Source organism: Streptococcus suis (genome assembly GCF_017601095.1).
In the GTDB taxonomy this organism is placed as follows: Bacteria; Bacillota; Bacilli; order Lactobacillales; family Streptococcaceae; genus Streptococcus; species Streptococcus suis_Z.
On the sequence record NZ_JAGFUX010000002.1, the window covers coordinates 173,015 to 230,685 of the forward strand.

56 protein-coding genes, 1 tRNA gene and 1 other RNA gene (2 of these 58 running past the window's edge) are annotated in these 57,671 nt (G+C 44.1%); 12 read left to right on the forward strand and 46 right to left on the reverse strand.

Going from position 1 to position 57,671, the window contains the following annotated elements:
- Positions 1-543, reverse strand: partial view of an AbiH family protein gene (locus J5566_RS02355; protein ID WP_208561907.1) — the 5' portion only. Its footprint begins 504 nt before the window's first position; the window shows 543 of its 1,047 coding nt (coding positions 1-543); it begins with the start codon at positions 541-543; its stop codon lies off the left edge, out of view.
- A gap of 248 nt (positions 544-791) precedes the next feature.
- Between J5566_RS02355 and J5566_RS10495 the strand changes: the two genes are divergently transcribed.
- Positions 792-905: a putative holin-like toxin gene (locus J5566_RS10495; protein ID WP_015647538.1), complete on the forward strand. Its 114-nt coding sequence runs from the start codon at positions 792-794 to the stop codon at positions 903-905.
- A 160-nt stretch (positions 906-1,065) separates the two neighbouring features.
- Here J5566_RS10495 and J5566_RS02360 read toward each other — a convergent pair whose 3' ends face one another.
- Positions 1,066-1,419, reverse strand: a complete 354-nt coding sequence (locus J5566_RS02360) for an ASCH domain-containing protein (protein ID WP_208561908.1) — start codon at positions 1,417-1,419, stop codon at positions 1,066-1,068.
- Between the two features lies 1 nt (position 1,420).
- Entirely contained in the window at positions 1,421-1,891 is a 471-nt protein-coding gene (locus tag J5566_RS02365; protein ID WP_208561909.1) for a DUF3013 family protein, read from the reverse strand.
- Positions 1,892-1,964: 73 nt separating this feature from the next.
- On the opposite strand from J5566_RS02365, the gene J5566_RS02370 reads away from it, so the two are divergent.
- The 4 genes from J5566_RS02370 (at position 1,965) to J5566_RS02385 (ending at position 4,222) form a co-directional block, all read left to right on the forward strand.
- The gene (locus tag J5566_RS02370) at positions 1,965-3,248 is read left to right on the forward strand and encodes a replication-associated recombination protein A (protein WP_208561910.1); all 1,284 of its coding nucleotides are present in this window, start codon (positions 1,965-1,967) and stop codon (positions 3,246-3,248) included.
- 76 nt (positions 3,249-3,324) lie between these two features.
- The gene (locus J5566_RS02375) at positions 3,325-3,741 is read left to right on the forward strand and encodes a hypothetical protein (RefSeq protein ID WP_105112442.1); all 417 of its coding nucleotides are present in this window, start codon (positions 3,325-3,327) and stop codon (positions 3,739-3,741) included.
- Positions 3,742-3,948: 207 nt separating this feature from the next.
- A non-coding RNA gene (ssrS, locus tag J5566_RS02380) (6S RNA) lies at positions 3,949-4,142 on the forward strand.
- A gap of 7 nt (positions 4,143-4,149) precedes the next feature.
- Positions 4,150-4,222: transfer RNA gene (locus tag J5566_RS02385), tRNA-Lys, on the forward strand.
- A 118-nt stretch (positions 4,223-4,340) separates the two neighbouring features.
- Here the strand turns inward: J5566_RS02385 and J5566_RS02390 are convergent.
- The 23 genes from J5566_RS02390 to argR all read right to left on the reverse strand — a co-directional run bounded on the left by J5566_RS02390 (position 4,341) and on the right by argR (position 26,811).
- Entirely contained in the window at positions 4,341-4,895 is a 555-nt protein-coding gene (locus J5566_RS02390; protein ID WP_208561911.1) for a GNAT family N-acetyltransferase, read from the reverse strand.
- A complete protein-coding gene (gene nrdG, locus J5566_RS02395) occupies positions 4,892-5,464 on the reverse strand; it encodes an anaerobic ribonucleoside-triphosphate reductase activating protein (protein WP_208561912.1) in 573 nt (190 codons plus the stop codon). Before nrdG ends, J5566_RS02390 begins: the two co-directional genes overlap by 4 nt.
- Before the next feature lie 17 nt (positions 5,465-5,481).
- A complete protein-coding gene (locus J5566_RS02400) occupies positions 5,482-5,973 on the reverse strand; it encodes a GNAT family N-acetyltransferase (RefSeq protein WP_208561913.1) in 492 nt (163 codons plus the stop codon).
- 1 nt (position 5,974) lies between these two features.
- Positions 5,975-7,321, reverse strand: a complete 1,347-nt coding sequence (locus J5566_RS02405) for a bifunctional metallophosphatase/5'-nucleotidase (protein ID WP_208561914.1) — start codon at positions 7,319-7,321, stop codon at positions 5,975-5,977.
- Position 7,322: 1 nt separating this feature from the next.
- Positions 7,323-7,457: a hypothetical protein gene (locus tag J5566_RS10660; protein WP_014638808.1), complete on the reverse strand. Its 135-nt coding sequence runs from the start codon at positions 7,455-7,457 to the stop codon at positions 7,323-7,325.
- A 98-nt stretch (positions 7,458-7,555) separates the two neighbouring features.
- A complete protein-coding gene (gene nrdD / locus J5566_RS02410) occupies positions 7,556-9,727 on the reverse strand; it encodes an anaerobic ribonucleoside-triphosphate reductase (RefSeq protein WP_208561915.1) in 2,172 nt (723 codons plus the stop codon).
- Between the two features lie 147 nt (positions 9,728-9,874).
- On the reverse strand, positions 9,875-11,383 hold the full coding sequence (locus J5566_RS02415) for a quinol oxidase (RefSeq protein ID WP_208561916.1): 1,509 nt from the start codon (positions 11,381-11,383) through the stop codon (positions 9,875-9,877).
- 192 nt (positions 11,384-11,575) lie between these two features.
- On the reverse strand, positions 11,576-12,820 hold the full coding sequence (locus J5566_RS02420; RefSeq protein WP_348002272.1) for a bifunctional folylpolyglutamate synthase/dihydrofolate synthase: 1,245 nt from the start codon (positions 12,818-12,820) through the stop codon (positions 11,576-11,578).
- 200 nt (positions 12,821-13,020) lie between these two features.
- Entirely contained in the window at positions 13,021-13,920 is a 900-nt protein-coding gene (locus J5566_RS02425) for a helix-turn-helix domain-containing protein (RefSeq protein WP_208561917.1), read from the reverse strand.
- A gap of 157 nt (positions 13,921-14,077) precedes the next feature.
- Positions 14,078-14,404 carry a DUF1292 domain-containing protein gene (locus J5566_RS02430; protein WP_172044943.1) on the reverse strand — a complete coding sequence of 109 codons (327 nt, stop codon included), beginning with the start codon at positions 14,402-14,404 and terminating at the stop codon, positions 14,078-14,080.
- Between the two features lie 10 nt (positions 14,405-14,414).
- Positions 14,415-14,834 (reverse strand): Holliday junction resolvase RuvX, encoded by a 420-nt coding sequence (gene ruvX / locus J5566_RS02435; RefSeq protein ID WP_158456249.1) that lies wholly within the window; start codon positions 14,832-14,834, stop codon positions 14,415-14,417.
- Positions 14,834-15,100, reverse strand: coding sequence for an IreB family regulatory phosphoprotein (locus tag J5566_RS02440; RefSeq protein WP_158456247.1), 267 nt, complete (start codon positions 15,098-15,100; stop codon positions 14,834-14,836). Before J5566_RS02440 ends, ruvX begins: the two co-directional genes overlap by 1 nt.
- A gap of 113 nt (positions 15,101-15,213) precedes the next feature.
- Entirely contained in the window at positions 15,214-15,612 is a 399-nt protein-coding gene (gene spx / locus J5566_RS02445; RefSeq protein ID WP_158456245.1) for a transcriptional regulator Spx, read from the reverse strand.
- A 176-nt stretch (positions 15,613-15,788) separates the two neighbouring features.
- Positions 15,789-16,934 (reverse strand): recombinase RecA, encoded by a 1,146-nt coding sequence (gene recA, locus J5566_RS02450; protein ID WP_208561918.1) that lies wholly within the window; start codon positions 16,932-16,934, stop codon positions 15,789-15,791.
- A gap of 49 nt (positions 16,935-16,983) precedes the next feature.
- Positions 16,984-18,165, reverse strand: coding sequence for a competence/damage-inducible protein A (locus tag J5566_RS02455; RefSeq protein ID WP_208561919.1), 1,182 nt, complete (start codon positions 18,163-18,165; stop codon positions 16,984-16,986).
- 735 nt (positions 18,166-18,900) lie between these two features.
- Entirely contained in the window at positions 18,901-19,452 is a 552-nt protein-coding gene (locus J5566_RS02460) for a DNA-3-methyladenine glycosylase I (protein WP_208561920.1), read from the reverse strand.
- 516 nt (positions 19,453-19,968) lie between these two features.
- Entirely contained in the window at positions 19,969-20,559 is a 591-nt protein-coding gene (ruvA, locus tag J5566_RS02465; protein ID WP_208561921.1) for a Holliday junction branch migration protein RuvA, read from the reverse strand.
- Positions 20,560-20,597: 38 nt separating this feature from the next.
- A complete protein-coding gene (mutL, locus tag J5566_RS02470; protein WP_208561922.1) occupies positions 20,598-22,535 on the reverse strand; it encodes a DNA mismatch repair endonuclease MutL in 1,938 nt (645 codons plus the stop codon).
- Positions 22,536-22,590: 55 nt separating this feature from the next.
- A complete protein-coding gene (locus J5566_RS02475; RefSeq protein WP_208561923.1) occupies positions 22,591-22,764 on the reverse strand; it encodes a hypothetical protein in 174 nt (57 codons plus the stop codon).
- Positions 22,765-22,808: 44 nt separating this feature from the next.
- Positions 22,809-23,249 carry a DUF3021 domain-containing protein gene (locus J5566_RS02480; RefSeq protein ID WP_208561924.1) on the reverse strand — a complete coding sequence of 147 codons (441 nt, stop codon included), beginning with the start codon at positions 23,247-23,249 and terminating at the stop codon, positions 22,809-22,811.
- Complete coding sequence (locus J5566_RS02485) at positions 23,246-23,689, reverse strand: LytTR family DNA-binding domain-containing protein (RefSeq protein WP_208561925.1); 444 nt, start codon at positions 23,687-23,689, stop codon at positions 23,246-23,248. The genes J5566_RS02480 and J5566_RS02485 overlap by 4 nt, the downstream gene beginning before the upstream one ends.
- Before the next feature lie 125 nt (positions 23,690-23,814).
- Positions 23,815-26,355, reverse strand: coding sequence for a DNA mismatch repair protein MutS (mutS, locus tag J5566_RS02490; RefSeq protein WP_208561926.1), 2,541 nt, complete (start codon positions 26,353-26,355; stop codon positions 23,815-23,817).
- A 3-nt stretch (positions 26,356-26,358) separates the two neighbouring features.
- Positions 26,359-26,811: an arginine repressor gene (gene argR / locus J5566_RS02495; RefSeq protein WP_208561927.1), complete on the reverse strand. Its 453-nt coding sequence runs from the start codon at positions 26,809-26,811 to the stop codon at positions 26,359-26,361.
- Positions 26,812-26,914: 103 nt separating this feature from the next.
- Between argR and argS the strand changes: the two genes are divergently transcribed.
- On the forward strand, positions 26,915-28,603 hold the full coding sequence (argS, locus tag J5566_RS02500; RefSeq protein ID WP_208561928.1) for an arginine--tRNA ligase: 1,689 nt from the start codon (positions 26,915-26,917) through the stop codon (positions 28,601-28,603).
- A gap of 272 nt (positions 28,604-28,875) precedes the next feature.
- Here argS and malQ read toward each other — a convergent pair whose 3' ends face one another.
- A complete protein-coding gene (gene malQ, locus J5566_RS02505) occupies positions 28,876-30,432 on the reverse strand; it encodes a 4-alpha-glucanotransferase (RefSeq protein ID WP_279630935.1) in 1,557 nt (518 codons plus the stop codon).
- Positions 30,433-30,688: 256 nt separating this feature from the next.
- On the opposite strand from malQ, the gene J5566_RS02510 reads away from it, so the two are divergent.
- The 6 genes from J5566_RS02510 (at position 30,689) to pulA (ending at position 38,238) form a co-directional block, all read left to right on the forward strand.
- Positions 30,689-31,942: an extracellular solute-binding protein gene (locus J5566_RS02510; RefSeq protein WP_208561929.1), complete on the forward strand. Its 1,254-nt coding sequence runs from the start codon at positions 30,689-30,691 to the stop codon at positions 31,940-31,942.
- Between the two features lie 218 nt (positions 31,943-32,160).
- Entirely contained in the window at positions 32,161-33,453 is a 1,293-nt protein-coding gene (locus tag J5566_RS02515; RefSeq protein ID WP_432215579.1) for an ABC transporter permease subunit, read from the forward strand.
- A 1-nt stretch (position 33,454) separates the two neighbouring features.
- The gene (locus J5566_RS02520) at positions 33,455-34,297 is read left to right on the forward strand and encodes a sugar ABC transporter permease (protein WP_158456213.1); all 843 of its coding nucleotides are present in this window, start codon (positions 33,455-33,457) and stop codon (positions 34,295-34,297) included.
- Between the two features lie 92 nt (positions 34,298-34,389).
- Complete coding sequence (locus J5566_RS02525; protein WP_208561931.1) at positions 34,390-35,172, forward strand: hypothetical protein; 783 nt, start codon at positions 34,390-34,392, stop codon at positions 35,170-35,172.
- 9 nt (positions 35,173-35,181) lie between these two features.
- Positions 35,182-36,165, forward strand: a complete 984-nt coding sequence (locus J5566_RS02530) for a LacI family DNA-binding transcriptional regulator (RefSeq protein WP_208561932.1) — start codon at positions 35,182-35,184, stop codon at positions 36,163-36,165.
- 24 nt (positions 36,166-36,189) lie between these two features.
- Positions 36,190-38,238 carry a type I pullulanase gene (gene pulA / locus J5566_RS02535; protein WP_208561933.1) on the forward strand — a complete coding sequence of 683 codons (2,049 nt, stop codon included), beginning with the start codon at positions 36,190-36,192 and terminating at the stop codon, positions 38,236-38,238.
- 322 nt (positions 38,239-38,560) lie between these two features.
- Here pulA and nrdI read toward each other — a convergent pair whose 3' ends face one another.
- From nrdI to J5566_RS02630, 19 genes are all read right to left on the reverse strand, one after another.
- Positions 38,561-39,025: a class Ib ribonucleoside-diphosphate reductase assembly flavoprotein NrdI gene (gene nrdI, locus J5566_RS02540; RefSeq protein ID WP_208561934.1), complete on the reverse strand. Its 465-nt coding sequence runs from the start codon at positions 39,023-39,025 to the stop codon at positions 38,561-38,563.
- 76 nt (positions 39,026-39,101) lie between these two features.
- Positions 39,102-40,040 carry a YitT family protein gene (locus tag J5566_RS02545; protein ID WP_432215580.1) on the reverse strand — a complete coding sequence of 313 codons (939 nt, stop codon included), beginning with the start codon at positions 40,038-40,040 and terminating at the stop codon, positions 39,102-39,104.
- Positions 40,027-41,778, reverse strand: coding sequence for an aspartate--tRNA ligase (gene aspS, locus J5566_RS02550; RefSeq protein WP_208561936.1), 1,752 nt, complete (start codon positions 41,776-41,778; stop codon positions 40,027-40,029). Before aspS ends, J5566_RS02545 begins: the two co-directional genes overlap by 14 nt.
- A gap of 94 nt (positions 41,779-41,872) precedes the next feature.
- Positions 41,873-42,325: a GNAT family N-acetyltransferase gene (locus tag J5566_RS02555; RefSeq protein ID WP_208561937.1), complete on the reverse strand. Its 453-nt coding sequence runs from the start codon at positions 42,323-42,325 to the stop codon at positions 41,873-41,875.
- Positions 42,326-42,334: 9 nt separating this feature from the next.
- Positions 42,335-43,246: an aldo/keto reductase gene (locus J5566_RS02560; RefSeq protein WP_208561938.1), complete on the reverse strand. Its 912-nt coding sequence runs from the start codon at positions 43,244-43,246 to the stop codon at positions 42,335-42,337.
- Positions 43,247-43,302: 56 nt separating this feature from the next.
- Entirely contained in the window at positions 43,303-43,989 is a 687-nt protein-coding gene (locus tag J5566_RS02565; RefSeq protein WP_208561939.1) for a DUF4956 domain-containing protein, read from the reverse strand.
- Positions 43,970-44,713 carry a polyphosphate polymerase domain-containing protein gene (locus J5566_RS02570; protein ID WP_208561940.1) on the reverse strand — a complete coding sequence of 248 codons (744 nt, stop codon included), beginning with the start codon at positions 44,711-44,713 and terminating at the stop codon, positions 43,970-43,972. Before J5566_RS02570 ends, J5566_RS02565 begins: the two co-directional genes overlap by 20 nt.
- Positions 44,714-44,790: 77 nt before the next feature.
- Positions 44,791-45,507, reverse strand: a complete 717-nt coding sequence (locus tag J5566_RS02575) for a PepSY domain-containing protein (protein WP_208561941.1) — start codon at positions 45,505-45,507, stop codon at positions 44,791-44,793.
- Positions 45,508-45,818: 311 nt separating this feature from the next.
- Positions 45,819-47,300: a M56 family metallopeptidase gene (locus tag J5566_RS02580; RefSeq protein WP_279630934.1), complete on the reverse strand. Its 1,482-nt coding sequence runs from the start codon at positions 47,298-47,300 to the stop codon at positions 45,819-45,821.
- A 25-nt stretch (positions 47,301-47,325) separates the two neighbouring features.
- Positions 47,326-47,694, reverse strand: a complete 369-nt coding sequence (locus tag J5566_RS02585; protein WP_208561943.1) for a BlaI/MecI/CopY family transcriptional regulator — start codon at positions 47,692-47,694, stop codon at positions 47,326-47,328.
- 118 nt (positions 47,695-47,812) lie between these two features.
- Positions 47,813-48,826 carry a glycosyltransferase family 2 protein gene (locus J5566_RS02590; RefSeq protein WP_208561944.1) on the reverse strand — a complete coding sequence of 338 codons (1,014 nt, stop codon included), beginning with the start codon at positions 48,824-48,826 and terminating at the stop codon, positions 47,813-47,815.
- Between the two features lie 265 nt (positions 48,827-49,091).
- Entirely contained in the window at positions 49,092-50,612 is a 1,521-nt protein-coding gene (locus tag J5566_RS02595; protein ID WP_208561945.1) for a flavocytochrome c, read from the reverse strand.
- A 160-nt stretch (positions 50,613-50,772) separates the two neighbouring features.
- Complete coding sequence (gene rpsD / locus J5566_RS02600; RefSeq protein WP_002938227.1) at positions 50,773-51,384, reverse strand: 30S ribosomal protein S4; 612 nt, start codon at positions 51,382-51,384, stop codon at positions 50,773-50,775.
- Positions 51,385-51,589: 205 nt separating this feature from the next.
- Positions 51,590-51,841, reverse strand: a complete 252-nt coding sequence (locus tag J5566_RS02605; RefSeq protein ID WP_044689963.1) for a Veg family protein — start codon at positions 51,839-51,841, stop codon at positions 51,590-51,592.
- A gap of 3 nt (positions 51,842-51,844) precedes the next feature.
- Complete coding sequence (dnaB, locus tag J5566_RS02610) at positions 51,845-53,200, reverse strand: replicative DNA helicase (RefSeq protein ID WP_158456180.1); 1,356 nt, start codon at positions 53,198-53,200, stop codon at positions 51,845-51,847.
- Between the two features lie 39 nt (positions 53,201-53,239).
- Positions 53,240-53,692 carry a 50S ribosomal protein L9 gene (gene rplI, locus J5566_RS02615; RefSeq protein ID WP_208561946.1) on the reverse strand — a complete coding sequence of 151 codons (453 nt, stop codon included), beginning with the start codon at positions 53,690-53,692 and terminating at the stop codon, positions 53,240-53,242.
- Between the two features lie 9 nt (positions 53,693-53,701).
- Complete coding sequence (locus J5566_RS02620; protein WP_208561947.1) at positions 53,702-55,663, reverse strand: DHH family phosphoesterase; 1,962 nt, start codon at positions 55,661-55,663, stop codon at positions 53,702-53,704.
- An 81-nt stretch (positions 55,664-55,744) separates the two neighbouring features.
- The gene (gene mnmG, locus J5566_RS02625; RefSeq protein WP_208561948.1) at positions 55,745-57,661 is read right to left on the reverse strand and encodes a tRNA uridine-5-carboxymethylaminomethyl(34) synthesis enzyme MnmG; all 1,917 of its coding nucleotides are present in this window, start codon (positions 57,659-57,661) and stop codon (positions 55,745-55,747) included.
- A protein-coding gene (locus tag J5566_RS02630; protein WP_208561949.1) for an NUDIX hydrolase crosses the window boundary here: on the reverse strand, positions 57,658-57,671 show its final stretch. 448 nt of this gene lie beyond the right edge of the window; only the last 14 of its 462 coding nucleotides appear in the window; the start codon falls outside the window, past its right edge; the stop codon is at positions 57,658-57,660. Before J5566_RS02630 ends, mnmG begins: the two co-directional genes overlap by 4 nt.

Genomic DNA, 57,671 nt, shown 5'->3' on the forward strand with positions numbered 1-57,671 from the left:
TGAACTAGACCGATAGTTGTTCTTATGTGTATCCTTCGACTTCTCAAATAATTTATCTAATACATTAGTATAATTTAATGTCATTAAATTAACAATGTCATGTTCAAACCTATTTTCATCGAAAAGTTTCGTAATTAGTGGCTGATTTAGGTTGGGTAAATCACTAATTAAGCGGTTGAATGTCTCTCCAAAATCAATAATTTTTTGTTCATATTCAAATGACTTTTGAACATCACTTAAATAAAATCGTAAATCATCAATTACATCAGATAAATCATTAATAAACTTTTCTTTTGCATCATTGGACTTAGTAATCTCTTCATTATCCCTAGTCATTTTTCCAATCGATAACTCAAAGTCTGACCAGTTCTCATAATCATTCACTCTGTCCTTGAAAAGGGCTTCATATATAAAGTTTGAATAGTCATTTTTCTCTTTCTTATTTTGATAAATTTCATTTTGAAATTCATAAAAGTTTTTATACTTTGTTTTTAGACCATATTGTATATCCAATCCGTTTCCAACAATATAAGTAATGTACATTTCCCCTCCAAAGTATTTTCTCATCCATTATTACAAATTGTATACAATTTTATTTAAAATTATTGTACCGATTTCTAGCCTATTTTACAAGTTAATGTTACGCAATGGAACCCTAATAATACTTTTTCGAAAATGTTCTAATCGCACTACGAATAAACATGTGTAGGAAAGTTTGAAACGGTGGTTCCAAGTTTCTGAACGGAGGTGATGCCCATGAAAGTGGACAGCAAATCTGCTAGAAAGGAGGAATGCTTTTGTCCGTAGCTGATGGATTGATTGTCATGCTCACATTCGCAAGTCTACTTGTTGAAATGCTGAGCTTGATAATCGTCATCATTTTAGCTATTCGAGATAAAAAATAACCGTCAGCAAACTTTGACACAGTTCTGACGGTTATTTAATCTAACGAACTGAACCACCGTTTAGCGGTCCTACTAGGCGTTGAGCTGGAACTCAACGCCTTTTCTATTTTTATAATAGCAAAAGTTTCGCCTGCAGTCAAGCAAGAGAGAAAACGGAAGGTCAAATAGAATCTATTACCCTCAATTCTATACCCACTGTACCATATTGTTCTAATTGTTCTCGAGAATAGTAAACTTCCATATCTTCTGGTTTCGCCCCTCTAATACTGCTTTGCGTATACCCACAAGACAATAAATCTAGTTCTTTGTATAACTGAGCAAAATTATCAAATATGTGAAGATCTAATACTTGCACCTCGATCGTTTGCGTCTGATTTTCTGTACAATAAAAACGGATGCGATCTCCAATTTGTATATGCTTGCGCTTCTCGTCATAAAGTCGTAGCTCAATAGTCTTCTGACCAGACTTCATCATTGCAAAAGGTTTTGGAGCCAGTAACATTTCATGAACCATCTCAATACCTCGGATATGGGTAAAATTCCCCCTCCACCAAGTCTGCTCTGCCTTTTTCAAAAGCCTCGCTATCCCAAGCAATCGCAAATTCTTGGGCTTCTGGGTCCACCAAAAAGTCCATGAGGTCATCTAGACCTTGGTCTGCGGTGTCCTTAAGAAAGTCTGCAAAGTAGGTCAGAAACTCTGCTGAAAAGCCCTTCTTGGCGTCAAATGGCAGAGCGACCAGGTAGTCTTCTTCGTCAAAGCGAGACTTGTCCTGGTTGTAGAAAAGGACATACTCCTCCAGGAAAATATCCTCCGCAGAAGCATTGCCGTCATCGTCCACCGTCTCAATCCCAGCCGCATTTTGTGCTTCCAAGATAAAAGCCAACTCAACAGCATGATTTTTCTTGTCCCAGTTAAGCTCGTAATCGTAGGTAAAATGTTTGTCCAGTGCTGCTTCCAGCACATCTAAAAAGCCATGTTTTGCCATGTCAGTCCTCTTTTAATTTTGTGTTATAATAAGTGTACCATAATCAGCTAACAAAAGAAACGAAAGGAAGCCTATGCCAGCCAATCTCGCCCTTCGTATGCGGCCCAAATCCATTGATGAGGTCATCGGTCAGGAACACCTGGTCGGTTCTGGAAAGATTATCCGCCGCATGATTGATGCCAATATGCTGTCGTCCATGATTCTCTACGGTCCGCCGGGAATTGGCAAGACCTCGATTGCTTCTGCCATTGCTGGCACGACCAAATACGCCTTTCGGACCTTTAATGCCACGACCGACAACCAAAAACGCCTGCAGGAAATCGCTGAAGAGGCTAAGTTTTCTGGCGGTCTGGTTCTCCTGCTCGATGAAATCCACCGCCTTAACAAGAGCAAACAGGACTTCCTACTTCCTCTTTTGGAAAATGGCAATATCATCATGATTGGGGCAACGACGGAAAATCCATTCTTCTCAATCCTGCCCGCCATTCGCAGTCGGGTGCAGATTTTTGAATTACAACCCTTGAAAACCAGCCATATCCGACAGGCCTTGGAGCTGGCTTTAACAGACAGTGAACGTGGTTTTGACTTCCCAGTCACCATTGAACCTGAGGCTCTGGACTTTCTGGCAAATGCGACCAATGGCGACCTTCGGGCTGCCTACAATTCTCTAGAACTGGCTGTGCTTTCGACCAAGAAAAGTGACGACGGTAGTCGCCACATTGATCTGGACGCTGTGGAAAATAGCCTGCAAAAGTCCTACATCAGCATGGACAAGAACGGTGATGCCCACTACGACATCCTCTCCGCTCTGCAAAAATCCATTAGGGGTAGCGATGTCAATGCCAGCCTCCACTACGCCGCTCGTTTGATTGAGGCCGAAGATCTGCCTAGTCTTGCTCGTCGTTTGACGGTCATTGCCTATGAAGACATCGGCTTGGCCAATCCAGAGGCTCAGATTCATACGGTGACCGCCCTTGAAACTGCCCAGAAAATCGGCTTTCCAGAGGCACGGATTTTGATTGCCAATGTAGTGGTCGATTTGGCCCTTTCTCCCAAGTCCAATTCTGCCTATCTGGCTATGGATGCGGCTCTGGCTGATTTGCGAAAGAACGGTCATCTGCCTATTCCAAATCACCTGCGGGACGGTCATTATGCTGGTAGTAAGGAGCTGGGAAATGCCATTGGCTACCAGTATCCGCATGCCTATCCTGAAAAATGGGTGGACCAACAATACCTGCCCGATAAGTTACTGACTGCGGACTACTTCACCGCCAACGACACCGGCAAATACGAGCGTGCCTTGGGCATGACCCAAGAAAAAATCAAGCAACTAAAACAGCATAAGAAAAATGTGTAATGTAGGACTAGTTTCTATTGATTATGGGCCAAAGACCATCAAACTGATTGTAGAAATCTTAAAATGAGGTATTCCAATGAAAATAGAACGAAATTTTGGCGAGAGCTTTCCGTATTCGATGCATGATGCAAGAATTACGAAGATTGAACACCTGGATAATCAGCTAATACTGCATATGGATTCTCTGTTTTATTATACCGATAATCAAACTGAACAGATTCATAAAGCAACCATCCTGTTTGAACAGGTTGATAAAGAGGATGTCGAGTTTTTCGTATTCGAAGATACTGTTACAGGGGATTTTTCAGGAACTTGTATTGGACTGAAAGAATACCAGAAAAAGTACCAAGATAGTGAATTTGAAGTAATTGTGGAAACCTACAACTGGAGTCGAGCTGTATTTCAGGGGTGGTTATGGACTGGTGCTACTCCTGTAACCTGTCTAATGAATATTTTCTATTCAGGAAAAATGCTTTACCAAATAGGTGAGTAAGAGAAACACAGGGACTTCCTGATTTTACAACGCTTATCAATAAGGAATGGGAGAAATATAGGTAATAAATGAACTGAACACAATATCGTCCTGTATCATAAATTGTAGTGCTTTTCTTCAGAAAAACAAAATTTGATAACGTTTTCATTTTTTGCCGTTTTCCTCTTGATTTTTTCAAAAAATATGGTAATATTAAATCATAAATAAGAACTGCTGTGGTATACGAATTCATACCTATGTGTTGACCGACTATTTTTGTATTACTAGGGAGACAAAGATCTTTTGGCAGTATGCAGGCTGGTTCACCCAGAAGCAACTAAGTCAGAAACACGTCACCCACCTGCTTCTAGCGTGCGGGATCAATACAATTCATGAATAACCGGTACCAATACAGCATTTTTATTTTGCCCTTCCTTAGCTCAGCTGGCAGAGCAGCGGACTCTTAATCCGTGGGTCGTAGGTTCGATCCCTACAGGGAGGATTTTCATATATCTCCTAAGCCTTGTCCTGCAAGGCTTTTTGCGTGTCAAAATGTCTATTTGTTCTTCTTTTGTTCAAAAAAACATCACTCCAAAAAGGAATGATGTTTATATACAGCTTTACCAAGAACGTCCCTTGAGGTCAATATCTCCTTCTGGAAAATCTTTTTTGTCTTTCTTAGCCGATGCAATCATAATAGTCGCCGAAATCTGCTGTTGCTCCTTGCCTGTCAGCCGGTCAACATGAGTCTCCATACGATTGATTCGATAAAATCCACAAGCCTCATAGTAAGGGACCACTTCTTCTCGGCAACCCAAATAAGAAAAATCAACTGCTAAAGTTTGCGTATTTTCCTCTAACAATCGGGACATCATATCTCTCCCCAATCCTTTCCCACGAAATTCTGGCGCTATTAAAACTCCTCCGATTCCCGCAATAAGACACTCTTCAGCTCCTACAGAAATAGTACGAACCTGACTGCCCATATGACCCACCAAGTCCTCGCCTAGATAGGCTAACAAATGATAGTCTTGCGACGCGTAGCCATAGGGCTGCTTCAAATTCCACTCTCCGTAGTCATCTCTATATTCTCTATCAAACAAATCTTTGATAGATTGAGCCTGCTTAGCAATCAAATCTTCTGTTGACGAAAATAGAAAATTCAGTTTTGTCATTTCTCTAACCTTTCCCAGAGAACCACCTGTCCTTGTTTGAGCGACCTCTGCACATCAATAATGCGTTGGTTGGAAGAGCCGCGGAACTGCAACATAAGATTGCGTTTGCTGTTGTCATAGCGACCATCTACGAGAATGTCCAACTGGCTGAGCAGTTCTAATTTGTCTGGCGTTTCCAGCATCAATTCTTCCCATGTATAGCCTGTCCAGGACCAAATATCCTTGTCTGGCAATTCCGTCCGAACCCGCTTGACGAGGGGGAGGACGGTCCCTGTATTGAGAAAAGGCTCTCCACCCAAAAGGGTCAGACCCTGCACATAGGGCTGGGCCAGGTCTGCTAAGATGCGGTCTTCCAGCTCCTTGGTGTAAGGAATGCCGGCCTTGAAGGACCAGGTGGCGACATTGTAACAGCCTGGACAGTGAAAAAGGCAGCCGCTAACATAGAGGGAGCACCGCACGCCTTCGCCGTCCACAAAATTAAAGGCCTTGTAGTCCATAATCCGTCCCTGACTGAGTTCCTCACTCTTCCACTCGCCCGGCTTGGGATTGTTCCAGGTCTGTTCCCCCATAGCTGCCTCCCTCTCTCTTAGCTGATCCAGTAACGCTCGACACCCTCACGGACATCTTCCAACTTTCCGCCGCAAGCCACAATCGTTTTGCGACTAGCCTCATTGTCTGTCGAGCAGGTCACGAGGACTTTGGAAATATTTTTGGTTGCGGCTTCCTGCAAACCAAGTCGAAGTTGTTCCTTGGCATAGCCCTTTTCTCGCTCGGTCGGGCGAATGGAATAACCGATGTGACCGCCTTTATTGAGCAGGAAATCGTTGAGCCGTAGGCGTAGACTGAGAAAACCAAGGGCTCGACCAGTCTGGTCACATGATACATATTGAATGGAAGGAACAAAACCGTCTGGCAGGTTGATGCCTGCCTCATAGTCTTGGTTTCTCAAAATCCAGTCTTCAAAGTCCACATCTTTGGAGAGAAAGCCTCCGTCCATAGCAGAGCCTGCCGCTTCAAACTCCGCTAGCATATCCAAAATCGTTTCCTTATCTGCTAGTGTCGGTCGTCGCAATTCCATACTATACTCCATACTGTCTTTTGAAAAAATCGCTGATGATGTCCGTATCCAGTCCCAAATCCTGCACAATTTCTGCCTTGTGGAAATCATCATAGTTGTCCTTACCACTCCAGACAAAAGAATTGGTCACAATCTGATAGAGCCTATCTGGCTCGACAGCTCTGCCATTGACCAAAAGATCCTCACCGCTTTGGACAATGCCCCACATCTGAGGGTGGAGACCTGTCTTGAGGCTAGCCACCAAATCGCTGCCCCTGATAGTAACCAAGAGCACACGCTTAGAAAAGGGCAGGACCTTGACCAAGTCCGAATAGTAAATCGGACCCGCTGACAAGGAAGCCCGAATGCCGAAGCCGTTGATGACCGCTCCATCCGCCTGCAAGCCCAGCTGGCCAGCCCGCTCAAAGAGAGCCTGGCAAATGACAGGAGCTAGATTGGACACGCCCTGACGAATGCTATCCCGCTCCCCGTCTAGTGCCTGCGGCAGAACCGCTATCGGTTGGGAAAAAGCTGCGTCCCGTTCCGATTTCATCTGGTCGATAATGGCCTTGACCGCCCTGTCTTCCTCAGTCAGTTGCTCCACCTCAACCAAGTCATAGGTCAAGACCTCATGTCGCCCGTCTGCATAACACCGCAGGGACAAATGACCGACAAAGCGACCGTATTGACCAGCCTGGCAAATGCTGACGCTGCCCACCTGACTTGGTTCTCTCAAAATCGTGTGGGTGTGTCCGCCCAAGATGACATTGACCTCTGGAAATTCCTTGGCCAAGGCAAGATCTTCATCGTAGCCCATGTGACTGAGTAAAACCAGATGAGCCTGAGGATTGGCCTTCATAATCTGGTCCACCAATCGCCGCAATGCCTGTCGTGGATCTTCAAAAAGTACCTTGTCTGACGGCGAGGCAACCTCCTGGGTTTCTAAGGTGGTCAAACCCAAGACATACAAGGACTGCCCATTCATATCAAACTCGAGAACATCCTCCAGCGGCACCAATTCATCAGCCGCCTCCTCGTCACGGTAGCGGAGATTAGAGGATACGATCGGAAAGCCCGCAAAGTCATCCAAGCGACTGAGCAGTTCATCTCCGTGGTCAAATTCATGATTGCCCAAGGTCATGGCCTGGCAACCAATACGATTCATCAACTCGATTTCCTTGATTCCACGGTACATATTGAAAAAGATATTGCCCGAAAACAGATCCCCGCTGTCAAAGACAAAGGTCGGAACCCCCTCTTTTTCATTCCGAGCTCGAATATCCGCAATCAGCTGGGCTTTCTTTGGAAAATTCTCCATGTAGGAATGCATATCATTGGTATGGAGAATGCTGATATCTGTAAAATTCATACTATTTTTTCTTATTCTTGGCTTGCTTGAGCAATTCCTGCACACGCGCCTTCTTGTCCTGCTTCACATTGGAATTCTTCTCGTGATAGCGTGCCACCAAGGCCTTGCCCTTATCGTCTAGTTGGTATTTTCCCATTGTTTTCTCCTTTTTTGAACATAGCAGAGCTATTACATTTTTCTCCCTATTATAACAAACTTCCGTAGTTCCTCAAAACCACGGAAGCCCTCATGTCCTTATAAACTAGACCCATTCATGTGTTTGACACGGGAAATAATTTCCTTGTGGCGACCCTTGACCATGGGTCTGGCCTGCGGATTGCCTAGGTAACCACAGGTCCGCTTGACCACATCGACTGTTTTGGGATCGCTATTGCTACAGTTTGGACACTTGAAACCACGCTCCGTCGGCTCGAAGTCCCCCTCAAAATCACAAGCATAGCAATGGTCAATCGGGGTATTGGTCCCCAGATAACCCACGCGGTCATAGGCATAGTCCCAAACAGCCTCCAAAGCCTTGGGATTTTGTTGTAGCACAGGGTATTCGCAGTAGTGGATAAAGCCACCGCTGGCACCCGCTTCCACATAGACCTTTTCAAAATCCAATTTTTCAAAGGGAGTCGGATTTTTCCGCACATCATAGTGGAAGGAGTTGGTGTAATACTGCTTGTCGGTGATATTTTCAACCAGACCAAACTTCTCTGTATCCATGCGGCAGAAGCGATCCGTCAGGCTTTCCGACGGGGTCGAATAAACAGAGAAATGATAACCATATTGATCCGACCAAGCCTCTGTCAATTCCTTCATTCGTTTGATAATGGCAATCGTGAACTCCTTGGCTTCTGGATTGTCCTCCCAGTGACCACCGTAGAAAACTGCCGCCACTTCATAAAGTCCGATATAGCCCAACGAAATGGTCGCTCTGCGATTTTTAAAGACCTCATCCACCGCATCGGTCTTGGCCAGTCGCTTGCCAAAAGCCCCATACTGATACAAAATCGGTGCATTGGCAGGGGTCGCCTCCTTGACCCGCTCCACACGGTAAACTAAGGCATCCTTGACAATGGACATCCGCTCTGCAAAGATTTCCCAAAATTTTTCCTGACTGCCGCCACTTTCAAGGGCAATCCGTGGCAGATTGACGGTCACAACACCCAAGTTCATCCGCCCAGATGTCACATCCTGACCGTGTTCATCCTGCCAACCTTGGAGGAAAGAACGGCAACCCATTGGCACCTTGAAGGAGCCTGTCAACTCAACAATCTTATCATAAGACAGCATATCTGGGTACATCCGCTTGGTGGCACATTCCACCGCCAGCTGCTTGATGTCGTAGTTAGGGGAATTCGGCTCCAAATTCAAGCCTCGCTTAACTGTGAAAATCAGCTTGGGAAAAATCGCCGTCCGACCTTCGCGTCCCAGACCCTTGATACGAATGTTGAGAATAGCCTTTTGAATTTCCCGTTCAAACCAGGAAGTTCCCAGACCAAAACCTAGCGATGTAAATGGCGTTTGACCATTGGAAGTAAAGAGGGTGTTAATCTCATACTCCAAGGACTGCATAGCATCGTAGATATCCTTTTGCGTCTTGGCACGGGCATAGTCTTCCTGCTTGTCTAGCAAGACCCAGTCTTTGGCTTCTTTCAAATGCTTCTGATAATTGAGTTCAGCATAAGGAGCTAGCACCTCATCAATACGGTCTGCCGAACAGCCCCCGTACTGGCTAGATGCCACATTGGCAATAATCTGCGAAATCTGTGCCGTAGCCGTCTGAATTGACTTTGGGCTTTCCACATCCGCATTCCCAATCTTGAAGCCCTGAGCCAACATGCCCTTGAAATCAATCAAACAACAGTTTGTCATAGGTGTATAAGGGCTGTAATCTAAGTCGTGGTAATGAATGTCACCTTTTTGGTGAGCATTGGCCACATGGGCAGGCAAGAGCTTGAGGCCGATAGACTTACCAACGACACCTGCCGTCAAATCCCGCTGGGTATTGAAAACATCCGCATCCTTGTTGGCATTTTCATTGACCAAAGTCTGATCCTTGCTCAGCAACTTGTGGATTTCAAAGTTAATATCCGTCGCCTGATGACGACGAAAATCCCGCTGGGTCCGGTACTGGATATAGCGCTCTGCCAGCTCATACAAATGAGCCTTGAGCAACTCCTGCTCTACAATGGTCTGAATTTCATAAATCTGAATGTCATCTGTAAAACGACGATCAATCTCTTGCAAGCTTGCCTTCAAAACCAGCTGTAAACCTACTTCTGACACAGGGTGTTCCAATTCCTGATTGGCCCGTGAAAGAGCAGAAAAAATCTTTTGCTCATCAAAGGACACCGTCCGACCATCTCGTTTCAAGACCAGCAAGTTGACGACTGGTAAGATTGTTTCTACACTTTTCATCTGACAAACCTCCAAACTACTCACTGGTTATAGTGTAACATTTCACAAGTTCTTTATCAATATGTTGTATGAATTTTTCAAAAAATAATCTATACATACCATATATAGACTTATCTTGCAAAAAAATGACTGCATTAGCAATCATTTTCAATTATTTTTTTCATATAAACGGAACTGCGTCAAATTCAAATCTAACTCCGAATAGGCTGAATCCAAGGTAGTTTGGACCTCCTCCAAAACCGGTATATCCTTGTTGACCAAGATATACTTAGCATTGGTCCGGTTCAAATCATAGACCAGAGTTGACTTGCTCAACTCCGTATCCAAGTATGGTTCGGCTGTGATAACTGTTGCCGATGAAAATCGCTGGGCGTCCAGATACAAAAGGGCGCTATCATCCCAAGCAAAGATAAGGTCGCTCTGGCTAGTATTTTCCTGAATATACTGCGCCACCTCTTGACGCTCTTCTCGGACAAAGTCCTGGGTGATATACTGGTAAACCGGCTGCCCGATGAAAAATCCAACAACTAGAAGTGGCAGATAGAATGACCAACCGAGGTAAGAAAAGTCTTCTCTCTCCTCCTCTTCCTTGAGACTCATGGCAATTAAAATGAGACCATAGGGTACCAAAACCGTCGCCTGACTCCAATCCCCATTGGCATTGCAGACGATGAAAACAGTCTGCAAAAGCATGGTCAAGAGGACAAAAACACGAATAAAAGCATTTGACGCACGATTGGGGAGGAAAAGAGATTGGAAAATTCCTCTAAAAATCCCTGAAACCAGCAAAAAGATAGCCAGATAGAGCGATGACTGCAACTGGAAGCTAAAGTCAAAGTTAAATAGGAAGGTCTGTTGAACGGCTAAACCTAAAATCTGTTCAATAAAGGTATAATAGCCGACAGAGTAGAGGACCAAAAGGAAGCCAAAAATAGAAGCTAAGGTTTGGTAAATCCCTCTTGCAAGCTGACGGTGGCGGATATTAAAGACCAAAATGACCAATTGAGACACCACCCAAAGGATAGCGGCCTTGGGATAAATCAAGAAAACAAAGGCTGCTTCAATTCCAAATATTATAAAACTCTCATCCTTTACAGCCCTTTCAAAATACCGCACTAAGAACCATACCGAGCTCAAGATGAAAGGTAGGGCATACAAAGGAGCTGTGATCCCCCCTATATTTAAGGTTCCAATCAACAGATAAAACCAGCTAAGTAACTGATTCGCAACCTCTCTTGAACACGCAAAATAGGCTAAAATCTTATGCAGAAAAATCCCCGCAATGATTAGACAGACAAATTGGAGAAGAGCCAAACCGATGCTGGTTTGAAAAAAGCTCCCCAAGTAGGTCAATAGAAAAAACAGAATCCCACTAGTTCCAAAGAAATCACTGTAAGGTACTTGACCTGCTTGCATGGCTACACCGGCATAGAGGTTCTGACTTTGAAGATTAGATGCCAAAAAAGTCAAAAAGGGATTGGCAACACTCAAAAGGCTCAACAACAAGCTCAAAAAAAGCGGTAGCCAAAGATTAGTTTTGTAGTCATTTGGATCGAAGTTCGTTGGTTCTGCAAAAGCACGTTTTGCGGCCAACTCTCTGCGTTCCTTACGTGACAAATGACTGTCTTCTTGATGAGAAGCAACGAATTCCGTCATAGTTTTCTCCTTGCTATAATCTCAATCATTATAACAAAAAGACTGCTCCTTGTCACTCTTCTCCCCAATTTCCTTTAATAGGGCCAATTTCTCCAACTGTCGAAAGTTATACCATCCCGTTACCTTTGGCTGGGGATCAATTTGATAGTTTTTTCTCATTTCCATACTTATCTATTCGAAAAAAGGATGGCATCAGCCATCCAACTTCTTATTTTTTTGATCCAAAAGCCATTTTCGAACTTCTGAAATAAAGTAGAGAGAACCCGTCACAAACAGTCTGCCTTGCCCCTCTTTGAGCCAGGTTGATAACCAGCCTTGGTAGTCCTCAGCCCAGGCCCCCTGCCACTGCAGATCCTCTTTTTTTACAGCCCCATCATATGAAAAACTTGTTAGAACAAGCGTCGCCACCAGCAATTCTCTCTCTAAACAAGCCAACATCTCTTGAAAATCCTTGCGTTTCAAAGCCGAAAAAAGAATCGTCTGAGGCCCATCCTCCTCTTTGATAAAAGCCACTAAACTCTCAATAGCCGGCAGATTATGGGCACCATCTAGATAAATTGCGGGTTCTGACATTACCAATTCCAAACGCCCCATCCAGCTTGTCTCTGCCAAAGCTGACGAAAGATATTCTCTCTTCCATTCATTCCCCAACAAGGGCAAGAGCAAACGACTGGCCTCTACAGCAAGTGCTGCGTTCTTGCGTTGATGATCTCCCTGCAAACCAAGTTGAGCCAAATGGATTTCTACACCTTCTGACCAGAATAGGTTTTCCTTCCAGCCAAAATCACGACCAAATTGATAGACTTCCGCTTCCTTATCGCTAGCAACTTGCAGACATACCTGCTGGGCTTCTAGCGGCAAATCACCCAAGAGAACTAGACGATGCGGTTTGATAATCCCTGCTTTTTGATAAGCAATATCTCCTATCGTCTCTCCCAATAAGTCCTGATGGTCCAAACCGATCGAAGTAATCAAGCACATTAGTGGATCAATGACGTTGGTCGAATCATGCAGACCACCAATTCCCACCTCAATCAGCGCTAGGTCCAAATCCTGATTTTGAAAATAGAGAAACATGACCAGAACCATTACTTCAAAATATCGAAAGCCCTCATAGACCTGCGCGACTGCTACCTCTAAATCATGTACTTGCCTAACCAATTCCCAAAATCGAGAAGTAGGAATCGGCTCTGATTGTATCAGGATACGGTCCTCGATGGTCTCCATATGGGGGGAGACAAACCGCCCCACACGGAGTCCATGACTTTCTAGGATTTTTTGCAAGAAAGCAAGGGTCGACCCTTTTCCGTTGGTCCCGGCCACATGGACAAGTGGCACCTTCTCCTGCGGATTGCCTAAGAGTTCCAAGGCATAGCGCATCTTTTCTTCTTTAAAGCGGAAAACTTGCCCCTGTTTTCCATTTAACCATTTTTTCACCTGCTACCTCCATCCTACTATACTAGCAAGTTGCGGGGATTTTTGCAAAAGAAAGGTGGATTAAGAAATCCACCAATCCTTCCAGTTGTTAAATATAGATGTCAAACCAGATAAAAATAGAAACATATGTACACTCCTTTTTTTCTTTTGAAAATAGTCTACTATTTCGACCAAAAAAAGAACAGGACAAAAATGTCCTGTTAGCGACTTTCTTCATTCCAATCTTCTTCCAATTGCTCTACCAGGTGCGAATTCCCAATCAATCGAGCAAAAGCAACAGCTTCTTGATAATAATGATAAGCTTGCTCTTCCGATTTTTCCACATGGCGGGCATATTTCCAGCGCAACATGGATAAGATGGCTTTTTCCTGAAAATCCTGTGTCACTTGCATGATGCGGTCAATCGCCTCAAACAGATCTGGCATCGGATGATGGACACGCCAATTTCCCAAAAGACCAACAATGGCAAATAAGAGGTCTCGCAAAACAAACAAATCGGCCTTGGCCAAATGGTTTTGCTGCATCAGCAGGGTCTCAATTAGCGCCAAGAGTTGTTCTTCAGCATCTTTATAATCTGGATGGTAGCGGACATGTTCCACAAACAGTCGGATAATCAACAAGTCGTTGAGGCTAAACCGATCCTTTATCTGGATTTGATGAAAATATTCAGCAATGATGCCATGCCCAAAATCGCTGGTCTTGGTCTCGATCACATCATAGGTGGATTGGAGGGCATCCAAGGCGACCTGTTCATCCTCAGGCAAATCATCATAGTAGTCCTCATACACCGCCTGAAGCAAGTCCGCCCGCTGTCGCAGCAAGTCTGGATGACCATAAGTCGGTGTCCGCAGCAAGTCATATTTGATTTGGAGATAGGCGGCAGGCAAGGGTTTATAGTCAGGCATCAACTGGTAGAGACTGACCCCCAAGCGCTTGGCAATACTATTCATCTTTGAAAGGGTAGGCTTGGATTTTCCAGCCTCAATCCTGCCCAATTGACGAACCGAAATTTCTTTTTCATCCTCGCAAAGCTGTTCCATGGTTAAACCCTTTTCACGCCGCAATTGCCGCAAGCGTCTTCCGAATTCCTTGTCGTCCATAGCACTACTCCAAAACCATTTTTCTCTTTAATATTATACTAAAGTAGCTCGGTAAAATCAAATCTATCTGTCAATATTTTCAAAAAATATTTATCTAAATCAGAGCACAGGAATCCCCATCCATTAAAAAAACGATTGCTTTCGCAACCGTTCCTGTTTAGGCTTCTTCTTCGATGAAACTATTGAAAACTTCTTCAATCATATCCCACTCTGCAGTTGCATCTTCTGGAATTGGTTGAAGATCGCCTTCCGTACCATTTTCATTTTCAATGAATGAATAGGCTTGAATTTCAATTTCACCGTTCTCATCTTCGTCTGCTCCTGCAGGAACAAGCAAGACATAGTTTTTACCAAATTCTTCTTGGCCATCGATAGTCAAAAGAATCTCGAACAAGGTTTCATTTCCTTGGTCGTCAACGAGGGTAATCATTTCGCGCTCGTCGTGGTTGTGATCGTGATCGTGGTCATGGTGATGATGTGACATGGTATTCTCCTTAAAATGTTCTATCTAAATAATTTTGTAAAATCAGCTGGGCAGCCAACTTATCAATAACTTTTTTGCGCTTATTGCGGCTGACATCTGCCTGTTCAATCAGCATACGCTCGGCAGCCACTGTGGTCAAACGTTCATCCTGGTAATCAACTGGGAGTTGAAACTCCTTTTCAACCAAGGAACCGTAGGCTTGACTGGCCTCCACTCGGGGACCACTTGTATTGTTCATGTTCTTGGGCAAGCCAATAACAAATTTTTCTACCTTGTATTGTTCAACCAACTCGCGCAATCTGTCCAATCCAAAGACACCCTTTTCTTCATCGATTGCGATGATTTCCAGACCTTGGGCGGTAAATCCAAGTGGGTCTGAAATGGCAACGCCAACTGTCTTTGAACCGACATCTAGTCCCATAATTCTCATTAGAGATCAATCCCGTTGTTTTTCAAATAGAAGCGAACCAATTCTTCTACGATTTCATCGCGCTCATACTTACGAATTTGATTACGAGCGTCATTGTAGCGTGGTATGTAAGCTGGGTCTCCACTCAATACATAGCCAACAATCTGGTTGATTGGATTATACCCTTTCTCGTCTAACGAGCGATACACATTGGTCAAGGTTTCACTAATTTCTTGTTTGTTGGTATCATCTAAACGGAAACGGACAGTTTCTTCTGTAAATCCCATACACACACCTTCTTTCTTCTTTATTATATTCTATTCATTATAGCATAAAAGCGCTTAAAACTCAATAAGAACGCAGAAAAGAACCCTTTAAAACAGAGTTCTTTCCATACCTCTTATAGGGCTGCCCGCATTCTTGCCTGGGCATTTTCAACATTCCGAACAGAGCGAGGAAGAAAGGCGCGAATATCGTCTTCTTTATAGCCAACCTGCAGGCGTTTCTCGTCAATTAAGATTGGACTTTTTAAGATACGCGGATTTTCGGTAATCAAGTCAATCACTTCACTGACGCTCAACTCTTCAATATCGCATTCTAAACTTTTTGCATAGCGGTTTTTTGAAGAAACGATTGAAGCAATCCCATTTTCTGTTTTTGTTAAGATATTCAAAATTTCTTCCTTGGTAATGGATTCCTTACCAAGGTTATGCTCATTATAAGATAGCTGGTGAGCATTTAGCCAGTTTTTTGCTTTTTTGCAACTTGTACAACTAGAAACAGTATAAATTTTAATCATGTAGGCACTCCTTTGCTACATTTTCCTAAACACATTATAGCCCATTATACCACATTCTAACTCAGTCTGAAGACCTATTTTTCGATTTCTTCAGATTTTTTAGGAGAATTTCCCCTTTTTTAACCGTTTTCCTAAAAAATGAGAGAAAAAAGTTTAGGTTTCCCCAAACTTCTTCCTTAATCTTCCAATTCGATGCCACCATCCAAGTCCAAAACAACATCCTCAACGCTGTTGATAGCTGGAGCAGCTTCTTCTTGAACTTCCGCTTGGTCATCTTCAATCAAGCCATAATGGACACGAATCTTGCGATCAATTTCTTCAAAAATAGCTGGATTTTCTGCCAAGAACTTCTTAGCATTTTCAGAACCTTGACCAATCTTATCACCGTTGTAAGAGTACCAAGCTCCTGCTTTCTGGATGATACCAAGGTTGCTACCAATTTCAATCAATTCACCAGTTTGTGAAATCCCCTGACCATACATAATTTCAACGACGGCTTCCTTAAACGGAGGAGCTACCTTGTTCTTCACAATCTTAACCTTGGTTTCCTTACCAACATTTTGATCTTTCTGGTCACCAGTACCTTTGATTTGTGTATTGCCACGAACATCCATACGAACTGATGCATAGAATTTCAGCGCACGGCCACCAGGCGTTGTTTCAGGGTTACCAAACATAACACCCACTTTTTCACGCAACTGGTTGATAAAAATCGCTATGGTTTTAGTTTTGTTGATAGATGCTGACAGTTTGCGCATAGCCTGACTCATCATACGAGCTTGCAAACCAACATGGCTATCTCCGATATCTCCATCGATTTCCGCACGCGGTACAAGGGCTGCAACAGAGTCCACAACAACCAAGTCAACAGCACCAGAGTCAATCAATTTACCAGCGATTTCTAAACCTTGCTCACCAGAGTCTGGCTGTGACAAGAGCAACTCGTCAATGTTGACACCAAGAGCTGCCGCATAAGCTGGATCCAAGGCATGTTCCGCATCAATAAAGGCAGCAATTCCGCCTTCTTTTTGCGCCTGTGCAACCGCATGAAGAGCAACGGTTGTCTTACCTGAAGACTCCGGACCGTAGATTTCAATGATACGGCCTTTTGGATAGCCACCAGCACCCAAAGCAATATCAATGGACAAGCTACCTGAACTCATGACCTGCACTTTTTGCTCAGCCCGCTCACCAAGGCGCATAATGGCACCTTTACCAAAATCCTTTTCAATGGTCTTTAAGGCATCATCGAGCGCTTTTTTACGCTCATCACCAAATTTTTTCGTAATATCTTCTAATTTTTTACCAGGTTTTTTTGCCATTTCTTTCTCCTCTTTTGTAATCAATCCATTATAGCAAAGTTTTACTGTTTCACAAAGTTTTTCGCACGAAATCAAGGGCCTGCATCACCGCTAATTGACGAATGTGACTCCAGGAATACCCTCCCAGGTCCACCTCCATTTGGGCAACCCCAGAGGTACTTGCCAGAGCCAGAAACACCTTGGCAAGGACGTTGTCCTCTGTCGATTCTGGCTTGATAAGCACCGACACAGACAAACCCCAGTCTGATTGCAGGTCCTGCCGAATGCGACCAGCTTCTTCCCAGCACCTGCCCGATTCTGTACCTAGCTGACCGATGACTTTCCCTCCGCTAAAATAAGCCTGATTTTCCAGAGCCAGACTCAATTCAGCCTGCAAGAGACCACCTGTCCCCTGCTCCACGATGGCGATGCTTTCTTGTTTCGCCACTAACCGATCCGCTACCGTTTGTACCAGGCTATTTTCTTCACCGTAGGCATAGAAGTAATCTGCCAGTTTGTCACGTTGCAAGATTTCTTCTTCCAACTGATTCAGACGTTGATCTGCATCTTCTTGACTGGTTGCCTTGGTAGATAATCGAAGCGTCACCTCTCCAACTTTTGCATACGGAGCAAGAGTCGGATCGGTTTGGTTGTCAATCAAATCTGCCAAAACAGTCACCAACTGACTTTCCCCTATTCCAAAAAAGCGTAGGACACGAGAGTAAAGTTGTTGACTTGACTGAATAAGCAAGGGCTGTAAACTTCTTGTAAACATAGCCTTTAGTTCGCTAGGCGGGCCAGGTAAGACAACATAGGACACCCCATCTTGCTCAATCATGCCCCCAACTGCCAAACCCGTTGGATTTTGCAAGGCAAAGCTTCCCTCAACAATCTGTGCCTGACGCTCATTGTTAGGCGTACGGACACGACCTGGCCGACTGGCAAAGAAGCGGTCTAATTTTGCCATAGCCTCATCATCAAAAACCAAGTTTCTACCTAAGAAGGCCGCCAAGGTCTGCTTGGTCAAGTCATCTTCTGTTGGCCCAAGACCTCCACACAAGATAACCAAGTCACTGCGTTGGCTAGCCACCTCCAGAACAGACAAAAGCCTGCTTGCATTATCTCCCACAGCTGTGTGGAAGTAAACATCAATTCCCAGCTCTGCACATTTCTCCGAAAGGAACTGGACGTTTGTATTTACGATTTGACCTGTCAAAATCTCTGTCCCAACTGCGATTAGTTCTGCTTTCATATTCCTCCTCTGATAAAGATACAGTTACCTGCTCATTTATTCATTCGTAAATCCATCACAATCTGGTTCATTGTATCATAAAATGTCAAAAATCTCTTGAATTTTCAAGAGATTCTGATAAATAATAGAGTCTATTTCTTCGATTCTAGCTTATCACTTTCATCGATGAAAACGAGTGAGGTAAACAAAGGTTATCGCAACAATGAGAACGAGACAATGCATGGCATACACGACTGAATACTCCGAAGCATAATTTACACCTGTCATGCCTAGCCACTCATAAACTAGGGTAGGTACCAGCAGATAGGCCAAAACAAATGGAAATTTTTTCTTGAACCAGTTCATAAACCTTACCTCTTTTTTGTATATTATTATACCACACATCTGTAGCGATTAGTAAATTTGTACACTTTATTCACATTTTGAAGGAGTTATGCGCTGGGTTTTTGGAAGTATGTATAAAATGATTAGAGAGTCCAAGATACTGACCAGGAACAAGTTTGTGGCAGTGTTCTTTCACGAACAACACTTGCTAAAATTGAGAGCAATCAATCCATGCCTAAGTTTGAAAATATGATTTTCTTCCATTCGACTGGGAATCTGTCAGAACAATCAGGAGTTAATTGACCAGGGATTGACAATTCTTGAATTAACTCAGGAAGAAACTTTATTAGAAACCATGCGTATCGAGTTGGAAAAATTCTACAAAAAATGAGCTGGATTATTCCGCTCATTTTATTTATATTGACAGTTCTCTTCATGCTCATTCAGCAAGCCCGCCGCCTGTAAATAGGAATAAACACAGACAGGACCAACAAATTTGAAGCCTCGTTTCTTCAAATCTTTAGACAGGCGTTCGGATAGATCATTCTTGGTCGGCAAGTCTCGGAAGGACTTGACAGGCCTGTCAATCGGTGTAAAATCAACCCAAGCCCAGATATAGCGTTCAAAACTTCCAAACTCCTCCTGCACCTTCATAAATGCCTGAGCATTAGCACGAGTAGCGTACAACTTTGCCTTGTGACGAATGATGTCTGGATTGGCCAGAAGTCTATCCAACTCGCTGTCTGTCATGGCCGCCACCTTTAGCACATCGTAGTTGAAAAAAGCAGAGCGGAAAGCCTGGCGTTTGTTGAGAACAACTTCCCAGGAAAGTCCAGCTTGATAGGACTCCAAGCAGAGCAACTCAAACAAAGCCTGCTCATCGTGAAGCGGCTTCCCCCATTCTTCATCATGGTAGGCAATATACAGCGGATTATTGGGATTGACCCAAGCACAACGGGACATCATTTCTCCTTTTGGCCGAATACTTGGCAAATTAGTAAGGTACCTAGGCAGGTCGCAATTATCATACTGTACGTTAATTGAGCACGGCTACGATACCTTGCAAAACGTAACTCTAAGTCCTAAATATCACCGAATAACGCAGTTGACATCTGGCAAAAGGCTTCGTCAAAACTTGCCTTTTACCTAGTTGTTATTGCGGAAGTCTCTCAACGAAATTTCTAACAAAATTTCTGTTCGCCCGTCTATTTTGCTGTGTATCGCTTAACGCCTTAGTATCTGGACACGACATGAGCCGCAAAAATCAATATTATTTTTGTGGCGAATTAGTAAGGTCCCTAGGCAAGTCGCAAATAGCGATTGCCGTAGTCTGGTGAGTTACTTTAGTAACCATCATACTGGTACGTTACTTGAACACGGCTACGATACTTTGCAAAAAGATAAAGCCTTTCTAGATGCTAAAGCATCTGCGTCAGCTTTCCTATTTTGCTGTGTATCGCTTAACGCCTTTGTATCTTATTACTTCATCAGCATTTTGAGGGCTGATTTAATATAGTTCTCAGCGGTGTCGGTAGTACCGTCAAAGAATTTCTTGATTTTCTTTAGTTCGGCAGGACGGTAGCCAAGGGCTTCCATAGCTTCCATGGCTTCGTCGAGGGCAACATTTTCACTAGCAGGTGCTTCTGGTTGGACAGGTCCTGCTTCCTCACTCATGACAAACTTGCCTTCCAAGTCCAAAATCATCTGTTGGGCTGTTTTCTTGCCAATCTTTGGAAACTTGGTTAGATAAGTAATATTTTTTTGCTCAATAGCCCGCACCAGACCGTCATTATCATCAACAGCAATAATTGCCAAAGCCGTTGTTGGTCCAATACCTGATACTGAAATCAGACTGAGGAATACAGATTTTTCAGCCTCTGTCGCAAATCCGTAGAGCAGATGAGCATCCTCACGAATAACTTGATGCGTATAGACCGTCACTTCTTGCTGGACCTGTCCAGAGTAAGCATAGGGGTTAGCCACCTGCAAGAGATAGCCAACTCCGTGCGTTTCTACCACAATGTATTTTGCGGTTATTTTCGTTAACATTCCTTTGATATAGTCGTACATATACTTCCTTTACTAATGTGTCAATCCTTGTCAACTATTTAATACTTACCCAACTCTCGCAAGCTGGTATGATTTTCCTGAATGCGACGGAACATTTTTTCCATGTCTGACTTGCTGAAATGTACCAAAACTGGTCGGCCATGTGGGCAGTTATAAGGATTTTGACAATGAGATAATTGCCGCAATAAATCCCGTGCAGAATGGTCATCCAAGGCATGATTGGCCTTAATCGAACGCTTGCAGGACATCATAATGGCCAACTCTGCCCGATACTGCTTGATAGACACCTGGTCTGTTAGAAGCAGCATATCGCACATCTCGTAAACACCCGACTCAATCTCCTCTTCCTTCATCCAGATAGGATGCTCACGTAAGATGAATTGGTTGACACCATACTCTTCTAAGTTGACACCTACTTGACGGAGGGCATCCATCTTATGAACAAGGTTGAGGGCATCGTTCTGAGGGAATTCAAAAATATAAGGTACCAGCAACTGCTGGGCTGCATTATCGACTTCTCCAATCTTTTCACGATAGTATTCATATTTGACCCGCTCCTGTGCAGCGTGTTGGTCGACGATATAGAGCCCAGTTTTCCCTTGTGCAAACAAATAAGTCCCGTGCATCTGACCAAAATATTCTAATTCTGGAAAGGTTGATGTTTCTTCCTGATCCAACTTGTCTGCCACCTTAGCCAGTTCCTTAGTAGATAGGTTGGGGTGGTCGAGATCATTAGCAATTTCTGTCTGCCGTTGGGCAAATTTAATATTGACAGGCTTGTCAATTTCACTTGTCACCTCCGTCAAGCCATTGTTTTCTTCCAAAGGCTTAATTTCTTCTGAAACCACCTCTGGTTTGAGGAAGAAGTCCTGCTTGACAGTGTCATAGTAGAGATTACTTTCCTTGAGAGGCAAGGTTACCTGCTCTGCTTTGACCTTGGTACGCGTACTAGACTGAGCCAGATTTTCAAGGGCATCGGGAATCAAATCCTGCTCCTTGAGTGCCCTGACAATAGCCTCGCGAATCAGGTTCATGAGTTCCTTTTCCTTGGAAATACGGACCTCTTGCTTGGTCGGGTGAACATTGACATCGGCCAGATAGGGGTCGATCTCAATGGAAATCACAGCCAGTGGAAAACGCCCCACCATGAGCTTGCTACCATAGCCCTCCAAAATAGCACGGTTGAGCAAGAAATTCTTGATGTAGCGACCATTGATGAAAATGGAAATGTAATTGCGGTTGGCACGGGTCAATTCTGGCAGGGAAACGTAACCCGAAACACGAAAATCCAGGTCTTCCGCCTCTATCTCCACCATTTTTTTAGCAGAGGCGATACCGTAAATCCCTGAGATGGCTTGACGCAGTTTGCCCGTTCCCGCAGTTGCCAATAGCTCCCTGTCCTCGTTAATCAGGGTAAAGGCAATTTCAGGATGGGCCAGGCTCTGCCTGTTAATAACATCAACGATATGCGATAACTCAGCCTGCTGACTGCGGACATACTTGAGACGGGCAGGGGTATTGTAAAACAAATCCGCAACCCGTATCTGCGTACCAACTGGACGGCTGACGGGCTCCTCCGACTCAATGACACCGCCCTTTGCCTCCAAACGAAGACCGTGGGCATGTTCTGCCGTCGCTGTTTCAATGGTCATGTGACTGACAGAGGCAATCGACGGCAGGGCTTCACCACGAAAACCCAGGGTCCGAATACGGAACAGGTCTGCCTGATTTTTGATCTTACTGGTCGCATGACGACGGAGGGCCAGAGCCACCTGGTCAGGGGCAATACCTTCGCCGTTGTCCGTAATTTGAATGGTCTTGAGCCCCGCTTCCTCAATACGAATCTCAATCTGACTCGCCCCAGCATCAATCGAGTTCTCCACCAACTCCTTAACCACACTGGCAGGTCGCTCGATGACCTCTCCAGCTGCAATCTGGTTGGCTAAAATTTCTGGCAATTCGATAATTTGTGACATGGTATTCTTCCTGTACGTTTAATAGTCCTATTATACCACAAAGCAAAAGCAGTCCCTATTCAGACTGCTGCTTGTTTTTCCAAAGGAAGTAGAGATTGATCGAACAGGCTATGATAATAACCACGGACCAGAGGAGGTTGAACACCGACGTCCGCTGAACATTATAAGCCAAGTACAAGAGGTTGTAGCCGACAGCCACACTATACAAAATGGTTAAAAAAACTTTCATAGACACTCCAATCTTAGTGCCATTATACCACAGATTGCCCCCGCCTACAATTTTCCATTGATCTCCTCGATGTGCCGCTCCATTTTCCGATAATTTAGGAGGAATAGCAGAGCGTATATCAAGACAAAGATGAGCCAGAAGAAGAGAAGAGCCCCAAGTTTCACGGGAAACCAACCAGCCAAAATACCCAGCGGTGTAAAGCCTAAAGCCGTGATCCCAAAATGCGTTGCTGTCATTCGCAAAAGGCTCCAGTCCTGTTCAAAAATCGTGTCTGCCAGCTGGAACAAGAGACCGATTGCCGCCCAAATGACTACACAAATCAGCATGACAGTTACTTGACTAAAGTTGCTCAGGTAGTAAGCCCCCATGGTTGAAAAGGGATTGAGAGGAAGGTAGGTTCCCTGTCCGAAGACGGCTGATGTGATAATGGAGATAATGGTTCCGATAGCGATGCCTAAACTGGCTGATAAGATGTATTTTTTCATAGTCCTAACCTTTCTTTGATAACTTTTAGATAGCGACGGGATGAGTAGGTAACCGACCCATTCTTCATAACCAGTTTGACCAGACCGTTGGCGGTCAGCTTGAGGTGGTCCAGTTGCTTGATGTGAATGATCTCCGACTGGGAGATTTGTAAGAAGTTTGCAGGCAAGTCCTCCTTAACCTGATACAAGCGTAGGGTGGAAGTATAGGTAGTTTCTACTGTTTCCACCTGCAAAACCTTATCTTCCAAGTAGAGTCTGACAATCTCATCATTCTCCACAAGATAAACCTGCTCCCCTTTTTTGACAGTTAGACTGGATCTCTGCTTGTCCAAGTTTTGAATATAGGCCATCAAGTGACTAACCTGCTCAGACATAGCCTGTGCTTCAATAGTCACCAAATCTTCCAAAATTTCTGGCGAGATAGCTAATTTTACTTTCATCTTCTCTCCTTTCTCTTTCTGACCCTATTAAACACCATTTCTTTACTGGTTTCAAGGGCTTTTAGCTATGTGGTCGTTTTCCATCACTAAATGGCAAAAAAGCCAGAACGTTTGTCCTGACTATATTATAATTTCTTCTTCAATTCTGCCACTGTCATCATAACTTCCATAGGAGTCATATTGTAGATGTCCAGTTTTTCTAATTCTTCGAGAACTGGGTGAGAAGGTATGTCTGCAAAGAGGTCGATTTGACCAGACGGTTCTGCCACCACTGATGGAGCTGGTTTTGCTGGTGCAGTAGGGGATTGGTTTTCAAGCGTCTGCAAAATCATATCTGCCCTCTCTAGTAACTCCTCTGGCATTCCCGCAATCTTAGCCACATGAATCCCGTAGGACTTATCGGCTGGGCCTTGGGCAATTTTGTGGAGGAAGGTCACTTGTCCGTCCTCCTCCCAGGTCGATACATGGACATTTTCAAGGCCTGACAGGGTCTGGCTTAGCTCGGTCAGCTCGTGGTAGTGAGTAGCAAAGAGGGTCTTGGCCCCAATCTTGTCGTGGATGTACTCGATGATAGACTGGGCTAGAGCCATGCCATCGTAGGTGGCCGTTCCCCGTCCAAGTTCATCAAAGAGGATGAGCGAACGATCTGTCGCAAGACGGACCGCCTTATTGGCCTCCATCATCTCAACCATGAAGGTCGATTGACCGCTGACTAGGTCATCTGCCGCCCCAATACGGGTGAAAATAGCATCAAAGACTGGTAGGGTTGCCCGATCTGCTGGTACATAGGAGCCCATCTGAGCCAAAATGACAATAACTGCCAGCTGACGCATATAGGTCGATTTACCACTCATGTTAGGCCCTGTAATCAGCTGCATAGTCGTCGCCTGATCCAGCTGAATGGAGTTGGGAATATAGGTCTGCTTGCCCATAACCTTCTCGACCACCGCGTGCCGACCACGTTCAATGTCCAACAGCTTATCCGTATTGAACTGTGGGCAGACCCAGTGTTGCTGCTCCGCCACAACCGCAAAAGCCTGCAAGACATCGATGGTTGCGATGGTCCGAGCTAGCTTCTGCAGGCGGCTGAAGTATTTTTCAACCTCTTGGCGAATCCGCATGAAAATCTCGTACTCCAAGTTAGACGACTTGTCGCGGGCCTCCAACATCTGCCCTTCGATTTTAGCCAATTCTTCTGTCCCATAGCGCTCCGAGTTTTTCAAGGTCGCCTTGCGGAAGAAATGGTCAGGCACATTGCCCAGATTGGAATTGGTCACATGGAAATAGTAACCGTCTTTTTTATTGTAATCAATCTTGAGGTTGTTGATACCAGACGCTTCACGCTCCTTGGCCTCAATCTCCGCAATCCAACCCGCTCCCTCACGCATGACCAGACGATACTGATCCAGCGTTTCGTCAAAGCCTGTACGGATGATGTTTCCATCTGTGATGGTCCCCTGGGCTTCTGGGTCAATAGCAGAGCTGATGAGAGCGTGCAGTTCTGGGATTGGGTCCAATCCAGCTACCAGATTGCCTAGAGCAGGCTCATTGATTTGTTGCAAGATATTCTTGATAGCAGGGACATTTCCAAGGGTCTGGGAGAGCTGCAAGAGGTCCTTGGGCAAGGTCTTGCCAAAAGACACCCGACTGGCCAAGCGTTCGATGTCATAGACACCTTTTAGAGCCTCCACCAAGTCACTCCGCTCAAAGAAGTAATCCAGAAAAACCTGCACAACAGCCTGCCTGCTTTCAATCCGCTTGAGGTCAATCAGTGGTCTGTCAATCCAAGCCCGCAAGAGCCGCATACCCATGGCTGTCTTGGTTTCGTCTAACAACCAGTACAAACTACCATGCTTCTTGCTTGTCCGACTGTTTTCAAGCAGGTCCAGACTGGACTTGGTCGCGTAGTCCATTTGCAGATAGTCCTTGATTTCGTAGTGGACCACCTTCTGCAAGTGGCTCAAGTCCCGCATCTGTGTCCGATGAAGGTAGCTGAGGAGTTTACCAGCCGCAGCCTTTTCCAAGTCTGTCAAGGAATTGTCAATCAGCTGAACATCTTCCGTCACCTCATCTTCAAAAGACAGCAGCAAGTTCATCTGGTTCGAAAAGACCTGCTCTTCTTCCTCCGACAGAGCGTAGCCAACGACCACTTCACGTGCCCGCAGGTTGCGGATTTCACCGCAGAGGCTGGTAAAATCATCAAGACTGGTCACGAAAAACTGACCTGTTGACACGTCCATGTAAGAAAGAGTAAATTGTACACCCTGACGATCAACGGTAACTAGATAGTTGCTGTCGGCTCCCATTTTGGTAGAATCCATGACCGTACCAGGTGTGATAACCTGCACCACTTCCCGCTTAACCACGCCAACTGCCTGCTTAGGATCTTCCATCTGCTCAGCAATCGCCACCTTATGCCCCAGTTCAACAAGCGTATCAATGTACTGCTGGGCCGCATGATAGGGAACGCCTGCCATGGGAATGGGATTTTCCGCATTCTTATTCCGACTGGTCAGGGATAGTTCCAAAATCTGCGCTGCCTCTACCGCATCATCATAAAATAATTCATAAAAGTCTCCCATACGAAAGAGCAAAAAAGCATCTGGATAGTTGGCCTTAATATCCAGATACTGCTGCATACCTGGGGAAATTTTCTCTACTGCCATAGCCTACCCTCTTCCCCCATCAATATAAGCACCGATTTCATCTTCTACCTGCTGAGCAGCTGCCTCATCTCGACAGATGACTAACAGCGTATCTGCTCCTGCCAAGGTCCCCAATATATGGTCAGGCTTTTCAGCATCGATAATGTTTGCCATCAGGGCAGCCTCTCCCACTTCGCAGTGCAAGACAAGGATAAAGCTGGCGCGTTCAACCTTGACGGCATACTGGGCCAAGCGTTGTCCAAAAACAGTCTCTTCTTCTTTCTCTGGCAGGGCATAGTAGGCCTGACCATCCTCATAGAGCTTAATCAGCCCCAGTTCTCGCAAGTCGCGCGAAAGGGTCGTTTGAGTCACTCGAATCCCTTCAGCCTCTAAACCTAATTGAATGTCTGCCTGGCGACCAATCTTTTGCTCTGTTATCATTTTCTTAATTCGTTGGTGACGAATTCGCTTGCTCATTTTTCTACCTCTTGCTGTCTATTTATAGTGCCATTATATCATTTTTTACGCTATCTGTAGACATTTTATGGTAGAATAGAAGAATGAAATTGGAGGAAGAATTATGAATCAAAAACAAGTAGTTGCTGAGCGTTTGGCAGCTGTTTTACCCAATCTAGAATTAGAAACTATTTATTCTCTGCTGGAAACACCAAAATCATCAGAGATGGGCGATTTAGCCTTTCCTGCCTTCTCCTTGGCAAAAATCGAACGTAAAGCACCTCAAGTCATTGCAACAGATATCATTGAAAAACTAGACACTACTGGCTTTGAAAAGGTTGTAGCTACCGGTCCTTACGTCAACTTCTTCTTCGATAAAGCAGCAATCTCTCATCAGGTTTTGACCCAAGTCATCACTGAAAAAGAGCAGTACGGTCAAGTCAACATCGGTCAAGGCCACAATGTTACCATCGACATGTCTAGTCCAAACATTGCCAAGCCTTTCTCCGTTGGGCATTTACGCTCAACTGTTATCGGAGATGCCCTTGCCAACATCCACGAAAAACTAGGCTACAAGCCAATCCGTATCAACCACTTGGGTGACTGGGGCAAACAATTTGGTATGTTGATCGTTGCCTACAAACTCTGGGGTGATAAGGCCGCTGTTGAAGCTAATCCAATCGCTGAGTTGCTCAAACTTTATGTCCGCATCAACGCTGAAGCTGAAGAAAAACCTGAATTGGACGAGGAAGCACGCCAATGGTTCAAAAAATTGGAAGATGGAGACCAAGAAGCCTTGGAATTGTGGCAATGGTTCCGTGATGAAAGCTTGGTCGAATTTAATCGCATCTACGACAAGCTAGGTGTCCAATTCGACAGTTTCAATGGCGAAGCCTTCTATAACGACAAGATGGATGAAGGCATCCAAATCCTAGAAGAAAAAGGACTTCTTAAAGAATCAAAAGGCGCACAAATCGTTGATCTTGAGAGCTACAATCTTCCACCGGCTCTCATCCGAAAAACAGACGGTGCGACCCTTTATATCACGCGCGATATGGCGACAGCTATGTACCGCAAACGAACCTATGACTTCGTGAAAAGCCTCTATGTCGTTGGCCAAGAGCAAATCAACCACTTCAAACAACTGAAAGCCGTTTTGAAAGAAATGGATTACGACTGGAGCGATGATATGACTCATATCACCTTCGGTCTAGTGACCAAGGACAAGAAAAAGCTCTCTACTCGTAAAGGAAACATCATCCTGCTCGAACCAACACTTGACGAAGCTATTTCTCGTGCCCTCACTCAAATCGAGGCCAAAAACCCTGACCTTGAAAACAAGGAAGAGGTAGCACACGCTGTTGGTGTCGGCGCTGTTAAGTTCTACGACCTTAAAACCGACCGTGACAACGGCTACGACTTTGACCTGGAAGCTATGGTTTCCTTTGAAGGTGAGACAGGTCCTTATGTCCAATACGCATACGCCCGCATCCAGTCTATCCTGCGCAAGGCAAACTTTGTACCAAGCGCAGAAAATGACTACAAACTAGCTGACGCAGAAAGCTGGGACATCATCAAGCACATCCAAAACTTCTCAGCAGTTGTAGAACGTGCCGGCAATAAGTTTGATCCATCACTCATCGCCAAATACGCTATTAACCTAGCGCAAGCCTTCAACAAATACTACGCTCACACTCGTATCCTGGATGAAAGCCCTGAACGCGATAGCCGACTGGCTTTGGCTTATGCAACAGGCCTTGTCCTCAAGGAGTCTCTTCATCTCCTCGGTGTGCAAGCTCCTGAAAAAATGTAAGAAAAAAGCTGAGTAATCAGCTTTTTTCTATGCAATCGACTAATCCATAAAAAAACTGACCTAGAGTCAGTTTTTTTGAGGGAATGATAGGAAAGGAACTCTTTCGACTACCTTTATATCCGGGATTCATTTCAGGAAAACCGGTTTTACCGATTCTTCTGAAATGAATCCCATATATGTATTTGTTTTGAGCAACAAATACTGGACATATTCAGTATACACTTTTACCATAATTTGGTCAAGAAATAGCACAAGAACGACATAAAATCGCTCTAGGACAGATTTTCTGCCATCTTCACATTTTCGCGTCGGTAGGTTGTCGTCAGATCTAACAACATAGATTCAACCTCTGATGTCAACTGTTCCTCAGTCATTCTCCAAGCCCAGTTGCCACCAAGGGTGTTTGGCAGGTTCATTCTCGCAGCACCATCCAAATGCAGTAAATCCTGCATGGTTACAACTGTCATAAAGGCTGGGGAGCCAAAGAGAAGTCGGAAGAGAGCGTAGTTAACCGTTTCACCGTCTGTTCGATTGCAGTACTTGTCTAAGAATGCACGTGATTCTTCAGTTGTTTCCTTTTCATACCAACCAAGAATTGTATCATTATCATGGGTGCCAGTATAGGCTACGACATTGTTTCGGTGGTTGTGCGGCATTTCAATGCTGTCGCCTTCAGGATCAAAGGCAAACTGCAAGACTTTCATGCCTGGGAAACCAGTCCTTTCACGCAATTGAATGACCTTATCTGTCACCGTTCCCAAATCTTCCGCGATAATGTTCAAATCACCCAACTCCCGCTTGATGGTCTCAAATAACTCAAAGCCAGGCGCTTCCACACGGTAGCCATTGACCGCTGTTTCTTCCCCTGCTGGAATTTCCCAGAAGGAAGCAAAGCCGATAAAGTGGTCGATCCGTACCATGTCATAAATCTTAAAGGACTCACGCAAACGAGCCACCCACCAAGTAAAGCCATCATTCTTCATGGCTTCCCAGTCATAAATTGGATTGCCCCAGAGCTGACCAATTTCTGAAAAGGCATCTGGTGGACAGCCGGCTACCACACTTGGCTTGCCTTCTTCATCCGTCTTGAAGAAGTGTGGATTGGCCCACATATCCGCAGAATCAGCTGCGATATAAATCGGCATATCCCCCACAAACTCAACACCTTTGGCATTGGCGTAAGCCTTTAAAGCACGCCACTGACTGAAGAACAAATACTGGGTGATGCGGTGGTAATCCATCTGGTCCGCTAAAAGCTGACGGTAATACTCTAATGTATCATGATAGCGCAAGCGAGCTCCCTGATCCTCCCAATCAATCCAGGGCTTATTATCAAAATGCTCTTTGATAGCCATGTACTCTGCAAAAGTGTGCAACCAAAAGCCATTTCCCTCAGCAAAAGACCAGTAATCCTCTGGCAACCCCTCTGCCTTTATCGCTTTCACAGCCTTCTCTAAGATTGGACGACGACCATAAAAGACCTTGGCATAATCCACTTCTGTATCCTTGTCGCCAAAGTCAATTCCAGCTAGATCTTCCTCGGTCAACCAACCCTTTTCCATCAGAAAATCAAAATCGATAAAGTGAGTATTGCCCGCAAAGGCAGAGAAAGACTGGTAAGGCGAGTCACCATAACTGGTCGTTCCCAAAGGCAAAATCTGCCAGTAGCGTTGCTTGGTTCGTTCTAAAAAATCTACAAAATCATAAGCAGCCTGACCGAGGCTCCCGATTCCGTAACCACCTGGCAGGGATGAGATGTGCATTAATACGCCACTTTGTCTCTTTTTCATAGATACTCTCCTTCTGTAGTTGCGCAAAAGAATGCGCAAACGTTTCCGCACTTTATTATATAATGATAGCGCTAACAAATCAAGAAAAAGTTGCCATTTTTCCTGAAAATAAATCAAGAAGATAACTTTCTAACATTATATAACACCAAAATTGGTATCTCCTTAAAAAATTTTTTAAATTTTTTTATAAAAACGCTTGCAAGCGGATACATTTTGGTGTATAATGATGATAAGTTAAGAAAACGTTTGCGTTAGCGGACGAAGTTCATCAAATTATATTCTTGGAGGGAATCCCATGAAACACAAATTGCTCAAGAGCGTTGCTCTTCTTGCTGCATCTACTGCTGTTCTTGCTGCATGTTCTTCATCATCTAGCTCATCTGATTCAAGCACAGAAGAGGCTCAAACATTAACGATTTACGTTGACGAAGGCTACAAAGATTATGTTGAAGCTGCGGCAACAACATTTGAAGAAGAAAATGGCGTTGACGTAACCGTTAAAACTGGTGACGCCTTGACTGGTTTGGACAATTTGTCACTCGACAACCAATCTGGATCAGCTCCAGACGTTATGATGGCACCATACGACCGCGTAGGTAGCCTTGGTGCAGAAGGTCAATTGAACGAAGTAACACTTGCTGAAACAAGCATGGTTGATGAAACAACAACTGCTCTTGTTACAAACGACGGTAAAGTCTACGGTTCACCAGCAGTTATCGAAACTCTTGTTCTCTACTACAACAAAGACTTGATTGCAGAAGCTCCTAAGACTTTTGCTGAATTGGAAACATTGGCAAAAGATAGCAAGTACGCTTTTGAGGGCGAAAGTGGTAAAACAACTGCCTTCCTTGCTGACTGGACAAACTTCTACTACACTTACGGTCTCCTAGCTGGTTACGGCGGCTATGTATTTGGTGAAAACGGTACAGATCCATCTGATATCGGTCTTGCAAACGAAGGTGCAGTTCAAGCGATTGAATATGCAAAAACTTGGTATGAAAAATGGCCTCAAGGTCTCCAAGATGGTACAGCTGCTAACAACTTGATCAACACTCAATTTACAGAAGGTAAAGCTGCTGCTATCATCGAAGGTCCATGGAAAGCTGCATCTTACAAAGAAGCAGGCGTGAACTACGGTGTTGCAATGATCCCTACTCTCGCAAACGGAAACGCTTATGAAGCATTCGGTGGTGGTAAGGCTTGGGTTATTCCAGCAGGTTCACAAAACCCTGAAATGGCTCAAAAATTCGTTGACTACTTGACTTCAACAGAACAACAACAAGCATTGTACGACGCAACAAACGAAGTTCCTGCTAACACAGAAGCTCGTGAGTATGCAGTAAGCAAAAACGATGAATTGACTACAGCTGTTATCGATCAATTTGCTAACGCACAACCAATGCCAAACATTTCTGAAATGAGCACAGTTTGGGAACCAGCTGGTAACATGCTCTTCGAAGCAGCTAGTGGTGCGAAAGACGCAAAAACTGCAGCTAGCGACGCAGTTGCATTGATCAAAGATACCATTGCACAAAAATACGGTGAATAATACGCACTAACATCACAGTTGATTTCCAATCATCTTGAGATTCATCGAGTAAAAATGGTAAATGAAGCGGGGCTGGATAGGACCAGTCCCCTTTATTTATAAGACAGAATTTGCTATAATAGACAGAGGAAGTCCCTGAACAATTTCTGTTTACTAGCGCTGATTTGGCAATGCTTTCTTCAAAGTTTTCCAGATCATTTAAAAAAAGGAGTTTTATGATGACAAAACAAAATCCAGGTAAGGCACTGCTCCTGTCCCTTATTCCCGGACTTGGACAAATCTATAACAAACAGAAGGCCAAAGGATTCATTTTCTTGGGTGTCACCATCGCTTTCCTTCTCTACTTTGTAACCATTGCTGCAGGTGAGCTGGGCAATTTGATTACCTTGGGAGACATGCGTGGCCGTGACAATTCCCTCTTTATGTTGATCCGAGGTTCTTTCCACTTGATTATCACCGTCGTGTACCTCGCTTTCTATGCTCTTAATTTGAAAGATGCACGCGACACAGCCAAGCGTTGGAATAATGGCTTCCCAGTTGCTACAAGCTTTAACGACATGGTCAAAGGTATCTATGAGAATGGCTTCCCATATCTCTTGATTATCCCTTCTTACATTGCCATGACCTTTGCGATTATCTTCCCTGTTGTCGTAACGCTCTTTATCGCCTTTACCAACTACGATTTCCAACATCTTCCTCCTGGAAAACTTTTGGATTGGATTGGTTTGACCAACTTTACAAATATCTGGAAATTGAGCACTTTTCGCGCAGCCTTTGGCTCTGTCCTTTCTTGGACAATCATCTGGGCTCTTTGTGCATCAACTGCTCAGATTGTGATTGGTATCTTGACTGCTATCATTGCCAACCAGCCTTTTATCAAAGGAAAACGGATTTTCGGTGTTATCTTCTTGCTCCCTTGGGCTGTTCCAGCTTTCGTAACTATCTTGACCTTCAGTAACATGTTCAACGATAGTGTCGGCGCAATTAACACGCAAGTCTTGCCATTCTTGAGCAAATTCTTACCATTTATCGACAACTTCCTGATTCCGTGGAAAACTGACCCATTCTGGACCAAGGTTGCCCTCATCATGATGCAGGCATGGCTTGGTTTCCCTTACATTTATGTATTGACCTTGGGGATTTTGCAGTCTATTCCAAACGACTTGTATGAGGCAGCTTATATCGATGGTGCGGGTCCTATCCAAAAATTCCGCAGCATTACCTTGCCAATGATCTTGGCCGTGGCTGCACCTACTCTCATCAGTCAGTATACCTTCAACTTCAACAACTTCTCTATCATCTACCTCTTCAACAACGGTGGACCAGGTAGTGTCGGTGGAGGAGCTGGTTCAACCGATATCTTGATTTCATGGATTTATAAATTGACAACTGGTACTGCTCCTCAGTATTCAATGGCTGCAGCGGTAACCTTGATTATCTCTATGATTGTCATCAGTATTTCCATGATTGCCTTCAAGAAATTAAATGCCTTTGAAATGGAGGACGTGTAAAATGAAATTATCTGTGAAATTTAGACGTCGTCTCAACCAGACCTTGACCTATCTCTACTTGATTACCCTTTCGGTCATCATCATCTACCCACTCTTGATTACGATTCTTTCAGCCTTTAAGACAGGGAACGTGGTGGCCTTCAAGTTGGATAGTTCTGTTAACTTTACTCTTGAAAACTTCAGCAAACTATTTAGCGAAACGCTTTACGGCACTTGGTACCTCAACACCCTGATTATCGCCTTGGTTACCATGGCTGTTCAGACCAGTATCGTCGTTCTTGCGGGTTATGCTTATAGCCGTTACAACTTTTTGGCTCGTAAGCAGAGTTTGGTCTTCTTCTTGATTATTCAAATGGTGCCAACCATGGCTGCCCTCACAGCTTTCTTCGTCATGGCCCTCATGCTCAATGCACTCAACCAAAGCTGGTTCCTCATCTTCCTCTATGTCGGTGGTGGTATCCCAATGAACGCTTGGCTCATGAAAGGTTACTTCGATACGGTGCCAATTTCCCTCGATGAATCTGCAAAACTAGACGGTGCTGGTCACTTCAGACGTTTCTGGCAAATCGTTCTTCCTCTTGTTCGTCCAATGATTGCGGTACAGGCACTCTGGGCCTTCATGGGACCTTTTGGAGATTACATCCTATCAAAATTCTTGCTTCGTGAAAAAGAATTCTATACAGTTGCTGTTGGTCTTCAAACCTTCATTAGTGATGTGAAAAACTTGAAGATTGCTTATTTCTCAGCAGGTGCGATTCTGATTGCCCTTCCGATCTGTATCTTGTTCTTCTTCCTCCAAAAGAACTTTGTATCTGGTTTAACAAGTGGTGGCGACAAGGGGTAACCTTGTCCCACCTTTTCCCTTTTCCTACTCTCGATAGGTTGATTATTATTGTCGTATAAGAGTAGCGCTCCAAATGATTGAGAAAGGTGCTTATGTTTCCTTACCCCTTTTCCTACTTTGCTAGTATCTTCCAGCCTCGAAAGATGTTTGCCAATCGCAAGCTAATGACTGTCTGGCAAGGGCTATTTACGACTATTTTTCTAATCGCTCTCTTGGTCATTCCTGCCTCCTTGCAACCTCTTTCTTGGGACACCTATCCCATGGAAAATTTTGTTCAGGGTGTCTATACACCACTAACAGAAGCAGTCGTCGCTGACCTTAAGGAGCATGCCCAACTTACCAATCAGGAATTAACCTATACAGGACAAGGTGTGACAGATAGTGTCACTTTCGGGGAGCAAGTCAGCACTGCTAGTGGTTTTACCTACCAATTCGGCAAACAGAAGGTAATCATTCGTAGTGGCACAGACGTTCTAGCGGAATTGCCCTACCAAGTATTCACAACCAGCAGTTTCGATAGTAAGGAAAACCTGACAGCTAGCCTCTCAAAGGCTTGGTTTCAAGAATATCCTTTACTAATCAGTCTGTCCATCACCCTGCTATCTGCCTCGATATTGGCTACCAATTTCCTCTTCATCCTTGTCGGAGCGAGCTTCTTCCTCTATCTAACTAAAAAATCACGTTTTTTCCATATCGGCTCTTTCCGAGAAGCCTACAATCTCAGCCTTAACTGCCTTGGTTTACCAACCTTTTTGGCTTGTTTAGTGGGGATTTTCGGACAAGCTGTCACGACCGTCTTAACCCTGCAAAACATTTGTTTTGTTCTGGTATTGATTTGGGTCTTTTTCAAAACAAAATTCAGAGATCAAGTTTAGGAGGTTTTTATGCGCGCAACGATCAAAGATGTTGCCAAATTGGCGGGGGTCTCCCCTTCTACCGTAACGCGGGTCATTCAAAATAGCCCTGCCATCAGCCAAAAAACAAAGGACCATGTCCGCAAGGCCATGCAGGAACTCAATTACCACCCCAATCTCAATGCCAGGAGTCTGGTATCTAGTTACACCCAGGTCATCGGCTTAGTCTTGCCAGATGATTCGGATATTTTCTACCAGAACCCCTTCTTCCCAACGGCTCTGCGGGGGATTTCTCAAGTGGCTGCGGACTATAACTACGCCATCCAGATCAGTACTGGTAAGGACGAAGAACAGCGCCTTGAAGCTATTTCTCAGATGGTCTACGGCAAGCGGGTTGACGGGCTGATTTTCCTCTATTCCAAGCCGGATGATCCTCTTGTACAACTGGCGATTCAGCATAACTTCCCCTTCTTAATCCTAGGGAAGGCTTCTTCTCCTTTTGTTTCCCTGGTCGATAATGACAATATCCAGGCAGGATTTGAAGCGACCAATTACTTTATCAATAAAGGCTACAAGAATATCGCCTTCGTTGCTGGTAACAAGGAGCTGGTCGTATCCCAAGACCGCTATGCGGGCTATAAAAACGCCTTGAAATCACACAATATCCCTCTGGATGAAAACAAGGTCAAGTTTGTATCAGGTTTCCTTTTAGAAGATAGCTCCTATAAGATTTCCAAGAAATTGCTCAAACAGGATATAGATGCCATCGTTACAACCGATACAATGGTAGCAGAAGGGATTGTCCAATATCTCACAGAAATAGGTGTAAAATTGCCCATTATTTCCTTTGACTCTGTCAAGCCCAAGCTGGCCATTGATGCCTACGTCGATGTCCATGCCATCAAACTGGGACGGGTGGCTTTCAACACTCTCCACCAAATCATCAGCGATAGCAAGGACGGTAAGCAGGTCTGCTACCGCCGTGTAATTCCACATACCATTACCGAACTCTAAGATTAGAAAGGAGCCACTTGGCTCATGGCACTACGAGAACTTCAAGCTTTTTTAGATGATGTTGCAACCATTCGCTTGGTCATGGAAAAGCGGTTTGACTGCGATTCGATGTCCTTTACCATTGAAAATTCTGACGAAGAAGCTCCGCTTTTCATTCACTCCCGTCAGGAGGATGACAAACAAGTCATCTACTATCTGACCAGTCTGCACGCACTGAGTTTGGACCAAGATTATGTCCTCTATGACCAAGACCGCAATGCTGTGGAATTGGGTTATGGGGCTATTGTCCGCTCTCCTTTGTTTGAAAAGACCTTTACCTATTCTGGTGATGATTTGGGAGCTAGCTATACTGCCCAAGAAACTGCCTTCAAGTTCTGGGGACCGATTTCCAAGGCTGTCTTTGTCGTGGTGGAAGGTCAACCTCATGCCATGACCTTGACAGAAAAAGGTGTCTGGCAGGCTCAGGTAACAGGAGATTTGGAAGGACAGTCCTACCACTATCTCCACAAGGTCAACGGCCAATGGCATTCTGTCCATGACCCTTATGCTCTATCTTCCAAAGTCAATTCTGGTGATTCCTACATCATCGATCTCAAAAAACTGGCTAAACCAAGTCGGGCAAAAACACAGCTTCCGATGTCACAAGCCATTGTGTATGAGATGAGCGTCCGTGACTTTTCTCAACAAAAAGAGGCTGGTTTCCAGCACCGCAGTCAGTTTGCTGGTTTGACCGAGTCGCCTGTCCTTGATGGTATGAAACTGGGCATGGATTATATCAAAGATTTGGGCGTAACCCATATCCAGCTTTTGCCCCTCTATGATTTTGGAAGTGTGGATGAGAAGAAACCTCATGCTGTTTACAACTGGGGCTATGACCCTGTTCAGTACAATGTTCCTGAAGGATCTTTCTCCAGCCAGCCAAACAATCCTTATGCCCGTATTCGCGAATTGCAAGCTGCCATCCAGGCCTATCATGATGCGGATATTTCGGTCATCATGGATGTGGTTTACAACCACGTGTATCATGCGGAAGAATATGCCTTTGAACGCATTGTTCCCGGTTATTTCTACCGTTACAACCAAGACGGTTTTCGGACAGACGGTACCTTCTGTGGCAACGATGTCGCTAGCGAACGCAGCATGGTCCGCAACTATATCAAGCAGTCCCTCCGTCAATGGACCAGCCTCTATGGTTTTGATGGCTTCCGCTTTGACCTCATGGGGATTCTGGATATCCAGACCATGAATGAGATTGCAGCAGAACTCAAAGAGCTCCACCCAAATATCTATCTCTACGGTGAGGGTTGGAAAATGGGGACTGGTCTTGACTTTGACCTGCTGGCTCACCAGTATAATGCGAGTCAACTGGAAGACCTTGGTTTCTTCAATGACGACTACCGCGATACCTTCAAAAAACTCTTGCTTAACCCGCAACGCTTGGTAGAGAAGAACTTGCACGAGAAAATCCAGCACCTGCTGGCAGGTAGTCATTACAGCCACTTCCTGTCACCTGACCAATCTGTCAACTATCTGGAATGCCATGACAATGCGACTGTCTTTGACTACCTCCATATTGAAAATCCTGACTGGACACCGCAGCAACAGAAACGAGCTGCCAGCTTTGGTTTACAACTTGTCTTGATTTCGCAAGGTTTGGCCTTTATCCATGCTGGACAGGAATTTTTCCGGACAAAAGATGAGATTGACAATACCTACAACGTCGCCGATGCCATTAACCGCTTAGATTGGACTCGGGCTGTTCGCTATCAAGAGCACATCGACTTTATCCGTAACTTGATTGCCCTTCGCAAGCAATATCCTGAACTCAGTCAAGCATCTTATACAACCATTGAGGAAAGCTGTGAGTTCTACTGGTTAACAGAATATGTCCTCCGCTATCAGATCCAGACCGCGGATGGTGTTCTCCAATTTATCATCAACTTTGCTACAAGCGATTTTAGCTATGAAAAAGAAAAAGACAAGGCTGTTCTCTTCAATTATCCTTCTGTAGATGATCCAGACCAACAAGTCCTGACCATTGCCGGACAAAGTATTTGTGTCTTGAAAGGCTAAAATCAGTCTAAGGACGGAGGAAATAGAGAGCGAGATTGATGATTGCACCACTTTCCAAGGTTTGTGTCAACATCTCAACGCAGTGGTTGATTGGCAGATTTGTTCGTGTCTTACACTCCAAATCTGACCTCTGCGATTGTTGCGAACAGAGTTCGCTCTATCTCCAGCCTCCAAAGGTTCCCCGAACCTTTGGAGCTATGCGGGGGTGAGAAGACGACCCCTTATCTGATTGGTCGGGTTCTTTCTCACTCCCAATCCTAACTATTTTTCATAATCTCCTTAAAAAAACTCACCGAGTCAATTCTCGGTGAGTTTTTTGCGTCTATGCTTTTTCTTCCATGAGGGCCATAATCTTAAAGCCGATTCGTTCAACATCATTCTGCATACCACGAAGTTCGAAGTTATCAATCACAGGAAAGCCAAATCGCTCGGCGTATTGCTTGGCGGTCAAGCAATATTGGTTGTTGAAATTGCGATTACCTGAACCAACAACACCCAGACAGAGCTCTGAATTGTCCCCAAAAGCGATAAAATCGCCCAAGGGATTGGTCAGAATCTCCACATCTCCGTTATCGACACCATTTCCGCCTTCCAGATAGGTAGGAAGAAAGGCAACGAAGGGAGCATCCAGCTGGTAAAAGGGAATGTCCTGCTTGACCAGGTCCTTGACATGAACAGGCTCCACCTGCCAATCAGTCTGGAATTGGAAAAAGCCTCTCAGGCGTTTGACAAAACTCTCTGTATTGCCACTCAAGCTGATATAAACTAGGTAAATGGTTGGTTTCATAGATCTCCTCTTCAAAGAAAAACACTACATATAGAATTCGAATACTATTGTACTCCCATATGTAGTGTTTTGTCAATTAATCACTTTCCACGAAATGCCCGATAATGTTGACATTATCTGCGACAGATACAAAGGCTTTGGGGTCGGCCTTTTTCATAATCTGTTTGAAATCGTTAAACTCAGCACGGGTGATAATGGTGATGAGAATGGTTTTTTGCTCATGATTATAAGCCCCTTCTGCATCGTTGATAATGGTCACACCACGATTGAGTTTCTTGTGAATCTTTTTTATGACCCGCTCAGGCTGATTGGTGATAATCATGGCCTGCATCCGCTTTTGTTTGACAAAGATAGCATCTGTCATGCGACTGGAAATGAACAGAGCCACCATCGAATAGAGAGCGTATTTCCAACCAAAGGTCACACCTGCTACCAGCATGATAAAGATATTGACACTGAGCGAGATGGAACCAACTTGGCGCCCCGTTTTCTTCCGTATCAAAATGGACACGATATCCGTGCCACCGCTGGACACATTATTCCGTAGGGCAAAACCAATTCCTGTACCGAGCATAAGCCCGCCGAAAATGGCGTTGACCAAAGGGTCCGTCGTCAGAGTAACTGGTGGCATAAACTGAATAAATAAGGAACTAAGAGATACGGTGATAAAGGTAAAAATTGTAAACTTGTAGCCAATCTTGCGCCAAGCCAGGATCAAGAGGGGAATATTGAGTCCGTAATAGACCAAGGCAATGGGAATATCTAGATTAGCATAGGTTTCTGCTAGAGCGGAGACAATTTGAGCCAGTCCTGTTACGCCTGAGGAATACACCCGTCCTGGTCGAAAGAAAAAATTCACCGCAATACTAGATAGGAGTCCATATATAATGGACCCCGATATCCGTTCTGCATATTTTTCTCGAGAAATCCCCGAAATAACTGACCAAAATTTATTCTTTCTGGCATTTCTTAAGAAAAGAACACGCTGTTTTCTGAAAAATTTATTCATTTTCAAGTGTAATATCTAAAGCCAATTCCTCTAATTGAGCTGTTGCAACTGTACTTGGTGCCTGGGTCATGGGGTCAGAGGCCTTATTGTTCTTCGGAAAGGCGATGACTTCACGAATATTGTCCTCACCAGCCAAGAGCATGACAAAGCGGTCCAAGCCGATAGCCAAGCCACCGTGTGGTGGGAAACCGTAATCCATAGCTTCCAGTAGGAAGCCAAACTGCTCATGGGCATCCTCAGCTGAGAAACCAAGTGCCTTGAACATCTGCTCCTGCATGTCTTTTTGGTTGATACGAAGGCTACCGCCACCCAATTCATAACCATTCAAAACAATATCATAAGCAACCGCACGCACCTGAGCCAAATCACCATCCAAGTGATGAGCCGTGTCTGCTGTTGGCAAGGTGAATGGGTGGTGGGCACTCATGTAGCGACCTTCCTCTTCAGACCACTCAAACATCGGCCAATCCACAATCCAAAGGAAGTTGAATTTGCTTTCGTCAATCAAGCCTTGTTCCTTGGCCAAGCGGTTCCGTAAAGCACCCAAGGTATTGTTAGCAACTTCCAACTCGTCCGCTACAAAGAGGACCAAATCCTTGTCTTCTAACTGTAAACTTGCTGTCAAGTTTGCTGTAATGCCTGTCAAGAACTTGGCAACTGGTCCAGCCAATTCACCTTGGTCAATCTTGACCCAAGCCAAGCCTTTGGCACCAAATTGTTTGGCGTACTCTGTTAATTTATCAATGTCTTTACGTGAGTAGCTATCCGCCGCAGCCTTGACAACAATGGCCTTGACAACAGGTGCTTCTGAGAAGACCTTGAAGTCAACTTCCTTGACAAGCTCTGTCAAGTCTTGCAAAAGCATCTCAAAACGAGTATCCGGCTTGTCTGAACCATAGAAGTTCATAGCATGGTCATAGGACATACGTTGGAAGGGCAAGGTTACATCGATTCCTTTGGTATCTTTCAAGACCTTAGCAATCAAACCTTCCACGATGTCTTGGATTTCAACTTCATTCAAGAATGAGGTTTCTAAGTCCACCTGGGTAAACTCCGGCTGACGGTCCCCACGCAAGTCTTCATCACGGAAACACTTAACGATTTGGTAGTAGCGGTCAAAACCTGCATTCATCAAGAGCTGCTTGGTAATCTGTGGGCTTTGTGGAAGGGCATAAAAATGACCTTTGGACACTCGAGAAGGCACCAAGTAATCACGCGCACCTTCTGGCGTTGACTTGGTCAACATTGGCGTTTCCACATCGATAAATTCAAGCTCGTCTAGATAGTTCCGAATGCTGTGAGTTACAGCTGCACGCAATTTGAAGTTGTTAAGCATTTCTGGACGACGAAGGTCCAAATAACGGTAACGAAGGCGGGTATCATCACTAGCTTCAATCCCATCCTTGATTTCAAATGGTGTTGTCTTGGCCGTGTTCAACACTGTCAAGCCGGATACTTGTAGTTCAACCGCCCCTGTTGGGATATTGTCGTTAGTTTGTTCACGCTCCACAACCGTTCCAGTTACTTCGATAACAAACTCACTGCGGAGGCTTTCAGCAGTTGCCATGAGATCTTGATCTACAAGTTCTGGATTAATGACCAATTGCATAATACCTTCGCGGTCACGCAAATCAATGAAAATCAAGCCACCCAAGTCACGGCGGCGGCCAACCCAACCTTTCAAAGTAATTTCCTGTCCGACATGCTCCTTACGAACACGTCCAGCATACATAGAACGTTTCATTTTCTTCCTCTTTTACTGATTTTATACCTATTCATTCTACCATAAAATGGCTAATTTTTGGGGGAAATTGCCGAGAAAAAACGAAAAACCAGCCTTAACCGACTGGTTTACTATATACCATATCCAAATGCGGAATATCATCCTCCAAATATACTTCAGAAACTGGCTTAAAGCCTAGTGATTGATAGAATTTTTCTAAATAGGCTTGGGCACCGATTTTAATTTGACTTTCTTTCCATTCATTTGTAATGTAATGAATAGCTTTCTCCATCATTGGCCGACCCAATCCTCTACCACGATGACTTGGCTTAATGACCACACGACCGATAGAAACTACATCATAGCTCAGACCTGCCGGTAAAATTCTCAAGTATGCAACCAACTCCCCATTGTCTGTACCTAAAATATGAAGGCTTTTTGGATCCTTTCCATCAACTTCAGGATAGGGACAGGCTTGTTCTACAACAAATACATTGGTCCGAAGTGTCAAGATGGTGTAAAGTTCCTGTAAACTAAGTTGGTCAAATGCTTTTATTTCCCACTGCATACATTCCTCCTAGGGCAGAATGTTGCCTGCACTTTTATAGATTTCATACCATTCTGGTCGAGTGAGGGTAAGTTGGCTGGCCTGGGCAATCTTTTTCAGGCGGTCTGGATTCATAGAACCGACTATAGTTTGAATTTTCGATGGATGACGCAAAATCCAAGCAACGACAATTGTTTCATGTGAAACATGGTAGCGCTCTGCTATTTCCCCAAGGGTCTGATTCAGAGAAGCATAGTCAGGATGGTTGGCGAAAATCCCCTGCTGCAAATCAATCAGAAAGGGTGACCAAGCCTGAATAGTGATTTTTTTGAGCTGGCAATAATCAATCAAACCTCCATCCCGCATGGTCGCAGCATCGTCTTTCATATTGACATGGAGCCCTGCATCAATCAAAGGAGTATGAGCTGGCGAAAGTTGGAGCTGATTGACCGCTAGAGGCTGATCCAGGTAGGACTGGAGCAACTCCATTTGGTAGATGTTCTGGTTGCTGACACCGAAATGTCGCACCTTACCAGCCTGCTTCAAGAGAACAAAGGCTTCTGCCACTTCCTCTGCTTCCATGAGGGCATCTGGACGGTGGAGGGCCAAAACATCAAGATATTCTGTATCCAGGCGCTTGAGAATACCATCCACTGACTCCAAGATGTAGTCTTTAGAAAAATCAAAATACCCCTTACGAATACCGCATTTTGATTGGAGAATCATGTCATCCCGCTTGATACCTGCCAATTTTGTTCCTTGTGCAAAGCGAATTTCCGACTCGCCTCCGCCATAAATATCTGCATGATCGAAAAAGTTGATTCCTTCCTCAACGACTGTTTTCAAGACCTTAGCCGTTTCCTGCTCACTCAAACTGGCCATTCGCATACAGCCTAGACCAATTCGCGAAACTTTTAATCCTGTTTGTCCTAATTTTTGCATAAGTTGCCTCCTCTTCTGACTTCATTATATACAAAAAAGAGATTGTTGCCAATCTCTTACAAGGTTTTCTTCTTTTGTGCTAACTTGCTGATATTGATTTCAATATCTTCATTAATTGCAAGAAGACGATCAATGACTTGCTTATCTGTTAAAGAAGCATCTAAGTCAACATTGTAGGATAATTCCAAAGTGTTGGATTTTTTTACATTTTTAATGCTTACTAGCTCAACATACTTGCAAGCATTGACGAAAGTCGCTTCGAATAGGAGTTCGTAGTTTAAATCACGAGGAACACGAATTGTAATTTGCCGTCTTGTTTGACTCACCGTTGCAAAACTTGTATTCTCCAACAATAAGAGTACAATACAAACAAAGACTGTGAAAATTGCAGCTAAAACCAAAAATCCCATACCACAAGCTAAGCCAATTCCTGTTGCAATAAACACTGATAAGAGCTCCTTAGCTCCACCTGCTGCGGAACGAAAACGAATCATCCCAAAAGTTCCTGCGATCGCAACACTTGTTCCCAAATTGCCATTGACCATAAAAATAATCATCGCCATCAACATCGGCAACATCGTCAAGGTAATAACAAACTCCTTTGAATAGAGGGTCTTGTGTTTGTAAACAAGCGCTAGTAAAATCCCCAATGCCAAACTAACCACTAAACTGAGAGCTAATTGAATGGGATCGGCTACCCCTGAAGCACTGTCAAAAACACTCTTAAACAACTGCTCTTTCAACTAATTCCTCCTCTGCTAACTCTTCTACTAATTTTGTATGTGCTGTTCCATATTTTGAAAATGAAACTCTTTCCAAGCCATACTTATCAATGATGGTCTGTAACCAGGATGGGTAGACTTCTGGAACCTTGATTTCCATGATAACCTGATTTTCATCCAACAATGGGTAGCCATACTTTCCTGCAAACAGGCTAACATCATATGGACGATATAGAATATTTTGATCAATGGTCACGCGCACCTTCTTATCCTCAATGCCCTTCATAGAAAAACGATCATAGTAGATATACATCATTGGCTCAATTTTTCCATAGCGTGCTCGCAATTCTGCCATTGTTTCCAAGAGTGTCGGATTGGTAATAGTTTCATCTACAATCGAATGATGAATAAAATCCAACACCGATTTTGGACGAGAAGTCAACCGATCTTTCAATCCTATACCGTCTTCTTTTTTCTTAATTTCTAAAAATACCTGGCTATTCTCTGTCGGACAGGCATCATAGGTCCGCATCCGAATTTTTTCTCGCTTCCACAATCTCTCTGCAGAATCCTGGATCATTTGGTAGCTTGAGGTATCGAAATAAATATTTGAAATGGTCGAGGTTGGATAGTCATCTTCCACTAGATGGTTTTTTAGATCAGCTAAAACTGCTGCAAGTTGCTTGCGATCCAAGATATATTTGGTTTCAATTCGTTTAAATTTGGTTTCTACTTTCTTCGACATACTATTCTCCTTTTTTCTACATTTGTCGTTCTAAGGGGTTAAGAGAAGAGTGGCTCACTTCCCACTCTCCCTATCTATTACCAGCTTTTCTTTGCTTCTACTTTTTTCTTAATAATTTGACCTGTTGTACCGTTTATCTTGTAGTCAAATTCAGAGTTGTTGGCAAGGGCTTCAACCTCATAGATGCCTTTCTCAAGGTCAACCTCTTTAAAGCGAACTTTAGCTGCTGCCAAGCCTAAATCTTTCAAGACAATAGTCTTCACTTGTTCTACTGAAAGTGTTGGCACTACTGCCACTTTCTTAGGCTGTGTGACTACAACTGGTTTTTTCTGCGGAGTTGCTGGTTTTACAGCGACTGCTTTTGTCTTTTTCTTGATAATCTTGCCTGTTAAACCATTGATATCATATTCATATTCAAGGTTATTTGCCACAAAATCCACTTCATAAACACCCTTCTCAAGATCTACTTCTTTGAAGCGAACCTTATTAGCTGTCAAACCTGCATCCTTCAGGGCAATTGTTTTTGCCTGCTCCATTGAAATCGTTACGGCAACAGTTGTTTTCTTCGCTTGAGTTGGTTGAGCTGGTTTAACAGTAGTCTTTGTAGGGGCTAAGTTCTTTGACTTTTTCTTAATAATCTTTCCTGTGCTAGCTTGGACATCGTAGTCGTACTCCACATTGTTGGCAACTAGATCAATTTCATAGATCCCTTTTTCAAAATCAAGATCCTTGAATCGTACTTGACTAGCATTCAAACCAAGATCTTTTAATACGATTGATTTTGCTGCATCCATTGTTTTGATTTGATTGGCCGATACTGTTTGCTACAAACCAAGTGTAGCGGCTACTAGTGCTGTAAATGTCAATGTTTTTAACTGTTTCATAATAAACTCCATTATTGTTTTCTTCTACGTTTGTAGTATTTGATATTTTAGAATAGAGTGGTCTCCCACTCAATCTTCTACAACTGTAGTATATCTATATTCTACAGTTGTCGTTTAAAAAAGTCAAGTCATTTGCTTCAAAAAATTTTCTTTTGTTCAATGACAAAAAGAAGATTAGTAGTTTCCTACTAATCTTCTACAAAAGGCTATCTTAGCCCAAACTAATCCTCCACATCCTCGGTTTCAGTATCTTCCACATCATCATCCGTATCAGGTTCTTCACTGTTAGTGCTTACTGGGGGATTGGGAGTTGGGGCTGGAATCACCTGACTACTTGTTGAAGCAGGAGTAGATACTGTTGTTTGGGTTTGATTACTTGTTGCTACAGTTTGACTAGTAGAAGCTACTGTCGGCTGACTGCTCACTTCTGACGCAGTTTGACTAGCTTGGTTACTGCTAGTTGAGGTTGACGAAGTTGAAGACTCTGCTACTAGCTTTAGTGTCTCTTTTTCTATTTTTGTCAATGACCTACTTGCCTTATCCACCTGAACACGGTATAGGGTTTCTTCATGGGAAAATTCAATTAGGTAGTAGTCACCTTGATCGCTGGCTTGGACATTGGTCACAGCTGATAATTCAAGAGATTGGTCCTTTAGAGATAATTGAATGGCATCCTCTTGTGTTAAGGTTGCTTCTTGCACTTGATGCAGTTGTGTTTCACTCATGGCCACTACAAATATCGAACCTGAAAAAATCAAGGCACAGCTAGTAACCAAAGTGACAAGGATTGCAAGGGATGGTTTTGGTAAGCGACTATCCATGATACTGATAATCCGACGCTTGAGATTGAACTTATTTGAGTAAAAACAGCTAGATAACAAAATCGGTTGCTGACTCTTATGGATCATGGTAATAATCGTCTCACCATAGAAAGAGCGATAGGCTTGATCTCTTTCATGTAGGACACTGTGATCACAATAGCTCTCTGCAGCCTCTTGAACCTCCTTGCAGGCAAAGGCCACAATCGGATTAAACCAATGCGCAGCTTTTACCAGTAGAACCAAGAGATTGACATAGATATCTCGGTGTCGATAATGGGTTAGTTCATGCTCAAAGATCAAATCCAGCTCTTCGTCCGTATAGTCTATTGCAGGAAGAAGAACGATTGGATTACGCAAGCCGAAGATCATCGGACTTGAAACCTGCGGATAATGGAAAAGTCGAATTGATTTCTGAATTCCAAATTCTTCCTTGATAACTTGGAAATTAGCTAAAATACGAGCATCTGCAATTGGATTTCCCCACCGTTTCAATAAATTCCGGAATTTTACATAGGAAAAGACCGCACGACCAATCACCACCAGGAACCCTACCAACCAAACAAGTAAGAATAGTTCTATCCATGGTAATCCCAAGAACATTTCCCAAAGATTTGGTTGACTGACAACTGCCTCTGTACCTGTTTGGCTAACAACTCTTGCTGTGCTTGTCGCTAGATTCTGACCATGTTCAATTGTTACCAAGCCTTGTCCAAATCGTGGACGGAAAGGAAAAATCAAACTAACCAACAGAACCAACCAGGTCAAGTAACGAACGCGAGCAGACACACGGTTTTTCAGTAAGATAAAAAGGCCACTAAACAGTACAATCAAAAATGACTTATATAAACTGATTAGCAAAAAAGATAGCAGTATAGATGCCATAATAATTCCTCAATTATTCTCTTTCTTATTTGTTCAATAAACCTCTTAGCTCATCCAACTCGTCTTCTGATAAGGCATTCGATGAGAAAAGGGTCTTCACTAATCCTCCCAAGGAATTTCCTTGGTAACGGTCTAAGAAGTTTGATGTCTCAACAGCCATGTATTCTTCCTCAGAAATTACTGCTGTATAGTGGCGTTCGCGACCACTTCGTTCACTCTTCAAAAAACCCTTTTCTGTCAAGCGAGCCAATATCGTCAGCAGGGTTTGCGGTTTCCAGTGATTATCCTCTCCTAAATGACCGATAATTTGAGCTGAGGTTACTGGGTTGGGTAAATGCCAAATGACACGCAATACATTAAATTCTGCGTCTGGCAATCGTTTCAATTCATTCATTTGTGAAATCCTCTTTTCTTTTTATTATTCTACACTTGTCGTTTTTCTTTGTCAACAGAAATAACCTGCTTCCTAAAAAGAAAAGAAGAAAGCCTAGTTGTTCGGCTTCCTTCATTCCTTAATTAAATCCATAAATTCTCTTGGCAATCTTGTAAACGGCGTTGGAAATCTTTCGGCCTGGATAGCCGTAAAGATTGGTCAATTGACCGAGCAGACCTTTGCGAACAATTTTGAAAAGAGATGGATTATGGTCCCGAATGTAGTGCCAGAGTTCCTGCTTTTTCATCATATGCTCAGCTGTTCCACCTCGGTTTAGTAAGGCACAGGAGATAATAGTGGTAATCTCCACGTGATTGAGCAGATAACTCCGCAAGTCAGGATTGGTCAATTGATCCAAATCCAACTCATCTACCAGTATTTTATTAACCTTGATCTGCTGATCAATCCGCTTGATCATGACGGATTCGTTGACAGATTGGTCATTTCGCCCGATAAAGTAGCGGTAAAAATCCACTGGCAGATAGTACATGATCTGAACTGCCTGTAAAGGTGTAAAGACAAAAATGTTATCCACATAGAAGGTATGCTCTGGCAGGACCAATCCCACTTCCCGTAGTAAGTCTGTCCTGTAAATGAGAGAATGCATCATCATGTACTGTCCCTTAGAGAAGGCACCTACATCCTCCCAGCCAAAAAGACGATTTTCAGGTAAGACATCCCGATAGGACATAGATTTTTTTCGATGCTGGCCTTCTTTTTCATAGACAAAGTTGGAAATGAAGGCATCAACAGGCGTATTTTCTGCTTCCAAGACCTGTAGTTTTTCCAAAATCTTCAGATAGGCTCTGCTATCGACCCAGTCGTCTGAATCCACGACCTTGAAATAACGGCCCTTGGCCTCACGAATCCCTGTGTTGACTGCTCCGCCATGTCCCTTATTGTCCTGATAAATGGCCCGCACATTTGGATAGCGGGCCGCTAAATCCTCAGCAATCGCCTGGGTCTGATCCGTCGAGCCGTCATTGATAATCAAAATCTCGACCGCATCCTCGCCGACGACCAGAGAATGAACGCAATAGTGCAGATAGTCTTGGGCGTTGTAGCTGGGAATGGCAATGGTTAGTAAGGTCATCTTTCTCTCCGTCTTGGCACAATTCGTTACTATTTTATCACATTTTTTAAAATCAGGCTCAGCTTCTTTTGAAGAAAATTACTTATGCACAGCCTGTGGATAAGTCTGTGAACAAGCAGAGCAATTCCCGTCAATCCAAACCTTTCCTTACCTTTTTACTGCTTATTTAAGGGATACTTGCCTGTAATTCCCAGAAAAAATAGTGAGACTTTTCTACAGTTTTACAAATGAGACCTCAAAAAAGACCCATATGGGTCTTTTTCTCTTATTTCGCAAAAGTAGCCGCTTGTTCACCAGCCTGGCGTCCGAATACGATTATATCTGCAACTGCATTGCCACCAATTCGGTTTTTACCATGTACACCGCCTGTGACTTCACCAGCAGCATACAAACCAGGAATTGCTTGTCCGTCTGCATTCAACACTTGAGTGTTGGTATTGATTTTCACACCTCCCATGGTGTGGTGAACACCGGGTGCGACTTTAATGGCATGATAGGCTCCTGTATTCAAGGCATGGTCCATACCAGAACTTCTGCCAAAGGCTGGGTCATTCTTGTCTGCCACAGCTTGATTCCAGCTATCCAAGGTAGCTTGTAGTGTAGCAGCTGGAAGATCGATTTCTTTAGCTAATTCTTCTACGGTCTCACCTGTTTTCACCAGCCCCTTGCTTTCATACTGTCCGATGGCTTTTACACGATCCTTGAGGGCATCGTCAAAAACGACATAGGCATAGTTGGGATCTAGGGAGTTAATGGCCGCGGAAACCTTATCTCGCGTTTCTAATTCATTCACGAACCTCTCACCTTTGGCATTGACCAATATAGCCCCTTCACCACGTACGGCTTCTGTAATCAGGTAGGAAGTTTCTTGCTCAACAGTTGGGTGAATCTGGATTTGTTCCATATCAACGGTTGCTGCCCCCTTGTCCTCCGCAAGAGCAATACCGTCACCAGTTGACCCTTCCTGATTTGTCGTCACGTAACCTTCCAAGGCTGGATTGAGTTTGGCAACCATGTCTAGGTCTGCCCCGAAACCACCTGTTGCCAAAACGACTGACTTAGCTGTGATAGTTTTGCTTTCGCCAGCAATCTCCACTTCAACACCTGTCACGCTACCTGCTTCTTCTTGTAAATCTGTTACTTCAGCATTGACGAAAATCGGTACTTCTCTCTCAACAAGATTGTAGTAGAGGCCGTTCACCAAGTAACCGCCAACTGCTGAGCCATCTGCTGGTCGGTGAGTCCGTTTTTCGCTCATCCCCCCTGTTGTCGTAATATTGCTGAGGGTAATCCCAAGCCCATCCAGCCAATCAATAGCGGCTGCAGAATTGTCAACTAGGTAACGAAGCAATTCTGGGTCATTTGTTCCACCGCCACCTTTGAGGGTTTCTTCGTAGAATTTGTCGTTGCTATCTGCAATGCCTTCTGCTTCTTGGAACTTAGTCTGAGAAGCGTTCATCCCTGCAGAGGATTTGGCTGTATTGCCTCCGATAACGGGCATTTTTTCCAAAATCACAACATCTGCACCAGCATCCTTAGCCGAGATAGCCGCTGCCATACCTGCCCCGCCGGAGCCCACTACAATGACATCGTAACTATCCTTAAGTTCTGACGGATCTGTATAAACCTTTTCTGATGCACCAGAAACCGTTTCTTCCTTACTGGATGAAGAAGTCGAAGTTGAGGACTGGGCACTGGATTGATTGGACTGAGTCTGACTACAAGCAGCTAGAAAGACAATTCCAATAAAGCTTAGAAGCAAGCCCAACCAGTATCGTTTTTTCATAAAAAGACCTCCTGTTATATTATTATATAACTTGATTCTACAGAATTTAGAGGAGATTTTCAAGTGATTTTGTGTATTTTTTCACAAAAATTATCAAAATAGTAGGGGCAACAAAAAAACCAGCCTGAGATAGACTGGTTTGAAAAAACAGATATAAATCTTAGAGCATTTTGTTGTAGAATTCTACGACAAGAGCTTCGTTGATTTCTGGGTTGATTTCATCGCGTTCTGGCAAGCGAGTCAATGAACCTTCAAGCTTTTCAGCATCGAATGATACGAAAGCTGGACGGCCAAGAGTTGCTTCAACAGCTTCAAGGATAGCTGGAACTTTGATTGACTTCTCACGAACTGAGATCACTTGACCAACTTCAACACGGTATGAAGGGATATCAACGCGTTTGCCGTCAACAAGGATGTGACCGTGGTTTACGAATTGACGTGCTTGACGACGAGTAGTTGCCAAACCAAGACGGTAAACAACGTTGTCCAAACGACGCTCCAAAAGAAGCATGAAGTTGAAACCAAGGGTACCTTGTTTGATTTTAGTAGCTTGTACGAACAAGTTACGGAATTGTTTCTCACCCAAACCGTAAGAGAAACGCAATTTTTGTTTCTCAGCCAATTGCAAACCGTATTCTGACAATTTAGAACGGTTGTTTGGTCCGTGTTGACCTGGTACGTAGTTACGACGTGCCAATTCTTTACCTGTACCTGTCAATGACAAGCCAAGACGACGAGCTTGTTTCCAAGATGGTCCTGTATAACGTGACATAGTTATGTCCTCCTAAAATAAAAAATATTGTTGTAGGAAATAACTGTTTAAGCAAACCTGATTCGTGCAGGAGGCCTTCATCGAAACAGCAACGATTACTCTTCTTGCTGACCTTCTGTTGACGAGCTTCATTTTGCCCTGCTGTTATTTCACACAAAGGTTAGTATAGCACAAAAAAAAGGCTCTGTAAAGCCTTTTTACTAGATTAGTCCAAGTAATGAATCAAAATCTTTTCAGTCAAAATATCTGAGTAAGTATAGGATTCTACAAAAGTATTGTTTGGATCTTCAAACTCTACGATAAAGAGAGATTGGTAAACCTCAATAATTCGCCCTTGTTTGTTCTTTTCACGCTTACGACCATTTTCAAGGGTCAATTCAACAATCTGTCCCTCATGATCCTTAATATCTTGTTTGATTTGCTTCATTTTCGCAACATCTGTAAATGCATCACTCATTCTCTATCCATCCTCTCTCTTGGAAATACTTGCAAATTTATTGTATTCTTTTTGGAACATGAGTTCCACGGTACCACGTGCACCGGAACGGTTTTTCTCAATGATAACTTCAACCGTATTGTTGGGAATGCCGCCGTCTTCTTGCTCACCACGCTCATAGTAATCATCACGATACAAGAAGGCAACGATATCCGCATCCTGCTCGATAGACCCAGACTCACGGATATCGGACAAGACGGGACGCTTATCCTGACGCTGCTCAACTCCACGGGACAACTGACTAAGGGCGATAACGGGAACTTTCAATTCCTTGGCCAAAATCTTCAACTGACGGGAGATTTCTGAAACCTCTTGTTGCCGGTTTTCCCGACCTGTTCCCGTAATCAACTGCAGGTAGTCAATCAAAATCAAGCCCAGATTGCCTGTTTCCTGGGCCAACTTGCGTGACCGCGAACGAATCTCCGTAATTTTGATACCAGGCGTATCATCAATATAAATACTGGCACGCGCAAGATTGGCCTGGGCAATAGTTAACTTCTTCCATTCTTCATCCGACAACTGACCAGTACGAATAGAACGCGAATTGATAACCCCTTCTGCCGCCAACATACGGTCCACTAAGCTCTCCGCCCCCATTTCCAGAGAAAAGATAGCAACTGTCAAGCCCAGCTTGGTCCCGATATTCTGAGCAATATTGAGGGCGAAGGCTGTCTTACCAACGGCTGGCCGAGCCGCCAGGATAATCAATTCTTCTTCATGCAGACCCGTTGTCATGGCATCAAGAGCAGGATAACCCGTCGCAATCCCTGTGATATCCGACGTCTGCCGCGACCGGATTTCTAGATTTTCAAAGTTGGTATTGAGGACATCGTCAATCCGCTTAAAGCCGCTTCTACTAGCTCCCTCACTAACATCGATTAAGGCCTTTTCTGCCTGGGCGATAATCTCATCTGATTCATCCGCACCTTCATAAGCAGAGTTGACCGCATCCGTCAACCTCTCAATCAGTTTCCGGAGATTTGATTTCTCCGCGACAATCTTGGCATAATATTCCGCATTGGCGGATGTCGGTACAGAGTTGATGACTTCTGCCAAGTAAGCCAAGCCACCGATACTTTCCAAATCACCATGATTGGCCAAATAGTTGCGCATAGTCGTCGCATCAATGGCCTCATTGCGGTCAGACAGGGCAATCATGGCCTTGAAAATCAGCTTATGGGCATGTTTGAAGAAATCCTCAGCCTCAATGTATTCTCGCACAAAGACCAGTTTGCCCTCGTCAATGAAAATGGCACCTAAGACCGACTGCTCCGCCAAAATATCCTGGGGCTGAACCCGTAATTCATCTATTTCTGCCAAGTTCTCACCTCCTCCATCCTCTCCATTGAACTGACTGTATTAGGCTTCTTTTATGCTCAAACGAATTTCACCAGTGATGTCCTGGTAGATTTTAACAGGGACTTCAATCAAGCCCAAGGCACGAATTGGATGATCCAATTGGATGTGGCGCTTGTCAATCTTGATTCCAAATTGTTTTTGCAATTCTTCTGCAATTTTCTTGCTAGTAATTGAACCAAATGTACGTCCATCTGGACCAACCTTTTCCACAAATTGCACCAAGGTCGCTTCATCAGCCAATTTTGCCTTGATTGCTTCTGCTTCAGCTACCATCTCAGCGTGGGCTTTTTCTTTTGATTTCTCTTGGCCACGTAATTCACTAATAGCTTGGTTGGTAGCTTCTTTTGCAAGGTTTTTCTTAATCAAAAAGTTTTGGGCGTAACCAGTTGGCACTTCCTTGATTTCACCTTTTTTTCCCTTGCCTTTAACATCTGCTAAGAAAATAACTTTCATCTGCTTTACCTAACTTTCTTTTAATAGTTCTTGTATCTTATCGATAATGTTAGCCTGAATCTCTGTCATGGACTGATCGTAGATTTGAGCAGCAGCCAGGTTAAAGTGACCGCCCCCTCCCAACTCTTCCATGATACGCTGAACATTGACCTTGCTACGGCTTCTAGCGGAGACAGCGACATAGCCCTTGCTATTTTTCGTCACCACAAAGACCGCCTCAATACCAGACATGCCCAAGATAGTATCTGCTGCCTTGCTGGTTACAACACTATCATAGGTTCGCTTTTCATCCCCACAGGCTAGAACGATATGTGGCATCACCTTCTGACCACGCAAAATTAACTCATTGATTTGCTTATACTCTTCGTAGTCCGTTGCCGCAATCTGTTGAATTTCCAGATTATCACTCCCCCTACTACGGAGATAGCTAGCCACGTCAAAGGTCCTGCTGGTCACCCTCGAAGTAAAATTGTGGGTATCCAACATCATCCCTGCCATCAGCAAACTAGACTGAAGACGATTGAGTTTATGGTGCTTGTCATTTTGAAACTGGATCAATTCTGTCACCAACTCGCTGGCTGAACTAGCGCCACTCTCAATATAGGTCAAAATAGCATTTGCTGGGAAGTCTGAGTCTCTTCGGTGATGGTCCACCACAACCACTTGACTAAATTCTTCATAGAGTTCCTTGGAAAGAGTCAAACTAGTTTTCGAATGATCTACCATGATCAAGAGAGACTGATGGGTGACTTTCTTCATTGCTTCTTCAACAGTCAGGAGGTTAGAACAGTTTTCATCCGATAGCTTTTTAATGGCACGAGCAATGTCTGGTGCCATTTCATTGGGATTATAGACCGTATAGGCATTATTCATAATATTTTGAGCAAAATACTGCATCCCCACAGCCGATCCCAAAGCATCTAGATCTAGATTTTTATGCCCCACGACAAACACACTATCTACAGACTTGAGCTTGTCAGACACTGCTGTCATCATGGCACGGGTACGGGTACGCGTCCGTTTAACTGAAGAAGCTGAGCCCCCGCCAAAGAAGATTGGTTGCTTACTCTCATCGCTTTCCTTGATAACAGCTTGATCCCCCCCTCGAACCTCAGCCATGTTGAGATTTTGAAGGGCAACTTGTCCGATTTGATGATGGTTCCCATCACCATAGGCCAAGCCCATACTAAGGGTCAAAGCAAGTTCCAAATTTTTAGCCTTTTCACGAAACTTATCAATTACTGAAAATTTGCTTTCAATCAAACTTTCCAAGACACCGTAATCCGTAAAGAAATAGAACCGATCCATGGTTCCCCGACGGTAGTAAATATCATATTCATGACAGAAATCCGATACAAATTGAGCCAAGAAGGAATTGACCTGGCTAATCTGCGAATCGGTAAAATTATCCTCAAGTTCATCATAATTATCGACAGAGATAATACCGATAACTGGACGACTTCCAATCAAGTGGGTCGTTGCCTTATACTCAGTTGATGCATCAAAAAAGTAAAAGAGCCCCTGTTCAAAGTCCACATTGACAGCGTACCGTTTACCGGAAAAATTAGCATAAATCCGATCTTGGTCCAGCCCAACATCGATAATTTCACGCAGTTTCTTCTGATCAAAGGTCCCATTTTCCTGAGCAAAAATGAGCTCTGCATAGGGATTAAACCACTCTACCTGGTTGCTGTCCATCCTCACCTTGATCACACCAACGGGCATCTTATCCAAAAGTTGCATCAAGCCTGAATTGGCTTGATTGTTTAAGTATTCAATTTGCTCAATTTCACTGAACTCGTAGGAATGCTTTTGGTAGATAAACAAAACAATCAGGAGTAGAAGGGTGACAAAGAGAGCGAGTAGCATCAAGCTAGACGCAGGAAAAAGACTACTGATAGTTGCCAATAGTCCAAACAGTATGACACCGATCATCACAAAATGAAGTGTTACAAACCGAAATTTTTTCATTATAAACCTCTTCCTGCCATTCTACCATAAATAGGCCTAAATTGCTAGCTTTCTCCAGCCTATCAGAAGAAAAGAACAGCCTTAGTGACTGTCCTTTGATTTGTTTTTAGAAATGGAACGACTGCGTCCTTCCAAGTAAACCATAAGAATGGATATATCCGCTGGATTGACACCGGAAATCCGACTAGCCTGGCCAATGGTTTCTGGTGAAATCAGCTTGAATTTCTGACGGGCTTCGGTTGCTATGGAGTCAATATCATCCCAGTCAATGTCGGCTGGAATGCATTTTTCTTCCATGCGTTTCATCTTCTCTACTTGGTCCAAGGCCTTGGCAATGTAACCTTCATACTTGACCTCTGTTTCAATCAATTCAATGGTCTTGGCATCCAAGTCCTCTGCCGCTGGGCCGATAAAGGCTACTGCATCTGCGTAGGTCACATCTGGACGACGCATGAATTCCTTGGCGGTAAGGGCATCCGTCAGAGGCTTGAAGCCCATGGCAACAACCTTTTCATTGGTTTCCTTGATTGGCTTGAGTTTGATAGACTCCAAGCGCTTCATTTCATTGTCAAACTGGTTTTTATGGATTTGGAAAATCTGCCAGCGTTCATCATCCACCAAGCCGACCTGACGACCAATCTCCGTCAGTCGCATATCGGCATTGTCATGACGCAGAATCAAGCGATACTCCGCCCGACTGGTCAAGAGACGATAAGGTTCCACCGTTCCCTTAGTCACCAAGTCGTCAATCATAACTCCGATATAACCGTCGCTTCGTTTCAAAATCAACTCAGGCTTGCCCTGTACCTTGAGGGCTGCATTGATACCAGCGACAATTCCCTGACCGGCTGCTTCTTCATAACCCGACGTTCCGTTGGTCTGACCTGCTGTGAAAAGCCCTGAAATCTTCTTAGTTTCAAGCGTCGCCCGCAACTGATGAGGCATAACCATATCGTACTCAATGGCGTAACCCGTCCGCATCATCTGGGCATTTTCCAAGCCTTTAATAGAGTGAATCAAGTCCTGCTGCACATCTTCCGGCAGACTGGTTGACAGCCCTTGGACATAGATTTCGTCTGTATTGCGACCCTCTGGCTCTAGGAAAAGCTGGTGGCGTTCCTTATCGGCAAAACGGACAATCTTGTCCTCGATTGACGGACAATAACGGGGCCCAATCCCCTTGACAATTCCTGAAAACATAGGTGCTCGATGAAGATTGCTGTTGATAATCTCGTGGCTGGTCGCGTTGGTATAGGTCAACCAGCAAGGAATTTGATCCTGCAAATAATCCTCATCCTTGGACAAGAATGAAAAGTGATTTGGCTTTTCATCACCTGGTTGAATCTCCGTGTCTTCGTAATTTATGGTACGAGCATTGACACGCGGTGGCGTTCCTGTCTTGAACCGACCGATTTCAAGACCAAGCTCCTTCAGATTATCCGCCAGCGTGATAGAAGCTAAACTGTTATTAGGCCCTGACGAATACTTGAGATCACCAATGATAATCTCACCACGCAGGGCAGTACCCGTCGTCACCACAACCGCCTTGGCTGAGAATTTCTGGTTGGTAGCCGTACGGACACCGATCACCTTGCCATCCTCCACCAAAATCTCATCAATCATGGTTTGACGCAGGGTCAGATTTTCCTGACGCTCCACCGTCCGCTTCATCTCTGCAGCATACTCTACTTTATCCGCCTGAGCCCGCAAGGCACGAACAGCTGGCCCCTTACCCATATTGAGCATTTTCATCTGGATATAGGTCTTGTCAATGTTGCGGCCCATTTCGCCACCCAGGGCATCGATTTCCCTTACCACAATCCCCTTGGCAGAGCCACCAATGGAGGGATTACAGGGCATAAAAGCCACCATATCCAAGTTAATAGTTGCAAGCAAGGTTTTACAGCCCATCCGACTGGCTGCCAATCCCGCCTCTACTCCCGCGTGCCCTGCACCGATCACGATGACATCATAATTTTCTGCAAATGTGTGTGTCATGTTGTTTTCT

Coding starts and splice junctions, on each gene's coding strand:
- J5566_RS10495 (WP_015647538.1), top strand. CDS start 792: ATGCTTTTGTCCGTAGCTGATGGATTGATTGTCATGCTCACATTCGCA.
- J5566_RS02360 (WP_208561908.1), bottom strand. CDS start 1,419: ATGGTTCATGAAATGTTACTGGCTCCAAAACCTTTTGCAATGATGAAG.
- J5566_RS02365 (WP_208561909.1), bottom strand. CDS start 1,891: ATGGCAAAACATGGCTTTTTAGATGTGCTGGAAGCAGCACTGGACAAA.
- J5566_RS02370 (WP_208561910.1), top strand. CDS start 1,965: ATGCCAGCCAATCTCGCCCTTCGTATGCGGCCCAAATCCATTGATGAG.
- J5566_RS02375 (WP_105112442.1), top strand. CDS start 3,325: ATGAAAATAGAACGAAATTTTGGCGAGAGCTTTCCGTATTCGATGCAT.
- J5566_RS02390 (WP_208561911.1), bottom strand. CDS start 4,895: ATGACAAAACTGAATTTTCTATTTTCGTCAACAGAAGATTTGATTGCT.
- nrdG (WP_208561912.1), bottom strand. CDS start 5,464: ATGGGGGAACAGACCTGGAACAATCCCAAGCCGGGCGAGTGGAAGAGT.
- J5566_RS02400 (WP_208561913.1), bottom strand. CDS start 5,973: ATGGAATTGCGACGACCGACACTAGCAGATAAGGAAACGATTTTGGAT.
- J5566_RS02405 (WP_208561914.1), bottom strand. CDS start 7,321: ATGAATTTTACAGATATCAGCATTCTCCATACCAATGATATGCATTCC.
- J5566_RS10660 (WP_014638808.1), bottom strand. CDS start 7,457: ATGGGAAAATACCAACTAGACGATAAGGGCAAGGCCTTGGTGGCACGC.
- nrdD (WP_208561915.1), bottom strand. CDS start 9,727: ATGAAAAGTGTAGAAACAATCTTACCAGTCGTCAACTTGCTGGTCTTG.
- J5566_RS02415 (WP_208561916.1), bottom strand. CDS start 11,383: ATGACGGAATTCGTTGCTTCTCATCAAGAAGACAGTCATTTGTCACGT.
- J5566_RS02425 (WP_208561917.1), bottom strand. CDS start 13,920: ATGGACGACAAGGAATTCGGAAGACGCTTGCGGCAATTGCGGCGTGAA.
- J5566_RS02430 (WP_172044943.1), bottom strand. CDS start 14,404: ATGTCACATCATCACCATGACCACGATCACGATCACAACCACGACGAG.
- ruvX (WP_158456249.1), bottom strand. CDS start 14,834: ATGAGAATTATGGGACTAGATGTCGGTTCAAAGACAGTTGGCGTTGCC.
- J5566_RS02440 (WP_158456247.1), bottom strand. CDS start 15,100: ATGGGATTTACAGAAGAAACTGTCCGTTTCCGTTTAGATGATACCAAC.
- spx (WP_158456245.1), bottom strand. CDS start 15,612: ATGATTAAAATTTATACTGTTTCTAGTTGTACAAGTTGCAAAAAAGCA.
- recA (WP_208561918.1), bottom strand. CDS start 16,934: ATGGCAAAAAAACCTGGTAAAAAATTAGAAGATATTACGAAAAAATTT.
- J5566_RS02455 (WP_208561919.1), bottom strand. CDS start 18,165: ATGAAAGCAGAACTAATCGCAGTTGGGACAGAGATTTTGACAGGTCAA.
- J5566_RS02460 (WP_208561920.1), bottom strand. CDS start 19,452: ATGTCCCGTTGTGCTTGGGTCAATCCCAATAATCCGCTGTATATTGCC.
- ruvA (WP_208561921.1), bottom strand. CDS start 20,559: ATGTACGACTATATCAAAGGAATGTTAACGAAAATAACCGCAAAATAC.
- mutL (WP_208561922.1), bottom strand. CDS start 22,535: ATGTCACAAATTATCGAATTGCCAGAAATTTTAGCCAACCAGATTGCA.
- J5566_RS02475 (WP_208561923.1), bottom strand. CDS start 22,764: ATGAAAGTTTTTTTAACCATTTTGTATAGTGTGGCTGTCGGCTACAAC.
- J5566_RS02480 (WP_208561924.1), bottom strand. CDS start 23,249: ATGAAAAAATACATCTTATCAGCCAGTTTAGGCATCGCTATCGGAACC.
- J5566_RS02485 (WP_208561925.1), bottom strand. CDS start 23,689: ATGAAAGTAAAATTAGCTATCTCGCCAGAAATTTTGGAAGATTTGGTG.
- mutS (WP_208561926.1), bottom strand. CDS start 26,355: ATGGCAGTAGAGAAAATTTCCCCAGGTATGCAGCAGTATCTGGATATT.
- argR (WP_208561927.1), bottom strand. CDS start 26,811: ATGAGCAAGCGAATTCGTCACCAACGAATTAAGAAAATGATAACAGAG.
- argS (WP_208561928.1), top strand. CDS start 26,915: ATGAATCAAAAACAAGTAGTTGCTGAGCGTTTGGCAGCTGTTTTACCC.
- J5566_RS02510 (WP_208561929.1), top strand. CDS start 30,689: ATGAAACACAAATTGCTCAAGAGCGTTGCTCTTCTTGCTGCATCTACT.
- J5566_RS02515 (WP_432215579.1), top strand. CDS start 32,161: ATGACAAAACAAAATCCAGGTAAGGCACTGCTCCTGTCCCTTATTCCC.
- J5566_RS02520 (WP_158456213.1), top strand. CDS start 33,455: ATGAAATTATCTGTGAAATTTAGACGTCGTCTCAACCAGACCTTGACC.
- J5566_RS02525 (WP_208561931.1), top strand. CDS start 34,390: ATGTTTCCTTACCCCTTTTCCTACTTTGCTAGTATCTTCCAGCCTCGA.
- J5566_RS02530 (WP_208561932.1), top strand. CDS start 35,182: ATGCGCGCAACGATCAAAGATGTTGCCAAATTGGCGGGGGTCTCCCCT.
- pulA (WP_208561933.1), top strand. CDS start 36,190: ATGGCACTACGAGAACTTCAAGCTTTTTTAGATGATGTTGCAACCATT.
- nrdI (WP_208561934.1), bottom strand. CDS start 39,025: ATGAAACCAACCATTTACCTAGTTTATATCAGCTTGAGTGGCAATACA.
- aspS (WP_208561936.1), bottom strand. CDS start 41,778: ATGAAACGTTCTATGTATGCTGGACGTGTTCGTAAGGAGCATGTCGGA.
- J5566_RS02555 (WP_208561937.1), bottom strand. CDS start 42,325: ATGCAGTGGGAAATAAAAGCATTTGACCAACTTAGTTTACAGGAACTT.
- J5566_RS02560 (WP_208561938.1), bottom strand. CDS start 43,246: ATGCAAAAATTAGGACAAACAGGATTAAAAGTTTCGCGAATTGGTCTA.
- J5566_RS02570 (WP_208561940.1), bottom strand. CDS start 44,713: ATGTCGAAGAAAGTAGAAACCAAATTTAAACGAATTGAAACCAAATAT.
- J5566_RS02575 (WP_208561941.1), bottom strand. CDS start 45,507: ATGGATGCAGCAAAATCAATCGTATTAAAAGATCTTGGTTTGAATGCT.
- J5566_RS02580 (WP_279630934.1), bottom strand. CDS start 47,300: ATGGCATCTATACTGCTATCTTTTTTGCTAATCAGTTTATATAAGTCA.
- J5566_RS02585 (WP_208561943.1), bottom strand. CDS start 47,694: ATGAATGAATTGAAACGATTGCCAGACGCAGAATTTAATGTATTGCGT.
- J5566_RS02590 (WP_208561944.1), bottom strand. CDS start 48,826: ATGACCTTACTAACCATTGCCATTCCCAGCTACAACGCCCAAGACTAT.
- J5566_RS02595 (WP_208561945.1), bottom strand. CDS start 50,612: ATGAAAAAACGATACTGGTTGGGCTTGCTTCTAAGCTTTATTGGAATT.
- rpsD (WP_002938227.1), bottom strand. CDS start 51,384: ATGTCACGTTATACAGGACCATCTTGGAAACAAGCTCGTCGTCTTGGC.
- J5566_RS02605 (WP_044689963.1), bottom strand. CDS start 51,841: ATGAGTGATGCATTTACAGATGTTGCGAAAATGAAGCAAATCAAACAA.
- rplI (WP_208561946.1), bottom strand. CDS start 53,692: ATGAAAGTTATTTTCTTAGCAGATGTTAAAGGCAAGGGAAAAAAAGGT.
- J5566_RS02620 (WP_208561947.1), bottom strand. CDS start 55,663: ATGAAAAAATTTCGGTTTGTAACACTTCATTTTGTGATGATCGGTGTC.
- mnmG (WP_208561948.1), bottom strand. CDS start 57,661: ATGACACACACATTTGCAGAAAATTATGATGTCATCGTGATCGGTGCA.